Source organism: Acinetobacter sp. NIPH 284, from assembly GCF_000369425.1.
GTDB lineage: Bacteria > Pseudomonadota > Gammaproteobacteria > Pseudomonadales > Moraxellaceae > Acinetobacter.
Window position 1 is genome coordinate 610,989 of sequence record NZ_KB850011.1, and the last position, 57,671, is coordinate 668,659.

Here is a 57,671-nt window from a genome sequence, read left to right on the forward strand (position 1 = left end):
TCTCGTTTTCCCCATTTCCAGTTGGTTCTATCCAAAGTTAATTGGACTTTATCGAATGAAAATATATTGAAAATTAACTGAGAAATTTGACGATAATCGAAGTACTGATCTGCAAAGAAGCGTTGTATACGTCGATAAAATGATTGTGGTAAGCACTTGATGGGTAAGGCTTTAGATGCAGAAGAAAGATTACATGTCTGTTTTACAATTAATGCAAGCATAATCAGTGTAAAACATTTTACACGTGACTTGTTCCACTTTAGATATTTGTTTAAGATGAGATGTAACTCATTGAAATGTGTCATCATATTCGTCGTCAGAAAACAAGTATTATGCCATTATTTCAATGAGTTGTCTTTTTTTGTCGTGTACAAAGATTATTGTTACTTTTTCGCTAAAGCTTTCTCTATATCAGCTTCTAAAGCTTCAGGTTTAGTGGTTGGTGCATATCGCCCCAAAACTTCACCATTACGACCAACCAAGAACTTTGTGAAGTTCCATTTGATATTTTGACTACCCAAAATACCTTTTGCCTCACGTGTCAAAAATCTAAAAATAACGTGTGCTTCCGGCCCTTTCACATCAACCTTTGCAAACATTGGAAAAGTTACACCATAGTTCCTTTGACAAAAATTCCCAATTTCCTTATTTGTCCCTGGATCTTGCCCTCCAAATTGATTGCAAGGAAACCCTAAAATTTCTAATCCTTGAGTTTTATATTTTTCGTAAAGCTTCTCGAGTCCTGCAAATTGCGGAGTGAAACCGCATTTACTTGCGGTGTTCACAATCAGCATGACCTTGCCTTTATAATCAGCGAGCGCCTTTGTTTCTCCCTCTAACAATTCAGCTTCAAACTGATAAATGTTACTCATGGATAGGTTTCCTCGTCATTCTTTTCTTCTGTTTTAAGTTGTAATGATGCCGAATTCACGCAATAACGCAGTCCTGTCGGCTGTGGACCATCCTCAAACACATGACCCAAATGTGCATCGCAATCATGGCAGACGATTTCCGTTCTGACCATACCATGCGATAAATCTTCATGTTCTTCTATTGCAACAGCATCAATTGGTCTATAAAAACTTGGCCATCCACAACCGCTATCGTATTTCGTTTCAGATGAAAAGAGTTCTGCACCACAACATCGACAGACATAAATACCATGCTGTTTGTTATTCCAATATTGCCCTGTAAATGCTGGTTCTGTGCCTTTCTGACGAGTAATACGATATTCTTCTGGTGATAGTTCTCTTTGCCATTCCCGCTCTGTTTTATTGACTTTTCCCATAACCTACACCTTTTATTCTGATGTTAAAAATATCTCGATGATCAGGTTTTATATTTACGCCATTCATAACAAAAACTCTAGTCTCATAACGTACAATTTAGTGAAATTTAAGCATTAATTTTTTAATAGCAAAAAGAAAGCAATTTTAAATTTAAAGGTAAGCAAATTTTAACAAAACTATCTTTCTCGTAAGCAAAGATAGTGTTATTCTTGTTTGGCACGGTTGTATAGGACAAAAAATGTCTCAGAAAAAAAGTGTGGTTTTTCAAAAACTCTTACCAACAATCAAACAATATCAACAATCAGGTTTTACCTATGAGAAAATTGTTGAATTACTTAGAGATCAACATGATCTAGATTTGGTAAGTGTCGAAACCTTTAAAAGTTATTTATACCGATATGCAAAAGTGAATCCAGCTATGTCTAAAAATACTGTTACATCCCACTCTGCTCAATCAAATCGTGAAATTAAGAAATCATCGAAACTTGAGCATGTTTGCTACGACATTCGTGGACCAGTATTACGCGCCGCCAATGAAATGGAGGAGCAAGGACACAAAATCATTAAGCTCAATATCGGCAACCCTGCACCTTTTGGTTTTGAAGCTCCACAAGAAATTATCAATGATGTTGCATTAAACCTACCGAATGCGATTGGTTATACAGACTCCAAAGGGATTTTCCCTGCGCGTAAAGCCATTTGCCAGTATTATCAGCAAAAAGGCGTTTTTGATATGCACGTTAATGATGTGTATGTCGGAAATGGCGTGTCTGAACTGATTGTGATGGCGATGCAAGGCTTATTAAACGATGGCGATGAAATGCTCGTTCCTATGCCTGACTATCCATTATGGACAGCAGCAGTTAATCTGTCTGGTGGTAAAGCTGTTCATTATAAATGTGATGAAGAAAACTATTGGTATCCTGATCTTGCGGATATGGAAAGCAAAATCACAGCAAATACGCGTGGTATTGTCATTATCAATCCAAACAACCCAACAGGTTCTGTTTACCCACGTCATGTATTGCAGCAAATTGTTGCTTTAGCTAAAAAGCATGACTTAATTTTGTTTGCAGATGAAATCTACGACAAAATCGTTTATGACGGCATTGAGCATGTTGCTGTTGCAGCTTTGGCTGGCAATCAACTTTGCATTTCATTTAATGGTTTATCAAAAGCCTATCGTATTGCTGGTTATCGTGCAGGTTGGATGGCGATCACAGGTGATAAATCACGTGCTGCAGACTATATTGAAGGTTTAGACATGCTTGCTTCAATGCGTTTGTGTGCGAATCATCAAGCACAATACGCAATTCAAACTGCACTCGGTGGCTATCAGTCTATCAATGATTTAATTCGTCCAGGCGGTCGTCTGTATGAACAACGTAATATTGCATGGGAAATGTTAAATGAGATTCCTGGCGTAAGCTGTGTTAAGCCTGACGGAGCAATGTACTGTTTCCCAAAACTAGACCCTGAGATCTATCCGATTGAAGACGATGAGAAATTGATGTTGGATTTATTAAAGGCTGAAAAAGTTTTGTTGGTTCAAGGTACAGGTTTTAATTGGCCAAGCCCAGATCATTTCCGAGTAGTGTTCTTACCTGCTGAAAATGAGCTACGTGAAGCAATTAATCGTTTAAGCCGTTTCTTGGCGAAAATGCGTTAAGCAAAATTGGCAATAAAAAGGAAGCAAATCGCTTCCTTTTTTTAAGATGAATAAGTTGAGTATTCAAAATAAACATGCGAAAAATTCTTTTAGAAAATTAGGCTTAGCTTGTTTATAGATGAAATTAAAACAGACGTACACATGGTTACTTTTTTATGGCAACTTCAATGACCTAATTCAGTTTGTGCAAGATCTAATCCCGCATCAGCAGATTTGGTCATCCATTCCAAGCCTTTTTAGTATTAATGCTAACACCGTCATCACCATAGAGGTATATAATACTGAGCGTATAATTGCCCTTTTTGTGCCGCCTGTGTATACCACTTTAACGCTGTGGGATTATCTTCTTCAGCCCCTTCGCAATAATCATACATATACCCTACAGAAAAAAGTGCATCAGCATTTCCCTTTGCAGCCGCCTTTTTGAACCACTCTAATGCTTTACCAAAATCTTGATCGACATCATTTCCATAATAATAAGCATCTCCAAGATTATTTTGGGCAATCACATCACCGCTTTTTGCTTGTTGAACGAGTTCTTGGCTAAAAGATACATCCTCAGCTTGAGCTAAAGAAATTGCGCTCATACTTAATAATATTGAAAATACGATATTCTTTAATTTCATTCTTGAACCCGCTTTGGTACATTTTTATGCAGATACATTCTAGCGGTCAAACAACTTAAGTAAATGTATATTTATATTTCCATATAAATCAAAAGTTAATTTTTATTAATTTATAAAAAGCACAGAACAAATAGACAGTTTGCCAAAATATTAAGCATGCCATTTTCGGTTTGCATGCTAAACTATGCGTTGCTTTGAAAAAGGATAGTCCTTCTATGCGGTTTGTTCATCTCGGTATCCATACAGAATTTTCGATTACGGAATCGATTGTTCGCATACCTGATTTGGTCAAAGCTGCCGTTAAAGATGACATGCCTGCGCTTGCATTAACAGACTTATCCAACTTGCACGCTGCGGTGAAATTTTATGAAGCTTGTTTAAAAAAAGGCATTAAACCTGTTTTAGGCAGTGTCATTCGACTGAATGACGCAGAGCACCGCGCAACCTTATTAGCTATGAGCAGTAAAGGTTGGCGAAATCTAACCGAAATCGTATCTCGGGGCTTTATTGAAGGACAACAACTTAGTATCCCATGCGTACAAAAAGAATGGATACTTGAACAATCAGAAGATTTAATTGTATTGCTTGGACAGCATAGTGATGTTGGCAAAATGCTTTGTTCATCCAATCCACAAAAAGCAGAACCTTTGTTAGAAGCATGGATTGAAAAGTTTGGTAATCGTGTTTATTTAGCTTTAACACGTACTGAACGTGTTGGTGAAGAAGATTTTATTCAACAAGCCGTTAAACTCGCTGCTAAATATCAAATTGGTGTCGTTGCACATAATGATGTTCACTTTGTTGAACAAGATGATTTTGAAGCACATGAAGCACGTGTGTGTATTGCCGATGGTTATGTCCTTGGTGACGATAAACGTCCTAAGAATTATAGCTCTGAACAGTATTTTAAAACTGGTGAGCAAATGTCTGAGCTGTTCTCAGACATTCCAAGCGCGATTGAAAACACTTATCAAATTGCAAAACGCTGTAATGTTGCCTTACAGCTCGGTACTTATTTCTTACCTGATTTCCCGATCCCAGATGGTTATACCATCGACACCTATTTCGAACATTTATCTCGTACAGGTTTAGAGGAACGCTTAAATCACCTTTACCCTATTGCTGAACGTGATGAAGATTGGGCTGAAATTCGTAAACCTTATGATGATCGTATCAAGTACGAAGTTGATATTATTTTAAAAATGGGTTTTCCGGGTTACTTCCTGATCGTCATGGACTTTATTCAATGGGCCAAAAATAATGGTGTGCCTGTAGGTCCTGGCCGTGGTTCGGGTGCTGGTTCATTAGTTGCCTACAGTTTAAAAATTACTGACCTTGATCCATTACGTTATGATTTGCTTTTCGAACGTTTCTTAAACCCTGAACGTGTCTCAATGCCCGATTTTGACGTCGATTTCTGTATTGCAGGTCGTGACCGAGTGATCGAATATGTCGCACAAAACTACGGTCGTGAAGCCGTTTCACAGATTGCGACTTTTGGTACGATGGCTGCAAAAGGCGCAATCCGAGATGTTGCACGTGTCTTAGGTAAGTCTTATGGTCTGGCTGACCGTATTTCCAAAATGATTCCGACCAAGCCGCTTGGCGTTGATCTAGTCACTGCGATTGACATGGAACCACAGCTCAAAGACATCGTGACCAACCCATCAAACCCTGATAATGACGATGCTGCTGAAATTTGGGAAATGGCACTTAAGCTCGAAGGCATTACACGAAACACAGGGAAACACGCAGGTGGTGTAGTCATTGCACCCGGAAAAATTACCGATTATTCAGCGGTACTGTGTGAAGCAGATGGAACAAGTCGTGTTGCGCAATACGATAAAGATGATGTTGAAGCTGCAGGTCTGGTTAAATTTGACTTCTTAGGTTTGCGTAACCTCACAGTTATTGAAGATGCCGTTCAAAATATTAATAAAAGAATCAAATCTGAAATTCCTCTCGAAATTGCAAATGTTCCATTAGATGACAAGGATGCTTATTTAGTCTTTGCGAACGCCAATACAACTGCGGTGTTCCAGTTTGAATCCGTCGGCATGAAAAAAATGCTCAAGGAAGCAAGACCGAGTAAATTTGAAGAAATTATTGCCTTCGTTTCTTTATACCGCCCCGGTCCAATGGATCTAATTCCAGACTTTATCCATCGTATGCATGGTGGTGAGTTCGAATATCTACATCCATTGCTAGAAAGCGTACTTGAACCTACCTACGGGATTATGGTTTACCAAGAACAGGTGATGCAGGCAGCACAGTTCTGCGCAGGCTATACACTTGGTGGTGCAGATTTACTTCGCCGTGCCATGGGTAAAAAGAAACCTGAAGAAATGGTTAAACAGCGCCAAATCTTTATTGAAGGTGCTGCAAAAAAAGAGATTGATGAAGCGACAGCAAACCATATCTTCGACTATATGGAAAAGTTCGCAGGTTATGGATTTAACAAATCACATGCTGCAGCCTATGCCCTTGTTGCCTATCACACTGCATGGTTAAAAGCACATTATCCTTCAGAATTTATGGCGGCGGTTTTATCATCAGAAATGCAGAATACTGACAGTATCGTATTTTTAATTGATGACTGCCGTAATAATAAATTAGAAGTGCTACCGCCTTCCGTAAATATGTCTTTGTATCATTTCCATGCCAGTGATGAGAAAACTATTGTTTATGGTCTCGGTGCAATTAAAGGTGTCGGCGAACAAGCGATGCAATCGGTCATCGACTCACGCATCAATGAAGGTCCATACAAGGATTTATTTGATTTCTGTCATCGAATCGACCTGAAAAAAATCAATAAACGTACCTTAGAAGCCTTAATTCGTGCAGGTGCATTGGATTGTTTAGGCATTGAACGCTCAAGCTTAATGGCTCAATTGCCTGAAGCTGTTCAAGCGGCTGAACAAGCACGAAGTAACCGTGAGACGGGTATCATGGATTTATTTGGTGAAGTTGAAGAAGTTCAACGCAAACCTGCTAAACCTGTGAAACCGTGGTCAGACGAAGTTCGCCTTAAAGGTGAAAAAGATACGCTTGGATTGTATCTCACTGGTCATCCGATTGATGTCTATCGTCCAGAATTAAAATCGTTTATTCCAGCAAAATTAAATGAACTAACACCTACTCGTCGTGGTGTCACGACCGTCTTTGCTGGTTTAGTCGTTGATATTGCCAACTTCCCGAACCGTATCATGATTACACTAGATGATGGTACTGCTCGTGTGGAAATCAGCTGTAATCATGAGCGTTTTCAACGTTATAAAGAAATCGTTCGTCTAGAACAAGTCATTGTTATCGAAGGCGAAATCTACGAACGTGAAGGCTTTGATCGCCCAATGGCGCGTTTAAGTAAAGCGTTTAATTTAAATGAAATCCGCCAAAAGCGAGCCCAAAGTATTCAAATTCGTCTCCCTCAAGATTTAATGACCAAATCTTTAGCCAAAGATTTACAGGCAATTTTATTACCTTATTGCAATGTCGATATGTGTCAGCATATTGCTTTACAAATCCAACTTGAACAAAGCTTTGCGACAGCAGAGTTGCATCTAGGTCCGCAATGGAAAGTCGCACCTTTAGATGAATTGCTAGGCAAGCTACGTGATTATTTTGGTAAGGACGCGATTTTTATTGAATATCAAGTGAAGTCAAAAGCTGCAAAAGTAGCAGAAGCGCCTAAAGTAACGACAGTTGCACCACCACCTGAAAACATGTCTATGGATGAAGCGCTTGATCTGTATCAAGCTGAAATCTCTCAATACTCTTAATTTTGGATGATATATGAATCTGTTTGACTCAAATAACGTGTCCAAACACTTGGATCATGTGCGTATTGTGATGGTCAATACCACCCTACCAGCCAATATTGGTAGTGCCTTACGCGCAATGAAAACGATGGGTTTATCTCAACTCGTTTTAGTTGCGCCTAAAACCTATCCACACCCAGATATTGATGCTTTAGCCGCAGGTGCACAGGATTTAATTGAAAAAATTGAGATCGTTGATACTTTAGAACAAGCTATTCAAGACTGTCATCTCGTGTTTGGAACCAGCGCACGTAGTCGTACCATTCCATGGCCGTTACTGGACGTACGTCCTGCTGCAAAAGAAGCGTTACAAGCTGCAACTCAACAACAAAATATCGCTATTGTTTTTGGTCGTGAAGACCGTGGTCTCACCAATGAAGAACTTGCTTTAGCCAATTATCACTTAACCATCCCAGTTAATCCTGAGTATGGTGTTTTAAATGTCGCACAAGCGATTCAAGTCATTTGTTATGAGTTGAGAATGGCTGCACTCGAACAAAATACGCAACAAATGACTGTTGTTCCAGATGATCACATGCAACTTAAACAACAACAGAGCATGGAATGGGATGAGCCATTAGTAACACAAAAACAAATGGAAGAATTCTATCCTCATCTAGAAAAAATGCTGACTGAAATCGAATTTTTAGATCCAAATAATCCTCGTTTACTTCCATTACGCTTGCGTCGACTGTTCGGAAGGATACAATTAGATCGTATGGAATATCATTTATTGCGCGGAATCTTCAGCCGCGTACAGGCTTTAGCCAAAGGCTCATGGAAACAAACCAATTCGGAGGATCATGCCCAATGATTAAACAGCTTAAAGAAGATATCGAGGCTGTATTTGCACGTGATCCTGCTGCTCGAAATACACTCGAAGTTCTAACCACCTATCCGGGTATTCATGCTTTGATCATGCATCGTATGGCACATGAGCTTTGGAAAAAAGAGTACAAAGGTACAGCACGTTTACTTTCTTCATTTAGCCGCTTTGCCACAGGAATTGAAATCCATCCTGGCGCAAAAATTGGTAAACGCTTTTTTATCGATCATGGTATGGGTGTGGTGATTGGTGAAACAGCTGAAATTGGTGATGATGTCACGCTTTATCATGGAGTAACGCTTGGCGGCACAACATGGAATAAAGGCAAGCGCCACCCCACGCTTGAAGATGGTGTGGTGGTGGGTGCAGGTGCTAAAATCCTCGGTCCCTTTACCGTCCATAAAGGTGCAAAAGTTGGCTCAAATGCAGTCATCACCAAAGAAGTTCCTGAGGGCGTAACCGCCGTTGGCAACCCTGCACGATACATTTTCAAGGATAAAACCCAGATTGAGCAGGATGAAGCACGCCGCCGTGATTATGCTGAAAGCATCGGTTTCCAACCTTATGCCACCACTCAGGATCAGTCAGACCCAATTTTAGAAGGTATTCGTGTTTTACTGGATCGGATGCAGCAAAATGAAAAGCGCATGAATACCCTTTGCCAGCGCCTCTCGCTACTAGACCCAACATTTAACGGTCAAAAACAGAAGACCCAGCCATTTAGTAAAGAAGAACTTAAAATTATTGAAGAAGTTAGACGTGAATGTGAAGCTCAGAGCAAAACTTCTTCGAACTAATCCAATTTATAAAAAATGTAACAAGCTTCTCGTTGCAAGTTGGTTTTGCTTTTCCTAGACTGGTAAAACCAACGATCGACCTAGTTAATTCACTAAAATTAATGGATGTAAAGCATGAATTTTAAGCCTTTGGCACTTCTTGTACTTTCAACTTCTTTTTTAACAGCTTGTGGTACTACGCCAGTAAAAAAAGAAAAAGCTGCTGAACCTTTTGTATTCAAAGAACCTGATCCAACTCCCCCATTTTACGCTTTAAATCCAGTTAAATATGATGCTCCACCAAGCTTTGAAGTTGCAATTAAATATGCATCGGCTCAACCTGTAACAAAAATGGTTGTTTCACTTCAAGGTGACCCATCAAAATCAACCACCCTTGAGGTGAATAAATTAATCGTCCCTACGATTGATCAGAAGCAACGTAATATGAAATATGCGGTGCTTGCTGGCGATAATGAAGTAGATGTCACTGAAATTGATGATTTTCTTCAATTGGTTGAAGGTAAAGCGCGTCACTACCCACCACGTTTTACTGAACGCCAAGAACGTAAAGGTTATGAGGCAAAACTTCGTGAAATTACGCAGAAACTTGATGCTTTAGCAGAAAAGCCGAATGCTTCTCTGGATGTACTTACTCGTGCATTTAAAGCAAGCGTTATGGCACGTAATATGGACTTAGGTACAGCCTATACAACCAAATCACTCAACTACGCACAGCGTATTCTTGCGATTAGCCCAAATGACCCTGAAACTAATTTCTGGTTTGGTTTTGGTCTATCTGAAGGTGGCGGTCAACGTGAAGCGATTCCATATCTAGATAAAGCGATTAAAGGCGGTGTACAAGAAGCCTATCTTTCTGCCGCAAATAACTATTTATGGTTAGAGCAAAAGAAAAATGCGATTCAAACACTCAAAAATTATAAAATTAATTATCCTGATGAAGCCGAAGTTGCAGATCAACTTATCAAAGAAGTTGAATCTGGAAAACGTTGGAATGTTTGGCAAGTCCTAAATTAAAGATTTGTGATTTTGTAAAAATAGACTGTTCAGAACAGTCTATTTTTTTAAGTTGATTGAAAAAACATCTTTTTTTCGTATTATAGCTAGAATCTTCCAGCTAAATTTGCTCCTTGATAATGCAAGCATCTAATTCAAACAAATATCTATTTGCCTTTACGCTGTTATCAACTATTGCTTTAAATGGCTGTCAGGTCGTTAGCCTCAAGCAACAAGCGGTTGATGTCACCCTAGCCAATGAACGTAATAGTATAGTAACTCAGAAAAAGTTAAGTGAAGCAAGCCTGAATGTCTTATCGATGTCAGGTAAAGAAGCAAAAATTTGTATGCAATCTCCGAATGAATGCATTGCAGATCTACACAAAATTCCTCAGATTCAAGACGAACAATTATTGTCGACAGCCAGTGAACTATATCTTGCTAAAGCCATGTCACTGTCGGACTCATCAGAATGTAAAATCAGTAAATTGTCTAAACACAAACCTGCTGATGAACAAAAGCTCATTCAGCAAAATTATGAACGTTGTTTAGATCAGCAGCTTGAAGCTTTGGATAAAAGTATTCGTTATAGTTATGCCTATTTATTCAAAACATCACGTCAGCCACAAGAACGACTTTTTGATAACCGCCAAGTACAAATTCGAGATTTCTACAATCAGGCACTTACTCAATTGGTGAATGGTCATCGTTTAAGGAATCCATCGACCAATCTTACCCCAACGATTAAAATTGGAAAAAGTACTTATACAATTGATATTCAAGCATATCAACGCCTACAAAATATGAAACTGGAAAAATTCATTTCCAGTTATAACATGAATTTTTCTGGATTAAGGGCGATTAACCGCCGTGATGGTTTCGGTTCTGATTTTGTCGCAGTTTTTCCATCGACCGACTCATCATCACAAGAAAATAAATATATTCTTAATCCTTTAACGCATGATTATCCTAAAGGGATAAATCCGAATATTCATAAAGCACGTTATTTAGCAGCAACAATTATTGCTCAACCTAAAAAATCGAATGCAACGATAGAAGATGTTTTAACAAACCCGAATTTTGAAATTAAGGTTTATGATCCTTATAGCGTTGAGAAAGTAGAGATTGCAGGTAAACCATATTCATTAGCAGCAAATTTTTCTGCACCCTATGGTTTATGGCTAGCAGAAAACAATTTAGGTGCGGCTGCATATTTGACCTTAATTGACCGCGATCAGCATTTGGCAATGCCGCATATATACATGCTGGAACCCTATAACCCGAATAAGAAAATCATTGTATTAGTACATGGTCTAGCAAGTAGCCCTGAAGCATGGATTGCGGTAACTAATGACATTATGGGTGATGCAATATTAAGAGAACATTATCAAGTTTGGCAAATTTTTTACTCTACCAATATGCCAATTTTGGAAAGCCGTTTTCAAATTTATGCTTTATTAAAACAAGCATTTGGTTCACTTAATCCCAAAGATGCAGCAGCCCAAGATGCAGTTTTAATTGGGCATAGCATGGGTGGAATTATTAGTCGACTTTTAGTGAGTGATGCAGATATTTCTAAACAAGCTTTAGAATTGATGAATAATCGCCAACAAACACGTCTAAGAAAACACCCTGTCATTGGTGAAAGACTCAAAATGAAACCAATTGAAAATTTTGATCGAGCTATTTTTCTCGCAGCACCACACCGAGGTACAGATTATGCAGACCGATGGTTTACTTTAGCAGCAAGAAAAATTATTAAAATTCCTGCAACTTTCTTAACGACCCTTGCAGATACGCTGACCAGTTATGATGTTGATTTAAAAGACTTTGTCAAAACACTAACGAATGATGTCATTCAAAATGGACCAAGTGATCTAAGTAAAAAATCTAAATTTATGGAACTGACAGCTAGTATCCCACCCGAAAAAGGCTTAGTTTTTCATTCTATTATGGGCAATATTACTAAAAGTGATGATCCAAATGTCATTACAGATGGGATTGTTCCTTATAAGAGTGCACATTTAGATGGTGCTGTTTCCGAGAAGATCTTCACGGGTGGTCACTCTATTCAAGAAACGCCCGAAGCTGTGTTAGAACTTCGTCGCATCTTACGCCAACATTTAGTTGATCATGGTTTATATAAACCGAAGAATTAAGCATAATAAAAAAGCCCCAAACAATTGGGGCTTTTTTAATCAAATCATTTACACATCAGAGCGAATCATATAATCAAAAGCGGATAGAGACGCTTTGGCACCTTCACCTGTCGCGATGATGATTTGCTTGTAAGGCACGGTGGTACAGTCACCCGCAGCAAATACACCTTTGACATTGGTTTCATTACGATCATTGATCACAATCTCACCACGATTGCTGAGTTCAACCGCACTGTTCTTCAAGAAATCTGTGTTTGGTAATAAACCAATCTGCACAAAGATTCCTGCAAGCTCAACTGTATGTTCAACATCAGTCGCGCGATCTTTGTATTTCAACGCCGTCACTTGAGCACCATCTCCGACCACTTCAGTACTGAGCGCATTCAAAATCACAGTGGTATTCGGCAAGCTGTTTAATTTGTCTTGCAACACTTGATCTGCACGAAGCTTGGTATCAAACTCAACCAACGTCACATGCTCCACAATTCCTGCAAGGTCAATCGCTGCTTCTACACCAGAGTTACCACCACCAATCACCGCAACACGTTTGCCTTTGAATAATGGGCCATCACAGTGTGGGCAGTACGCTACACCACGGGTACGGTATTCTGCTTCACCCGGTACATTCATTTCTCTCCAACGTGCGCCTGTTGAAAGAATAATGGTTTTCGATTCAAGCTTAGCCCCATTTTCCAATTCAACTTCAACCAGACCATTGGCTGTCTGATCTGCACCTGTGATCTTGCTGACACGTTGTAAATTCATGATATCCACACCGTACTCACGTACATGGGCTTCCATATCTTGAGCAAACTTTGGACCTACAGTTTTTTGAACCGTGGTGAAGTTTTCAATGTCCATAGTATCCATGACCTGACCACCAAAGCGTTCAGCCACGATACCTGTTTTGATCCCTTTACGTGCTGCATAGATCGCTGCTGTACCACCTGCAGGACCACCACCAATCACCAATACATCAAAAGCATCTTTGGCATTGAGTGCTGCGGCATCTTTTTCAGCTGAGTTGGTATCTAGCTTCGCCACGATTTCTTCCAAAGTCATACGACCTTGTCCAATATGTTCATTGTCTTGAAACACCATCGGTACAGCTAAGATTTTGCGTTCTTCAACTTCTTCTTGGAAGAAACCACCATCAATCATGGTCGCAGTTGCATCTGGGTTATAGATCGCAATTAAGTTCAAAGCCTGAACCACATCTGGACAGTTGTGACAACTCAAAGATACAAACACATCAAAGTTTGATTTTAAGTTCAAACCTTTAATCTGATTTAACACCTCATCAGATACCTTCGGTGCATAACCTGAAACTTGTAACAATGCCAAGATCAAAGAGGTGAACTCATGTCCCATTGGTAGACCAGCAAAGAACACGCGAGGTTGTTCACCTGCTTTAGCCACACCGAAACTAGGACGGCGAGCGTTTGAACCATCAAAACGCGCCGTAACTTGATCAGAAAGTTCAGCAATTTCGGTCACGAGTTCTTTGATTTTTGCAGCCTTATCGGATTCATCTAAAGCAGCCACTAACTCGATTGGACTTTCTAAACGTTCTAAGTAAGCTTTTAATTGAGTTTTAATATTTTGATCTAACATGTATTTCTCCAAATTCTAAGCAGTTCAAATCAGCTAAATTCATTCAATGAAGCTATAGTATGCAAAACTAATAAATAGGTAAAACAGTATGTTTTTATAAATTTAATCGGATAAACCGAATTAAGATTTAAGAGACATCAAGCTTTTGATTAATGCGCATATGACGATTTTTCAATTGCTTAGCGAGTACATACAAAATGGTGCTTAAAGCAACAACCAACATAATCAAGCCCCATAAAATTACATTCACAATCTGAGAAATACGTTCGGCTTGTTGTGCACGCAGATCTAAGGGCTGAGTAATTGAGGTGATACTCTTACCGTAGAGCTGCTGCTGCATAACCCATAACTGTTCAGGCTTAAAATCATATTGTTTAAACTGAATCGGGTTATTCTTCTCAGCGACAATCAATTGATTCACATAGACATTGGCAGTTTTACGATCGACAGGCTGATGCAATAAAGCCACTTGTGCCAACACATAGGCTTTTTCAGTCGATGAAATGTTGGCCTGCTGTAAATCTTGAGCAATTTGACTTTCAACAATATTATTTTGATAACTCATCCATTGTTGATACGCCTGTTTGGTTTCATCTTTCCAATCGTATTGAATGTAGCTCAGACTGGACCAAAGCAAAATAAAGGCAATAATCCAAGCTAGAATACGCTGTGTCCATGCTTGGAAACGTTGTTGAAAAAACTTAAATTTCTTCATCCAACTGAGCAATAAAAATGCCCCAATAAACGAAACCAAAATTTTTAGAAACAACCAACCAAACCATGATAATAAATTAAAAAAATAATCGACTGGTTGTTTAAATGGCACCAATTCTTGAACATGATAAGGCAAATCTAATGCCTGAACATGCGTGGAAAGATCAAAGAACCGATAGATAAATTCTTTTTGCAAAAATAACGATGCAACTGTAATAACGACCAATGTACAGGCTAAAACGAACCAGATCATTAAATGACGTTGACGTTTTTTTAATGCATCTAAACGTTGGTCAATCGGTTGTACACTAAAATCGTTTATGGGTGACAATGATTTTTCCTTCAAAAATTAACAATATCAAGATTTAGGTGGCTGGCTATGCTCAAGCACTAAATGATTTAAGTTCTCTTGCAAAGCACGTAAACGTGTTGTCGCTTCCGCACGCTTTTGCATCCCTTCTTTCTGGATCTGAATCACATCATTTACTGTTTTAATGAGGGTGTTTTGTACATGTTCAAGTGTTTCTACATCAATCACTGAACGTTGATTCGCTTTCGCAGTATCGACTGAGTTTTGATGCAATAATTCAGCATTACGGCGTAATAATTCATTCGTTGTGTCATCAATCGCTTTTGCTAACTGGACACTATTCTTTTGCTCTTGTAATGAAATCGCCAGACTAATCTGATTTTTCCATGCAGGTAGCGTAATGTTCTTAATGGCATAGAACTTATCTACCAACATTAAATTATTCGACTGGATGATCCGAATCATCGGCAAAGTCTGCATTGCAGATTGTTGCAAAACCTGCAAATCACTGACTCTTTTCTCAAGATTATTCGCCAAATGATTAAGATCATAAATCTGTTGCATCGTTTGTTGATCCTGCTCTTTTGATGTGAGCATTGAGATCTGTTGCTGAATATCCTGCTGTTTTAATTGTCCTGCAGCAATATAAACACCAAGCTGTTTATATTCATCCTGTACCGCATCAAACATTTTATCTAAGGTTCCAACCCGAGCTTTCAACCCCGATTGAGAACTTTCAATTTCTTTGACCAATACATCAATCTGCTCTTTAGTGGTATTAAAATGCTGATCAAAATTTTGTTTAGCATTTTTAAACTTACTCAGTAAACCGCCAAAAAACCCAGAGCTTTTTGATTTATTCAAAATACTTGAAGTATTCAATTGCTGTGCGACTTGCACGACCTCATTAAGTTTTTGTCCAGTCGTATCCAAATCTTTATTCTGAACCAGATTTAACAGTTCATCGGTATAAGTTGAAGTTTTACTGGCAATATTTTTGCCATATTCAGCTACCACTGTGGTACTGATATCTGCCAATTCTTTATGTGCATCCATTACTTCTGCAAGATCATGTGGTTGCAATCCTAAATCTTTTAAATTCAACTGTTCAAAACGTTGCTCAGGCTTTACTTCAAGCTCATGAGATAATTTGCTAAGTTCTGAATCTGACATCTTTTGTCCCTCTTATTTCTGTAATGATTTTTTCAAATTTTTAATTAAATCTTCTCGACTTTTATCAAGCTGATCAAGTGTATTTGTTGAAGTCGATGCTGTACTTTGTTTAACGTGATATTGCCATGCAGGAATCAAAACCTGTTGTGCTTCTTTAAATCGATCTAGCAAGCCAAAAGATAACTCTTGTGATAACTGCATTTGTTTCATCGCAATATCATTACTCGTTTGTAAGGTGTGTAAGGTGTTTATTTTTTTTGAGAGCCGTTCAACAAAATGGTCAAGCTTTTGCTGTTGAGTAAATTGAGGATATTCTCTTAAAAATTCATCAGCGGCGCGGATATAAGCGGCCATCTGTTCTCTCAAACCTAAAGCTTGCTGTAGTCGTGATTGCGATTTTTGGATTTCGATCTGTAAGCGCTGACTTAAATGATTTGCTTCATTGATTAAACGCTCAAGATCTTTGACAAACTTTACTTGACCAGCATCGTATTCAACATCTATACCTAACCATTTTTGCAACGCGTTAAAACGACGACCACCTAAATGTTTTTTGGAAATTGAAAGTTGCTGAATAATCTGGGTAATCACTTCACTCAATTGCTGATTCAATCTAGGGTCAACACCATTCAGTAATACACTTTGAGCTTGAACTAAATGATCGGCATAATGATTCAAACGATGTGGATCATTGAGTAGAGGAAGTAAATCATTACGTTTAATCGCTAAAATATGTTCTTGATTTGATTCAATTTGCGATAAAGGTATGAAGTCGAACGATTGCGTCATATTAGCCGAGTATAGTAAGAACAAATAAATTTGAACATAATTAGTTTTAGCATGTTCTTACTCTTTCGCATACTTAAATGTTGTTATGTTTTTTAAAATTTAACATTTTGGAATGAATAAAAAACCTCTTAATTACAATGAATAAAGAGGTTTTCAGAATTGTAAACGATGCTTTATTCATCATTCAGAGCGTATTCAAAACTATTTGGATTTTGCTTACAACGCACTTTTTTCAGAAAGTTCATCATTTTAGGATCATAAATACCTGCTTTGGTTAAAGAAATACGAGCTTCGTGCATCATTTTCATATAATTAAGCTGTTCTTCGGGGGGTGGGGGAATGTTCATTCAATATTTTTCAGGAATTTCTTTTTCATATTTTGCGATGATATTAAAAGTACCCTCAAGTTGACCCGCTACCCATTCACGAGACTTTTGCCCAAATCCTTCAGGAAACTTATCCTTTCGAATAATAAAATTTGCTGAAATTTGTGTTAATGGAAATTTTACGATTCCACCTTTATCCCAAAACCTTTATAGAGTTCAAAGGGTTCATAAGCAACAATCATTGATAGGCAAGTATTGCTGTTTTTAAGTCTATTCATGCACCAATTGCATCCAATGATGCTACATATTTATTGAATTGGCGACCACGCAAACCACTAATAATCGCACCATCACATTGTCTAAGTTTCAAATCTTAGGAATTTCCATTCAATTACTCTCTAAACAAGACCGTTTTAAACAATTCTAATTAATCAAATAATTACTGAGCTATTCGCGGTGGAAGCGCATATGTTCCAATCACATGCGCAACTGGTTCTTCATCATCCAAAGAATATAACCACACTTCACCTGTAACTAATGTTTTACCAACTTTGATTAATTTACACTCAGCTTTAATATCTTGATTTCCATTCGGTTTACGAAAAAAATTAATGGTCATGTTGGTTGTAACAGCCATAGCAATTAGACCTAAATGTCCCATAATCGCAACATAAAGCGCGAAATCAGCCACCAACATCAAGGTTGGACCTGATACAGTTTGACCTGGACGTAAATCGTTCTGATCGATTTTATAAAGTAACTGTGCCCCTTTAGGGCTAATCTCTTCAATACTAGTTTTTTCGAGTGCTTGAGGAAATTCCTGTGCCAAAAAACGAGTAATTTCATGCTTACTAAGTGCCATAACAATACATCCCAAATGACTTAGATTATTTTTAAATTATGACTAAAACTATAAACAAACATTTAATCAGCTTGATCTGAAAGTTCATTTAAGACTTGCCAGTAACTAGGAGGCTCAGGAACATGCCCACGCTCTAATAACATCTGGTGCATTTTAGGTAACTTAAAATATGGAACTGTTGCCATTAAGTGATGTTCTTTATGGAAATTGACATGGATAGGTGCAACTAAAGCACGAGCAATATAACCTGCTTTTGTAGACCGTGTATTGGTTAATGCACTATTACTGGTTGGCATACCTGCATGTTCTGCCATCGAACGAACACGTAAAAATAATGGAAATGGTGTTAAATATGCCAATATCCAAAGCGCATACAATTTAGGATGACCGGCTGCCCATAATATTGAAAACAAAGCAGCATTTGTTGCTATTGCACCACCACTATTTTTTAGAAATGCTTTTGGATAGTCGACCCAATGGCGTCCCTCTTGAGAAATCCAACGACGGTCGTTAGATACCGTCCACTCCATTTTCTCAACATCCATAAGCACTCGTCCAAGTGCGAATTTTAATCCTGTTATTCCAGAAACATCACGGAAAAACTTACGCATTAACGATTTCTTCGAAGTTGGAAAACCCTCTACCAAAGACAGATCAGGATCCTCTACGGTAGAAGTTTTACTGTGATGGCGTAAATGATGGGCACGATATTTCTTTAAATCATTCCAGATTGGGCGAGCACAAAGCCAATCAGTGGCAATATCATTCAGCCATTTGGTTTTAAACAAGCTTTGGTGTGAAGCATCGTGCATAATGATTGCAAGCGCAAGTTGACGACCCGCTAATATTACCAATGCAGCTATACACATCAGTAATTTGCCCCAGACAGGTAAATACTCCCATGTACTGGCAACCGCAGCGAAGGTTCCACCAATGACTGCCCAAGTTGATAAAACAGCCCAACTACCGTGTAAATCTGACTTTGTTGTCAATTCTGTGATTTCTTCTCTGGTGAACAAATCACTTATTGATGTACGTGTATTCATATCCCTACCCTACAATTTTTTATTTTCATAGATACATAAATATAATTTTTATTTTAGATTAAGTAATATTTCTGTCAATACATTAAAATTAATTTTTTAGTAATATTTATACTAAACTAATTTCATAGAATCGTTGCCACAATTCCAGTCCAGTCTGATCCAATTGCTGAACACTTAACGCAAATTGATCACGTAAATGAACATCAACAAAATCCTCAGGCAATAATGGATCATTCATCAGCAAAGAAATGGTCTGCCGACCAAGCAATAGCGATTCTTTAGCAGCAATATCTAAACTTAATTGCTCAACTGTCTCCAACCACTTTTGAATCATTTGACTATATTTTTTATAGTTTTGGTTAAGTGTTTGAGTGGGCCAAAGCTTCGGAATTTTATTTAATGTTGTGGTGTCGAAATGATTAATTTGGCAAATTTTGGCGCTTTTTTCTAAGCCAGAAGCTTGTAATCCCAAAAATACCTCTTTAAAAGAAATGGCTAAATTATCAGGGCGAATATAAATACCTTGTTCTAACTCTTTAAAACCGAAGTGCTTTAATGCGCGTTCTCGGCGGTTTAAAGCTGTACGATCAACCCGCCCTAATTCACCCGTAAAGACAGCTAAGTATTGGTGATCCCATTGTTTTGTTTGTTTAATTCCGTTTTTACGGTTCAACATTACATCGGCCCATTCGTGTGATTTAGCCGTAAATTGATATATACCCCGCTCAATCGCTTCAATCACCCCATCACTAGATAATCGGGTTACTGCGACACGAATACTATTTTCGCTAATCTCAAAAAGCTTCGCTGCGATAATAATTTGTTTAATCGAGATCTCACGACCTTGTAGCCCTAACAGTAAATCAATGATTAAATCTCGGGCATTCATTTTAGCTATTGTCATCTTACAATCGAACCAGTTCTAAACATGAAAAAAGAAATAAAGAATAAGAATTTTAACTTAGAATCTCTCCCTTTTAGTAATTTTTCTAAAAGGGAGATTTTATTTTTATAGAAAAACAAATAATAAAATTATACCCAGTACAATCCGATACCAAGCAAATACACGTAAAGTGTGGCGTTCAACAAATTTAACTAATGCGCTCACCACCAATAATGCCGAAATAAAAGCAGCAACAAAACCAACCCCGATATTCAACATATTATCTTGTGTCAATACATCCGCATTACGAATAAGATCAAAAGTTGCAGCCCCCAACATCGTTGGCATCGCAAGAAAGAAAGAAAATTCTGTTGCCGCTTTACGAGACAAGCCTGAGAACATTCCTCCAACAATGGTAGCACCAGAACGAGAAGTCCCTGGAATCATCGCAACACATTGTGCACAACCGACTAAAAAAGCTTGCTTGTAAGTAATTTTTGTCGCTTCAGTTGTTTTATGATCAAAATTCTTGGATTCAACCCAGAAAATAATCAGACCACCAACAATCAGTGCAATTGCGACCACAAGTGGACTAAATAGGACGCTTTTAATAAAATCGACTGCAAAAATACCAATCACGACAGCAGGAAAAAAAGCAATTAAAACGCTAAAAGCAAAATGACGCGCTTCTGAATCACCACTAAAAAAACCTTTAACCAAATCAAAAATCTTTTGTCGGTATAACCAACAGACAGCCAAAATTGCACCAAGCTGAATGACAACTTCAAATACACGCCCATCGTCAGAATGGAAGTCGATCATGTGACCAAATAAAATTAAATGACCCGTACTTGAAATCGGTAAAAACTCGGTCAAACCCTCAATAAACCCTAAAAATAAAGCCTTTAAAATTTCAATATGCTGCATAACTTACTCAAAAAATGGTAATTCAAGATTAAAATAAAAGGCAAGCTTACCTTGAAATTAAATCATTTTATGTGATTGTCACGTAACGTTTTAAGCTTGATCTTTTTAGCTCTAATACGAGTTTATTATTAAATAATCATCAAACTATTTTTCTTTTGCATTTGTTCAACAACTTCACGTGTATCGAATCCTAAACGCCAATAAAGCAACTCTAAAACATCTAATTCATCTTGCGTGATGATACGATCGCTCCATAAACATCGCTCTGCAATTGCTAAAATATTGAGGCGATCACGTAATAATAAGCCTGAAACATCATTTAAAATTTCTGCTAAATCAAGTGGTTCATCAGAAATATCTGCATAAATCTGCATTTCTTCAGGTGCTAAAATCTGCTGAAGAATTCGCTCACGCACCTCAAGCTGATTTGGACTATTAATTTGTTGTACATGCAATAAAGCATCAATTAAATGCACAATTTGTGCTTTCACATCTTCAAATGATGTTGGTAAATGTGCAGGCATAAGATTAAGTTCACGCTTTACTCTCTCCAACAATAAAGCATCAAGCAAACCCACTTCACCGTCTTCTTGAATAATACAAGCCAATTTAGTCAAAAATTGACGAGCAATACTTGTCGGCATGTGTCCAATATTCTTACAGGCATCATGGAAGATTTGAACATGAATACGACCATCTAAATTCAATAAAGAATCTACGATTGCATGACTTACAGCGGCTTCTTGAGGAATGAATTCACGATATTGACGAATCATCAAAATCGCAACCATCACTTCCCTTGAACCTGTCGCCGTTTGCATCGCTCTTTGTATCAATTCTGGGCGCTTTTTATTCTTCCGCATTTCAGAATTTAAAGGCTTAATTGCATCATTTAAGGCAAAACTGATCGGTGATAAACGTAATAAAGGTAAAGGCTGTGGAGAACTCCAAGGTAATGTCATATCTGTCATTTCTTCTTCCAAAGAACGAAACAGACTAAACAAAGGACGATTACGTAGCTTTTTTAAATTTTCTAATTGCAAATCCTGTAGCAAAGTAGGATTTAGTTCATAAATTCGATCTTTGATACTTGGATGAATATTCATCCAACTTTGCGGACTAAGAGAATTTGCGAAACACATATGTGAAATCGATTCTGAATACGCACTATGAATTTGCGACCCTGAATGGTGGACATAGATACGTAACAAGGTTTGAATATTGGCATTATTATTCATCAAACGCATAGTTTTCAGGTCATTACGAAAGGTTCGCCCACTTAAGGTCAAATATTTAATTAAACGCGTTATTAAGATGCCTAAACTACCAATCAGCCAAATCACTCCACCAATCGCAACAAAAATAGTTTCGAATTTGTTTCGATAAGAGGTTGCATAAGGATTGTAGCCTGCTTGAGCTAATTTACTCCCCCATTGACTAAAGGTGGTTAAACCACTGTATAAGATTTTTAATTTGGTATTTTCGACTGCTTCGCCTGATAAAATCTGGTTGAATTCATAACTTAATAAGCCATATAGCTCTAGCTCATCCAAATTTTGTAAAGCACCCCACGTTAAAATAATGACAATATCTTGAGATTTGAAGCCTGCTGTTAAAGCATTGACCCCCACTTCATCAGGAAGTACATAAACAGCGGGTGTATCTATTTTAAAACTTTGGGCAACCTGCTCTACGACTTTTAATGCGGTACTTTCTTCAGGCGTGCTTTCATCAAAAACAAGACGTCGTGCTTTTAATTGTTTTGCCAGTGAATGACCGCCCTCACGCAAAACATACAGCTCAGCACCAACCGACCAAATCATCACAAAGAATAAAAGAAAGATGAAATATGGACTAAGAACATGCCACCAAATGGGTTGAGTGTAGTCAAAGAAATGAACGACCAACCCCAAAATCAAATTGAGAATAAAAACTGTCGACAACATAGCGAGCAAGCAAAAACTTACCGACCATGCAATATTTTTATTTTCAATTAAATAATGGCTCATTTCTTTCAATGTAAATTTTCCCGATTACATTGTTGATCTTAGAGGCTTCGAAACCTTAAATATCATAAAATAAAAAAGCGGGAATTTCCCGCTTTTCTATAGATTTAAATGCTTACTCTTCTCTAATACCTGTTAAATCAACAGAAGAAGCATCGATATTTACATCAATATAACCATCTGCTTTCTTTTTTGCTGAATCATTACGTTTCTGCTCGAGATTAATCAGATAGTCATTATCAATCCCACCAGCCACATAGACTCCATCAAAAACAGAGCAATCAAACTCTCTCAGATCAGGCACTTTACTGGTACGAACCGCATTTTTCAAATCTTCAAGATCCTGAAAAATCAAACGGTCTGCACCAATAATTTCACGAATTTCTTCAACTGTACGATCTGAAGCAATTAATTCAGATTTTGCTGGCATATCGATACCATACACGTTTGGATATTTCACCATAGGTGCAGCCGAAGCAAAGAATACTTTCTTCGCGCCAGAATCACGTGCCATTTGAATAATCTCATTACACGTTGTACCACGTACAATCGAATCATCCACTAACAGTACATTTTTATCTTTAAATTCAAGCTCAACTGGGTTTAGCTTTTGACGAACTGATTTTTTGCGCTGCTGTTGACCTGGCATAATGAAGGTACGTCCGATGTAACGGTTTTTCATAAAACCTTCACGGAATTTCACGCCCAAAATATTAGCCAATTCTAATGCTGAAGTACGACTGGTATCTGGAATTGGAATGACCACATCAATATCGTGCTCTTCACCCCATTCCTTCAAAATTTTATACGCCAGCTTTTCACCCATTTTTAAACGAGCTTTATAAACTGAGATGCCATCAATTGTTGCATCTGGGCGAGCAAAGTACACATATTCAAAAATACATGGACGATATTCTGGATTTACTGCACATTGTTTGGTAAACAATTCACCATTTGAATTAATGAAAATTGCCTCACCTGGTGCAATATCACGCTCAACTTTAAAACCTAGCGCTGTAATCGCAACGGATTCAGAGGCAATGATATATTCAGTGCCTTGTTCAGTTTCACGAGAACCGTAAACTAAAGGACGAATCCCGTTTGGATCGCGGAAACCAACAAGCCCATGACCTGTGATCATCGCAACAACACCATAAGCACCTTTACAACGCTCATGAACACGAGATACGGTGTGGAAGATATTTTCTGGCGTTGGGTTGAGTGTACCGATCTTCTGTAACTCATGTGCAAATACGTTGAGTAAGACTTCAGAATCAGAATCAGTATTCATGTGACGTAAATCTGTTTTAAACAGATCATCATGAATTTCTGCGGCGTTGGTCAAGTTACCATTGTGTGCAAGGGTAATACCATATGGAGAGTTTACATAAAACGGCTGTGCTTCAGCACTACTTGACGAACCTGCTGTTGGATAACGAACATGTCCTATCCCATAGTTACCAAGCAAAGCACGCATGTGACGGGTATGGAATACATCACGCACCATACCATTATCTTTGCGGAGGAATAAACGCCCTTGATGGCAAGTTACAATCCCTGCTGCATCTTGTCCTCGATGTTGTAACATCGTCAAGGCATCAAATAACATTTGGTTTACTGGCGATTTACCGGCAATCCCAACAACTCCACACATAGCAACCTCGCGACAAGCTAGGAACGGGGTTTAACCCCAATTAATAAAAAGGATTTTTCGTTGAATGATCAGAACGTTGATCTACTGAAGCACGTTCTGACTCCTCCATTTCAGTCGAAGGGCGATGTAATAACGCACCTTCAGATGTCATTTGATATATCGCTTCATTTGCAGCATCTTTTGATATTTCAGTCGCTAATGGCGCGTATGGCAATAAGATCTGTACAAATTTTGATTGTTTCCAATGTGGTGAACTATTCACCCAAGGACCGACACCCTGCATCGCAATCAAGACAATTAATAAACCTTTTAGTGAACCAAATGCACCGCCTGCTAGACGATTTAATGGGCCCAATTTTAAACTTTTCAAGAGCCCATTCAGGAATGCGGTAATCACCCACGTGCAAATCACGATGACTAATACAATAAAAGCAAAAGCAGCAATTTTTTGCACAACTGGGTCTTGGCTTAGACTGCTCATCGCAGGTGCCCAAATGACCGCGTATTTAGCCCCAATGACCAATGCGAATATCCACCCGATCAAGTTCGCAAAGGCTTTAATAAATCCTTGACGCAAACCGTTCAGCCCTCCAATGAGCAAGATGATCAGGATGATGATATCAAGTGTGTTCATGTCACACAGTCATCGCGTTAACACAATCTTTTACTAGTGTTGGGCCTGTATAAATAAGGCCACTGTATACTTGAACGAGACTCGCGCCCGCCTCTTGTTTTTCTACGGCCTGCTCACCTGAAACAATTCCCCCGACACCAATTAAAGGAATTTTTCGATCTAAAACATCGGCGAACTGACGTAAACATTCGGTGCTTTTTTCAAAAACGGGTGCGCCCGACAAACCACCTGCCTCATTACCATTTGGCAAATTTTCAACGCCTTCTCGCCCTAATGTTGTATTGGTAACAATTAAGCCATCAATCTTAAATTTCAATAATTGTTTAGCGATAAATGTAATATCTTCAGGCGTTAAATCTGGCGCTACTTTGAGTACTAAAGGAACATAATGATTATTTTCTTTAGCAAGTTCTAGTTGACGTTGTTTCAAAGTTTGTAATAGCTCTGTAAGTGCATCACCACTTTGTAAACTACGTAAATTCTTTGTATTCGGTGAGGAAATATTAACTGTAATATATGATGCGTAATTATAAACTTTTTCTAAACAAATCAAATAATCAGAAACCGCATCTTCAACGGCAGTATCTGCATTTTTACCAATGTTAATTCCTAAAACGCCTTTAAACTTAGCAGCTTTAACATTTTCAATCAGTTGATCAACACCGTCATTATTGAATCCCATGCGATTGATGATTGCTTTCGCTTCTGGAATACGAAATAAACGTGGTTGAGGATTACCTGCTTGTGGACGTGGTGTAATAGTACCAATTTCAATAAAACCGAAACCCAAAGCAGCTAGAGCATCAATGTGCGCACCATTTTTATCTAAACCAGCAGCAAGACCAACAGGGTTTGGAAACTCGATACCCATACAGCTCACTGGTTTATGTGCAGTTTTCTGATGCATCAATCCAAATTTATGCGCTGTATCGAGCATAGAAAGTGTGAGTTCATGTGCACGCTCTGGTGCCAAAGTAAACAACAAAGGGCGAGCCAATGAATATAACATACCAATCACAGTCTACTGATTTTTCAAGTAGCCGTATTATAGGCATAGGCTCAACAAAACACCATGCTTGACATAGGCTTATTTTGTAGAGTCTTTGCTTTAGTGCTTCTTGATTAAACAATTTTCTGGTTTTATTCAGATTTTTAATCTTAGTCTCTGTTTGGGATTTTGCAGAACTTTGGCATTCACAACCTAGTGCATTGGAATGTTTGACATTATTGCGGATTACAGAAGAAGCACTTACCAACGTCATCAAACATAGCTACGCCAAAAAAGTCATTGTTCGTTTGTATTTTTCTGATCTTAAAAAAATTATTTTAGAGATTGAAGATGATGGTATCGGCTTTAATGTCGGTGAAATGAATAGTTCAAATGTCAATATTGGTTTGCGTAGCATGAGAATTCGTCTTGAGCAAATTCATTCTGTCATGGATGTTCAGTCCAAGCGTGGTCAAACCATCATTAGAGTCATTCAGAGTTAATCATGATGAGTCTATAACTATAAAGGAGCTTCAAGCTCCTATATAGTTATTGCACGGTCGCAGTTAACTTGATTTGATTGTTATTTGAGACCAAGTCCATTTTCTGGATACTTAAGCCCATTTGAGAGAGTTGCATTAAGAAGTTTGCAAGAACAGCATAATTTTGATGTTCAGCGACAATTTGAATTTGCTCACCATTCTGCTGTGAAGAAACCGATAAGCCTTGTTGTTGTGCCGTACGTTGAATTTTATCTGCTGCTGATAGCTCCAGATCATTTGCAGGTTTCATTGTTACTGCATTACTTTGCATCCAAACCATTAAATCTTTTAATTCATTTAAACGTTTTTGCTGTTGCTCGGCCAAAGCATGCATTTTCCATAATGCAAAACCAATAATCACAACAACTAAAAAAACTGTTGTGAAAATTACCATCACGCGTTCACGTACAGATAAGCTCTGTAAATATTGATTTAAGGTTTCAATTTTTTGATCGAAACTATTTTGTAGACTTGTTAATGCTTTCATTATTTTACTTTTACCACCCCAATCGCACCAATCGAATCTGCTTGCACATTACCCAATTCAGCTTGGAAACCTTGTTGGTTTAATTGTTGAGTTAATCCTTGTAAGTCATCTGCAGATTTAGCTTTTAATGACATTGCTAAAGTCGAAGCATCATAATTGACTTGCTGAGCAATGATCTGTTTCTGCATTAAAATCGGTCCTACTCGACTCAACAGCGAAAGTGCTTGTGTATCACCCAGCTGACTCATTCGTAATTGACTTTCGAACTGACTTTTAATGTTTTGCTCAGTAACGCGACTATTTTCACCAAACCACAATTTATATTGATCTATCGCCTGAGCCGATGTCTGATCAGCCACTTTTTTTAGTTTAGACCAACGTAAAGCGTCATAACCCAATTGAACAAAAATGACGGCAACCAAAACCAATGCTGAAGCTTTCCAATAACCTGACCACTGAACTTCTGCATTCTTGGATTTTGGCAAAACATTAAATGGATGCTGTTTTGCCTTTGCCAAGGGCTGAAATTGGTAACTAAATTCAGTGTATTGATCTTGGGTTGAAGCAGCCATAACTGTTTCTAATTCAGTTGAACTAAGATTTGCCAGCTTATAATTCGTTTCAGGTGTTTGAAACTCAAGGAATAATCCCAAGTCATCCAATGAATTACCAGACCATTCCGATTCTCTTACCAATAAGTGATCATAGAGGTTTGCAATCACCACTTGGTTTTCTTCTGGCGTTGGCAAAATTAGAAAATCAGGTAAGAACGCTGCAATTTGAATTGGCAAAAGACTAAGCGCATGTTGCCATGTCTCAACTGTGGAATGAGCCACGCCCATCACACTAAGCTGATCATTTTGAAAATGATGAACCACCTTCATTTGATCGATTGGCAAAGTTACATATTCTTCTAATAAGTATTTAAGCCCTTCTTGCCCTAACTGCTTGTAGTGCATTTTTGTCATAGGCTGTTGCAAGATTTGCGCATTACGGCTTGGAAAATAGACCACTGCCTCTTTTCCATTATGCACTTGTAAGTCCTGAATCAACTGCTCAAGACTATTTGCCTGCAACCAATTTTCCCCTGCCGACCAATACCATGTTCCATTGGTTTCGGGCATCCATATATACAGCATCGGTGTTCAGTACCCTTATCCTATCGCGGATATATAAATTATAGTGTTGGTATAAAACGATTCTTTTGTGTTGATAAACCATTAGCAATCACAGCTTGATCATAAATACGTGCTTCTGCTAATGCAAACGGATTAAAATTCTCATGGGTCAATTGCTCTGCGATATGTGCCACAACATTCATATGACAGACCACAGCAATAGATTCATAGGGTAATTTAGATAACCATTCAATTGCATCTTTAGCATCATCATCAGGTTTAATTTTATCGCAAATTAAAACAGGAATGCCGTAAAAATGAGCTTTGATGTGTGCCAAAGTTTCTTGGGCACGTAATAGCGGACTAACAATAAAAATTTCAGGCTGAATGACATCTTTTAAAAAATGTCCTGTTTGCTCAGCTTGTTGATGTCCACGCACTGTTAATGGGCGTTGAGTATCATTACCATTGATTGCTGGAGATGCTTGACCGTGACGTACTAAAGTTAACTGCATATAACGACCTTATTATTTATACCTATATATTAACAATGATTGATGACAGTTTTCTGATTAAACTTCATGATGTGGTAAAACAAATTCTACATCACTACGATGACCATTTTTCATCAATGATAAAGCGATCGTCATTGGTGGCGCATTTTCAAAAATAACTTCATATAAGGCATTGGTAATCGGCATATAAACATCCAGTTCTTGTGCTTTAGCACGTACTTGGACAATGGTATTAATCCCTTCGGCTGTTTGACCTAACTCTTTGGTTGCTTGATCAAGTGTTTTGCCTGAACCGAGTGCAAAACCAATTTGATAATTGCGACTTAATGGACTATTACAAGTTGCGAATAAATCACCTACACCAGAAAGCCCTAAGAAAGTCAAAGGATTCGCACCCTGCTTGACTGCAAAACGGCTCATCTCAGCCAAAGCACGGGTCAAAATCATACTCTTGGTATTTTCACCAATGTTATAAGCTGCGCCCATTCCCATGGCAACTGCATAGATATTTTTTAATGCACCACCAAGTTCCACACCGTGTACATCATCACTACCAAAAACACGGAACAATGCGCTATGCAAAGCATGTTGTACCGCATAGCGAACCAATTCCGATTCACTTGCAATCACTGTTCCTGATGGCATGCCTGCCATAATTTCTTTTGCTAGATTAGGACCTGATAAAACACCATAAGGAACTTCTGGTAATTCTGCGCGAATAATTTCACTCATAAAACTAAAGGTTTTTGCTTCAATGCCTTTGGTTAATGAAACTACTGCTTGGGCTGTAATAAACGGCGCAATTTGTTTTAAAACATCACGAAATGAATGACTAGGAATTGCGACCAAAATAATATCTCGATCTCTTACTGCTAATTCTAAATCAGCAACAGCGCGCAAAGCTGGCTCTAATGGATAATCAGGTAAATAACGTTTATTAATATGTGTTTGATTAATTTCTTCTGCTACAGCCGCATCTCGAATCCAAATCATGGTATCGCAACCATTGCGTACAGCTAAATTTGCCATTGCTGTACCAAAACTTCCACCACCTAATACCGTAATTCTTAATGCTGTTTTTTGATCTACAGCCACAGGCTCAACTAAATCACTAAATTTTAACTCTGTCATTTTTTTTCCTGAAACCAATTTCTTTCTTTAATCATTCATCAATAAGATTAAACTTGTTGCCATATTTTTAAAAAATCTTGACTCTCTATTTCTGCACGAGGTGCAATCGTTTTAGCAGCTGTTCCAATATAAATAATACCAGAAATCAAATCTTGCTCTTTTAAGCCCAACTGTTGTTTAAGCCAATTGGATTCTACAACTGCACCAGAACGCCACATACTCGCAAAACCTTGTACTTGCAAAGACAATAAAAAGTTCTGAATGGCTGCACCCGTACTTAAAATTTGTTCAAAATGCGGGACTTTCGGATGATCCTGAATTGTCGTAAGTGCTAAAACCAAAAGTGGCGCGCGAAATGGATGATGCTTCACTCTTTCTAATTGTGCAGGGTCATTTTCGCCCATATCAGCTAAAGCATTTGCTAAAAACTCACCAAAAGCCGCTCGTTGCTCAGGTGTTACAACCACAAAACGGGTTGGTTTTAAACGATGATGATCGGGTGCAGTTAATGCTGCTTGTACCGCTTTTTCGAGTTGTTTTGTATTCGGTGCTGGCTCAATTAATTGCCCAATAGATTGACGTTGATGAATATTTTGATGAATTGTCTCTATATTTGAGTCCGTCATTGACATGAATCTAACTAACACAAGGATTTGTTTAGATTAGCATAATCTAACTGATTTCTACCACGTTTAATCCTTGCTTAATCATCAATTTGAGAAATTTAACAGAGTGCTACTACAAACTGTACATAACCTGCAAAAGCAATTAAAAATAATATGTTCAAATAATCCAATGAGGTAACTACTTGAGAACAAGCAATGAAAAAAACGTTAATCATGAGTTTATTAGGTGGCTTGATACTCGTGCTCACCGCCTGTGCATCAACACCGACCAACACCTTAGCGATTCAAAAAGAAAATAATCAATATGAAGTGACGGGAATTGGTAAAACCAATTTGATCGCTAAAAATAATGCCATTAGTGCCGCTCAAAAAACTTGCACCCGAAATACATCACCAGTCGTGGTTGATGAGAAAACTGCATATCAAGGCGTTTTAAAAGGTGTAGTCGATGAACAAACAGGCAAATTGGTGGAAGCTGCTGCGGGTGTACTTGGAACGATTACAGGTAAAAATGCATCATTAGCCAAAGATGATGACTATCAAACAACGCTTACTTTCTATTGCAAAGCAAATTCATAAATATAAAAAAGCCGATATTAATATCGGCTTTTTTATTACATTCAGCTTAGTGAGCTTCGCTCGCAGCCTCTTCTGAAGCTGGGCTTACTGCTTCAGCATTCTTCTTATCTTGTAATTCTGGCTTATCAATTGCGTTGATCGCAGCTTGTTGCTCTGGCGTAGTCGGTGCTGATACTTCTGAAGCTACTGGTTCTTGCTGTTCAACATTTTTTGCTTCTTCTTTCTTTCCACATGCAGTCAACATGATTGGAGCAATAATTAAAGCGGCAAGGGTTAATTTCATTTTCATCACGGCTTTCCACAGTTACTTGGTTAAGTTGATGACGATTATATTGCAAATATATGACATTTTAATGACACAATAAAAAGAGCCGATTGATATCGACTCTTTTTTTAATCACTTGTTATATAACAGAAGCTAAACCTGACTTAAGCACGCTCAAGTAACACAGCCACCGCAGGTAATGTTTTGCCTTCTACAAATTCTAAGAATGCACCACCACCCGTTGAAATATAACCGATTTGATCAGCTACTTCATATTTATCAATAGCTGCTAATGTATCACCACCACCTGCAATTGAAAAACCAGTAGATTCAGCAATTGCCAATGAAAGTGTCTTAGTCCCTTCACCAAATTGATCAACTTCAAATACGCCTACTGGACCATTCCAAAGAATCGTTTTTGATGTTTTTAAGATTTCTGCAAAAGCTTGTGCAGTTTCAGGACCAACATCTAAAATCATGTCAGTATCTGCAACATCTTCTACTTTCTTAACAACTGCTTGAGCATTTGCCAAAGAACCTAAGAAATCACTAAAGTCGATTTGAGTTGCATCAGCAACAACGACATCAGTTGGTAATGGAACACTTACTTTTGCAGCAATTTGTTTTGCAGTGTCAATTAAATCAGCTTCATAGAGAGATTTACCAACATTGAAACCAGCAGCAGCAAGGAATGTATTAGCAATGCCACCACCCACAATCAATTGATCACAAATGCTAGAAAGTGAATTTAATACATCAAGTTTTGTTGATACTTTAGAACCCGCAACAATTGCTACCATTGGTTTTTCAGGTGTTTGCATTGCTCGACCTAGCGCATCTAATTCAGCGGCTAATAACGGACCAGCAGCAGCAACTTTAGCAAAACGTGCTACGCCTTCTGTTGACGCTTCTGCACGGTGAGCAGTACCAAATGCATCCATAACGAATACATCACAAAGTGCTGCATATTTTTGTGCAAGCTCTTCTTTATTTTTCTTTTCGCCATGATTGAAACGTACATTTTCAAGTAATACCACTTGACCCGCTTCAACCTCAACGCCATCTAAATAATCATTAAATAATTTAACATCCTGACCCAAAGCAGTGCTTAAATAAGCTGCAACTGGTGCAAGTGATTGCTCTGGCTTTGGCTCACCCTCTACAGGACGACCAAGATGAGAAAATACCATTACCGCAGCGCCTTTATCTAACGCAGCTTTGATTGTTGGTAATGCAGCACGTAAACGTGCATCGCTGGTAATTTCCCCATTTTTTACAGGAACGTTTAAGTCTTCACGAATAAGAACACGTTTACCTGCTAAATCAAGGTCAGTCATGCGCTGAAAATTCATGGATGGCTCTCTAGTTGATTTTAAAAACGGCACAATTTTAAATGATTCTCTAAAATAAAGGTGAGTTTTTTTGCAGAAAAGCTGTCTAAAATTTCACTTTTGATTATCATAATCATCGTCATTAAATCTTTGTATTCTTATGTCTATTCATCCTGATCCAAAAATTAATCGTTTAAATGTTCTTGGCGAACCTTTATCTAGTTGTTGCTTTGACCCAATCACGGGCTATTTCCGTAATGGTTTTTGTCATACAGCGGTCACGGACTTAGGTCAGCACACCATGTGCGCGCAAATGACGTCAGATTTTTTAAATTTTTCACAAAAAGTTGGGAATGATTTAATTACACCTTTACCAGAAGTGGGTTTCCCTGGATTAAAACCAGGTGATTTTTGGTGTATTTGTGTCACACGTTGGGTTGAAGCATACGAAGCAGGTCATGCTCCACCGATTAAGTTGAATGCCTGCCATAACGCAGTTTTGCATTATGTGCCACTGAATATTCTCGTGGAATATGCGGTCTAATGAATCAATTTGAATTGATTTTGGCATCGAGCAGCCAAACTCGTAAAGACTTGATGGATCGTTTACGATTGGACTATCGTTGTATTTCACCTGATATTGATGAATCTGCAATGGGTGAATTACATGCCGATGATTTGGCTAAACGTCTGGCTTTTCAGAAAGCACGGGTTATTGCTGAACATAATCCCAATGCGATTGTCATTGGTTCTGATCAAGTCGCTTGGCGTGAACACGCACCATATGACTTCATTGGTAAGCCTTTAAGTGTTGAAAATGCTATTCAACAATTACAAGAAAACTCAGGGAAAATCGTGTTTTTTAGCACCGCTCTCAGTGTTCAGCACTTGCAATCTGGCTTTGAAACAACACTGGTTGAGCATTACCAAGTGAAATTTCGCCAATTGACACTAACTGAGATTGAGCGTTATATCGAGATTGATCAACCGTTACATTGCGCAGGCAGTTTTAAGTGTGAAAGCTTAGGGATTAGCTTATTTGAGAAAATGGTTGGTGATGATCAAACTACGTTGATGGGTCTACCCATGATTCAGTTATGCAAGATTTTACGTGCTTTCGAACTTAAGATTCCTTAGAAAACCTTATCTAAGCTTATTGAGATAAGGTATTTTTTCAGGTCATTGGAGGCTATTATTTACTATATGCAGCCTCATTACACCAGATCAAATTAAAACCAGCCTTTCCGCCCATTTAAGATTGCATCGGCACAACGTAGAGTTTCTTGACTCAAGCCCCACAAACGATAATCGCCTGTTGCAGAAGTGGTACTAAAATTATGCGTATAAGCGAAACTGAGTTCACGGTCAGGATCACACCATGCACCTGAACCATTAAAACCAACATGACCAAAACCATGTGGCGCACGTTTGCCCATTGTTAAAATACGGTGATAGCCTAAACGCCAATGCATTGGAATTGGCATCACTCGATCACGTGCTTTAGATTGTACGGTGCTTAACTGTTTAAACACTTCTGGACGAATCAATTGTTGACCTTTCCACTGCCCTTGATTGGCAAGCATTGCATAAACTTTAGCAAGACTATCTGCTGTAAACACCCCATTGGCGGCGGGAATCACGGCTTGTAGGCCTGCATCACTATAGAAGCTAAAACTACGCATGCCTTTTGGAATCATCGCATCTTGGAAATCTTGAGGGCTTTGTCCTGAAAGTTCTAAGAACTTTTCTGATAATGAGGCTTTGCGTGGTGAATCAGTTTTTTTAACTTGTGGCTTTGGTGCAGATGGTTTTTTAGGTTTTTCCAGTAAACGAGCAACCCGATCCAGTTCAGAAGCAGGCACACCAAAATAAGCACCATTCAACTCAAGTGGTTGCACCAGATAACGCTGCATTAACCAACTTAAAGGCTGTTTCGCTGCTTTTTCAATGACCCCACCTACGAGCCAACCATAGGTCAGCGGTTGATAAGCAAAACTTTGTCCTGCTGCAAAACGAGGTGTAGCAGCAGCCATTAGCTCTAACATATGCGACCAATCCAACATTTCCGTTGCTGTATCAATCAAATTGCGAATATCAAACAAACCACTTTGATGGGACAACACATGACGCAAGGTAATATTGGCTTTGCCATTTTGGGAAAACTCAGGCCAATAATGTGCAATTGGCGTATCGTAATCCAGTAAGCCTTCACTTACTAAAATATGTGCAAGCGTTGCTAAAATTCCTTTACCTGTCGAATAACACATCGACAAAGTATCTGCTTGCCAATCTTGATCTTGAGATTTTTTACCCGTGAAAATATCGACAACTTTATGACCTTGGAAATAAACCACCAACGCAGCACCACCCTGATGGCTTCGTGCATCTTGCAAACGGCTGAATTGGATTGCTAGATCAATAAAACGATGATCAACCTTGCCATGATAGTTATGCGTATCGGCAAATAAAATCTCTTTAATCAATGCACATGTCCTTATGATATTTATATTTTTTAGAATAACCCTCTTGCGAACAAAAGGGCTGACTCAACCATACGATTCAGTATTAAAGTGCTTTCACTGTTCCCGCAACATGCGGCTTTTTAGATTTAACGTTACGAATCAAGAAATCAGTTTGTTTTGATTCAGCAGCTGTTAAAAACTCAACAGTTGATGGTAAATACATCGGCAACTTGAACCAAACATCTGCTTCATAAGCAACTGGTAATTCAATACTCGCCAAAGCTTTTGCCTTACTCCACATGCCATGTGCAATCGCTTGTTTAAAACCAAATGCTTTGGCTGTGACTGCATGAATATGAATCAAGTTAAAATCACCTGAAATCAATGCGTAGCGGCGACCCGTATTCTCAGAAATATTCCATTCTGCTTTTGGCTGATATGCAGGCTCTTTAGATTCTTTCGATTTTTCAGAAGCTTTTTTCTCAGTTTTTTGACGTGATAAATAAGTCGTTAAACTTTCCATCACCACTTCACCACCCACTTTGGCAGTTGTAATGAAATCGAATTGTAAGCCTTTATCATGTGGCTGAAGTTCGCCAAATTTACATGACAACGTAATTTGCTCATTCACACCGATTTTACGAGTTTGTTTGATTTGGTTACGGATATGCACCAATCCTAAAATCGCAAATGGAAACGCTTCACTGGTCATCATATGCATTTGCAGACTTTGCGACAGTACTGCTAGATAAATTGCTGGTACAAAACCATCATTTTTAAAACCACAAATTTCGTTATAGCTTTCTAAGTGTTTTGCATCAATGTTAAGCGTATCTACCACATATTCAACTTGTGGTAATACTTTTTCACCTTTTGGCTTTTTAAAAATTAAACCTTGAATAACTTTTGGATAAGCTAAGTAAGGCTTTGGTAATTGACTAAAATGGCGTGTATTCATAATGAACCTTTCTATATTTTTATAAAAAAGGGATGCACAAGCACCCCCTCTTCAAAACTTTTAACGCTTAAGCGCCCAACAAGCTTTGACCGCATACGCGAACAACGTTGCCTGTCACACCTGTTGAACCAGTAGAAGCATACCAAGCAATTGCTTCAGCAACATCTACAGGTAAACCACCTTGGTTCATTGAGTTCATACGGCGACCAGCTTCACGAATCGCAAATGGAATCGCAGCAGTCATTTGAGTTTCAATGAAGCCTGGTGCAACCGCGTTGATCGTAATACCATTCTTCAATGTTGGTGCAGTAAATTTAACCAAACCAATTACGCCTGCTTTAGACACTGCATAGTTGGTTTGACCCAAGTTACCCGCGATACCACTGATTGATGATACACAAACGATACGACCATTTGCATTTAAACCATCATTAGAAAGTAAGTAATCGTTAACACGTTCAATTGCAGACAAGTTAATGTTGATGACTAGATCCCAAAGCTCTGGCTTCATGTTTGCCAAAGTTTTGTCACGAGTAATACCTGCATTGTGAACGATGACATCCAAACCGCCTTGTTTAGCCGCAGCAGTTTTGATTTTCTCGCCAGCGTCAGCAGCAGTAATATCGATTGCCAATACTGAACCGCCAATTGAACCCGCAACACGCTCAAGATCAGCTTGTTGTTGAGGAACATCTAAGCAAATCACATGTGCGCCATCACGTGCCAATACTTGTGCAATTGCTTCACCGATACCACGGCTTGCACCTGTTACGATTGCAGTTTTACCCGCAAGTGGCTTAGCCCAATCTAATTTCACTGTTTCTGCTTTAGAAATACGGATCACTTGACCAGATACATAAGCAGAACGTGGTGAAATTAAGAAACGTAAAGTAGACTCTAAGTTTGCTTCAGCACCTTGATCTACATAAACCACTTGAGCAGTGATACCCTTTTTGAATTCTTTACCAACAGACTTTACAAAACCTTCAAGCGCACGTTGAGCAATCGCTTGTTTTACGGTTTTAGCTGTTTCAGGTGTTGTACCAATTACAATTACACGACCAGAACTTGAGATTTGACGTGCGATTGGATTAAAGAAGTTATACAACGCTTTTAACTGTTCAGAATCTTGAATACCTGAAGCATCAAATACGACTGCTTTAAACTTAGATTCTTTATCATCTGCATTTAAAGGGCGAAGGTTTAAACCTACTTTTGCAGCAGTTTGTTGTAATTCAACATTATTGCCTACGTAGCTATCTGCATGGATATTGCTAAGAACTTGAGCAATAGCAGCAGAAATTGTGCTTGAAGGTGCTGCGCCAAGCAATACGGCACCATTTACAACAGGTTGGGCACTTTCAAAACGATCTAAGCTAACTGGTGATGGTAAACCTAAATTTTTTACAACAAATTTACCCAAAGGTGATTGTGTAAATGCTTGGTATTGATCGGTCATGATTATTATCTCTCATACAAATGAATTTTTACAAACATCTAAACCATGTCAGCAAAATAACATGAAACCAATGTTTGATTGACTCACAATAAATCATACTTGACTTCATGTCTGGATGTCTTGACCTGAATGTGGTCTAAAGCGTCATTCTAGTCAATACAGCAGTACTGGAAATATGCTATGGTTATAGTAAGAATATCGCAATTATGCTTGGAAAAGCCTTATGAGCAAAACAACTCAAGAAAATCCAGCAGTCGAGAATTCTGCTCAAGAGACTGTGTCAAATACATCAAAAGCAACTTCTACTCCAAGTAAAAGTGCTGACGCAACTCCTAAAGCAGCAAGTACGACAACTAAAACGACTCGTCCTCGTTCTACCAGTCGTAGTACAAAAAGCACTGCTTCTTCTACATCTACAAAAGCAGCAACAGCTAAAACAACCAAACCTTCTGTTCAACAGGATAAAAGCATGAGCCAAAACACTGTTCGCCGTGTTGCCATTATTGGCGGTAACCGTATTCCATTCGCTCGTTCAAACGGCGCATATTTCACTGCCTCAAACATGGATATGTTCACCGCAGCATTAAACGGCTTAGTGGGGCGTTTTAACCTACAAGGCCAACGTTTAGGTGAAGTGGTTGCAGGTGCGGTATTAAAACACAGCCGTGACTTCAACATGACTCGTGAGTGTGTTTTAAATACTCAGCTTGCACCAGAAACTCCAGCTTATGACATTCAACAGGCATGTGGTACTGGCTTACAGGCAGCTTTCCTTGTTGCAAACAAAATTGCTTTGGGTCAAATCGAAGTGGGTATTGCAGGTGGTGTTGATACCACATCTGATGCACCGATTGCATTGGGTGACGGTTTACGTAAAGCTTTGCTTGAGCTGAACATCGCTAAAACAGGTAAAGACCGCCTGAAAGCATTGAAAAAAATCAATGTTAAAGATTTGATGGATGCACCGAAAAATGGTGAGCCACGTACAGGTCTTTCAATGGGGGATCACCAAGCAATCACTGCTCTTGAATGGGGTATTACTCGTGAAGATCAAGATGCTTTAGCTGCTTCTTCTCACCAAAAAATGGCGAAAGCATACGAAGAAGGTTTCTTCGATGACTTAATCACACCGTTCTTAGGTTTAAGCCGTGACAACAACTTACGTGCTGACTCAACTGCTGAGAAATTAGCAAAATTAAAACCAGTATTTGGTAAAGGCGAAGCTGCAACAATGACAGCGGGTAACTCTACTCCACTTACTGACGGTGCTTCATGCGTACTTTTAGCTTCTGAAGAGTGGGCTAAAGCAAATGGTCACGAAGTTCTTGCTTACTTGACGTTCACTGAAACTGCTGCGGTTGATTTCGTTGGTAAAAAAGAAGGCTTATTGATGGCTCCTGCTTATGCAGTTCCACGTATGCTTGAGCGTGCTGGCCTTAAACTTCAAGACTTCGACTACTACGAAATCCATGAAGCGTTTGCATCACAAGTACTTTCTACTTTGAAAGCTTGGGAAGATGAGAAGTTCTGTAAAGAGCGTTTAGGCTTAGATGCACCTTTAGGTTCAATTGATCGTAGCAAGTTAAACGTTAAAGGTTCTTCTTTAGCTGCTGGTCACCCATTCGCTGCTACTGGTGGTCGTATCATCGCGACTGCTGCGAAAATCTTAAACCAAAAAGGTTCAGGTCGTATCTTAGTTTCGATCTGTGCTGCTGGTGGTCAAGGTGTAACTGCTATTATTGAAAAATAATTGCTAGATTACCCACAAAAAAGCTGAATCATCTGATTCAGCTTTTTTTATACTACTATTCATAAGGACATATTGGCTTATCTTGGTCTTTGAAATTTCACATAATAATCATTCAAAATTTTGATCATTTCTTTGAACTCTTTGAGATTTTCTTCTGTATTCCCCAAACGTTCTACAAAACGTTGCGAATGAATTTCTAAATCAATTTTTTCATTAATTTGTGGTGCAATCCTAAACAGTTTCTCTAGATCATCAAATCGATCTAATTTTCGATTTGAGAAATATTCCAGACGAAATCCTAACTCATTCAAAACGATGCCCCTATAAATTGCACCGCGACTATCAAAAACCAAGTCATTTTCTTTGAGGAATAACTGTTCAGGTGTTTCCTTTGAACTTTTGAATAGGTTCGTTAGTTGGCTTAACATTTTGGAATTGATCATATGGCTATTTCGAGCCTATTAAACCGCTAAACCAATCATTAAAGCAACTGCTAGACTCCATATATAAAAAAAGCATCTTCTAAAAGATGCTTTTTTACAATTTATTCTATTATCCGTACTGCTTCTTGAGGTACTCAACAATTTTAGCTGACTCAAACATTTTCACGCCTGTGTTCGGATCAACCAAATACGGAACCTGAATATCTCGTCCCATCACTTCAACAGTCTTTTCACGCTTACCATTTGGTAGTGGAATATATTTTCCTGGTTTTAAACGCAAAATCGCAGGACCCATATCTTGCCAACGTTCTTTCGCAACATTATGCAAAATATACGGAATTTCCAATTCAGTCAGAACTTCACGAACCAATCGTGTATAGGGACTTCCTTCAAAACTCCACAATTCAAGTAATTGTTCTGGTGCTGCTCGATTAACAATTTTCTTGTTAATCCATACACCACGTGCTGCATTTGCAACAGTAGCCAAAGTCGATACATACGGCAATTTAGGATAATGACTATATTTCTTTGGAGTTTGTCCCGTTTTTCCATAATGCTTAAATAAATGATGAATAATGTCTTGTGATTCGTATAACTGATCACCTGTATTTTCATCAATTAAAAATGGAAACTGCTTTTTCCCACCTTTTTGCTTTACGATTTGACGGTATTTTTCACCACCTTTCGGACATGGATAGATTTCAACATCCAAATTCAGAAGCGTAATAACTTCACGAACACGTCGGCAAAATGGTGAACCTTCAAATTCATATAGCTTGATTGGTTTTTCAGGCTGATTCGGAAATGGTGTTCCTGACACACCACGCCCACCTTCGATAAGTGTTGCAGCTACTGATTGTAAAACTTTAAACTGATGGCTCACCATTTTAAGCATACTGTTATCCTTTTAGCAGTCGACTAGTTTTTCTTTGGCAATCACAATTCCGTTATTATCTGCATAGATATAATCGCCAGAATTAATGGTCACACCACCAAAATACAATGTGATGTCTACTTCACCTATGCCTTTACGATTACTTTTTTGCGGCATTGCAGCCAATGCATGCACACCCAAGTCTAATTCCGCAATTGCATCCACATCACGTACACAGCCATAAATCACCACGCCATTCCATTGGTTCTTCACCGCTGATTCAGCAATCAAGTCACCCATCAGGGCGCAACGCATAGAAGCGCCACCATCTACAACCAGCACCTTACCTGCACCATCAGTTGCCAATAGCTCTTTTACTCGTGAGTTATCTTCAAAACACTTGACTGTTACAACCTGCCCACCAAAGGTTTTACGCGCACCATAACTTTTAAAAAATTTACCGTCCAATGATGGTGTTACGACCTGTAAATCTTTCTCAGGATTATCATCTAACAAGTCGCAAGTTACAAAAGGAATCGTAGTCACTGAAAAATCTCCATTATTGGGTTTGTTGTATACTCAAATTATCGTACAGCTTGAATGCTGCTGTCTGAGTTTGAGCTGCATTTAGCATAGTATGCGCCAATTGTTCTGCGGTTACAGGCTTATATTTAAACGGCTTGGTCCAAGTTTTTTCGACCAATTTAAATAACGTTTGTGCCACATCTTCTAAAACTCGTACTTCACTACGCTTACCAATTAAGAGTGAAGGTTGAAAAATTGAGAGCTTATACATCGACAAGCTTTTTAAGTAGTTTTCCAACTCACCTTTAACTTTATTCTTTGTACACGACAAAAAAAGACAACTCATTGAAATAATGGCATAATACTTGTTTTCTGACGACGAATATGATGACACATTTCAATGAGTTACATCTCATCTTAAACAAATATCTAAAGTGGAACAAGTCACGTGTAAAATGTTTTACACTGATTATGCTTGCATTAATTGTAAAACAGACATGTAATCTTTCTTCTGCATCTAAAGCCTTACCCATCAAGTGCTTACCACAATCATTTTATCGACGTATACAACGCTTCTTTGCAGATCAGTACTTCGATTATCGTCAAATTTCTCAGTTAATTTTCAATATATTTTCATTCGATAAAGTCCAATTAACTTTGGATAGAACCAACTGGAAATGGGGAAAACGAGATATCAATATCTTGATGTTAGCCATCGTCTATCGTGGAATAGCGATACCTATAGTAAAACCGCTTAATTACCCATACACTCGTTAAAGAAACGACTAAAAAGCTTATCTATTGAGTTAACCAACCATTTTTTCCTTTTTGCTTTAACCCATGCCCACATTTTTTCAATAGGATTAAGGTCAGGACTATAAGGTGGTAACCAAAGTATTTGATGCCCATGTTGGGCTAATAGATCTTGTATATCTTGTCGTTTATGGAAGGCTGCATTGTCCATGACAATTACACTATTCGAGGGTAATTCTGGTAATAAAAACTTATCTACCCAAAAATGAAATACATCCGAATTTACTTTGCTATCAAATAAACCCACTGCAAATAACTTACCCTCATGGATTGCTCCTATTGCATTAGTTTGATTTTTTAATTGCCAATTATATGTTCCATAACAAGGAGTTCCCTGTTTTGAATAACCATGAGGTCTATGTTCATGAGATTTAAATCCACTTTCATCAAGATAGATAATCTGGTGTTGATACCTTAATCGGTTTAAATCTTTTAAATACTGTTCTCTGAGTTCTGTTTTTGCTTTCGGGTGCCGTAAGGTCTTTTTTTAACTGTGATATTTAGACGCTTGAGCGCATCTCCAATTGTAGAAGTACCACAACCAAAACGAGCAGCGCGTTCATATTGATAATCATCAGGATATTGCTCAACATCTGCACGTAAGGCATCATCATCAACTTTAGATGGTTTTCTTGGTCGAGTTCTTTTTATTTCGATTCGCTTTTTCCATTCGACAATTGTATTTTTATTAATTTCGAAGTGCTGAGCAACCGCTCGGATAGATTGACCTTCTTCAAGCTTGGCTAATATTTTCTTTCTAAAATGTATTGGATAACTCATATTGGTATTGTATTGGTTTTTTGACGTGTTGACTATATTGTTTGGACATTGCTCAATAAACGTGGAAATTCAGATACAAAAGAGCGTATTGCTTTGATTCAACGCTTTATCTCCATTTTTGGTAAAGACCGTATTGTGAATGTGTTTGCAGATAGAGAATTTATCGGTGAGAAATGGTTTACATGGTTAATTGAAAATGACATTAACTTCTGTATACGTGTTAAAAAAACTTTATTGTGACCAATCACTTAGCTAAGAATCATAAAATTAGTGATTTATTTCGTCATCTTCAAGTTGGTCAAACAGAATGTCGTAAACGACGTATTTGGGTTGGTCGAGTGAAACTGTATATTAGTGCGTTACGATTAGAAGATGGAGAACTTTTACTTGTTGTTTCTCCTAGGTTTAATGCTTCTGCTATTCGTGATTATGCATTACGCTGGGAAATCGAAACCTTATTTAGTTGTCTCAAAGGACGTGGATTCAATCTTGAAAATACTCGTTTAACAGACCCTAGACGAGTCAAGAAATTGATAGCAGTGCTAGCCATCGGTTTCTGTTGGTGCTATTTAACAGGTGAATGGCAACATGATCGAAAAAAAGCGATAAAAATAAAGAAGCATGGACGACTTTCAGTCAGTTTATTTCGATACGGTTTAGACTATGTTCAGATGGCTATTCTACGTTTGATTGGTTTTGGAAAAAAAGAAGAATTTAAGAAAGTGCTCGCAATTTTAAGAAAGAAAAAGCCTGATAGGACAAGGGCTCTATGAAATTTGTCGTGTACAGAGAACTTTATTATAGAAAACTGGTGAATTAGCATTCGCCCCTAAAGCACTGACCACCAATAAATGAATATTTTTATCTTGGATTAAATCAGCAAAATGAGCGTTAATTTCATAGTCAATTGCGTAAAATGCTTGTTTCGATCCAGCTTGTTTAATCGTGCTACCTAAGCAACTAAATGCATGGGTATAAGTACTTACATCTTCATCATTCAAAAGCAAAAAATCTTCTAGAATAAGCTGATTTACTTTGCTATAAGATTTTAATTTATCTGAATTTTTCCTTACTACAACAGTCACATAACTAAAATCATTTGACTGTTCCAATTCAGCCACTAGCGCTTCACCCACTAGCCCTGTAGCACCAATAACAATTGCCTTTTTATCACCTATTCTCATTTTTATTTATTCCGACTCATAACTAAGCCTAATGTAACGTTTTCTTGCAAGATTATCACCTGTTAAATGTACTTAAAAGTATCACAAGGCTTGACTTCGGGGCTTAGTTTCCTCAAAATATGGCACTTGTTTACGGGCTGGTGAATGTTGCCAATATTTTTTGGTTTTAACTTCAGCCCGCCCAGACCAACTTATTTTCAAGGAGTGCACGAGTGGCAAACTCTGCTCAAGCTAAAAAACGTGCTCGTCAAAACGTTAAAGCACGTAAACACAACGCAAGCTTGCGTTCTATGGTTCGTACTTACATCAAACGTACTGTAAATGCGATCGCTGCTGGTGACTATGCTGTTGCTTCAGAAGCTTATAAAACAGCTGTACCTGTAATCGACCGTATGGCTGACAAAGGCATCATCCACAAAAATAAAGCTGCTCGTCACAAGAGCCGCTTAAACGCTCAAATTAAAGCATTAGCTAACTAATTTGATGCATGTAAAAAAGCCCGATTTTCGGGCTTTTTTATTGTCTTCAACTTAATGCAACGTTAGTAGTTTTTTTAATTTTAAAAGTGCACAATTAAATCATACTTTTCAAAAATCTTATTTATTCTGAAAATCTTTAATAACCAATTCATGCTTTTGACCACGCCAAATCCATTTTAACTTGCTATTTGCAAAATCCTCACCCTCAAACCAAACAAATAATCCCTCCATCATATCTGGCCAGTCTGATTGTTGAATTTCTGTTTGACCTGAAATGACAGCTACAATTGCAGCCAAAATAGTGTCATGACTAACAGCAATACTTAAACCATTTTGATGTGTTGGATGTGTGTGATAAAGCAACTCAAGTACATCAAATACACCTGTAATAGGGTGTTTCATGCCAGGCAAAACATTATTCACAAAACTGTTGATAAACCCCAATGCACCTTGTTTACGAAAATATGGTGCAGCTTGTTGAATGTCTAATACAAAACTACCTGGCTCAACCAATAATCGCTGTTCAACAATCTCTATCGTATGAGTGTTTTCACCCTTACGTAACTGATCAGCACCTTCAATCATTAAAGCCGCCGTATCAACACATCGTTGGATAGGACTAGAAATACAGTGATGTATAGCTCGATCAGTATTTTGTATGAGATATTGCCCCCAAGCATATGCAAGCTCTCGCCCTTGCTCAGTCAACTGCAAATCATAACCAGCAAAACCCTGTCCATTGACAAGTTCTCGCAATGAATGACGTGTAAATAAGGTGACTGGCGTTGAAGTGTCTGGCAATAAATCCACAGCTTCAAACATACTTTTAGGCAATAAATGTAGCGCCATAATATTTATGTAATATAAAAATTTAACCCACTATAACATGGGTAATATAACTCTCAATCTAAAATCCCAGAATGCTGTAATGCTTCATATGCAATTTTTTTGCAGTACTGATCTTTAAATGCGATAAAGCCACCATTAAGAACAGTATCTCGCTGATTATACAAAAATGGCTTAGCCTCTAGAGTCAGTAGACCACCGCCAATACTTTCTAATAACGATTGACCTGAACTCGTATCCCATTCCGATGTTGGATGAAACCGTGGATAAATATCAATATCACCCTCAAGCATCATACAAAACTTATAGGCACTACCAGCTTCACGTCGCTCAACAGCACGATGTTTGAGTAATGGTTGAATAAAATTTTGATATTTAGGATTTTTACTGTTGTGACTAAATCCAATTTGGAGAGGCGTACTTAAGTCATGTTCTTCTATTTTGTATTGAAACCATTCATTACGGCTAAAACTGTATTTATAAGGAAGTTGATTGCGATAACCGATATACATGACCTGTTCACAAGGCACTGCAATAATCGCAAAAGTTGTCTGATGGTCTTCGATCAAACTTAAATTAGTCGTAAATTCATCACGCTCATGTATAAACTCTTTCGTTCCATCTAGTGGATCAAGCATCCAACATTTTTTCCATGACTTACGCTCAGAATAATCACTCTCTTCAGATAAGACAGGTAATTGCGGTGTTATCGTTGCCAAATGCTTGAGTAGAAAATGATTTACCTTTAAATCAGCTTGAGTCACAGGAGAATCATCACTTTTTTCCTGAATATTAAACTCGCAACCAGCACAATAACTTTGGTATTCTTCCAACAATATTTGACTAGCCTGCGCCATAATTGGAACAAGTTGCATAATCAAGTCATCTTGTGGAGCGAGCGTTTTTATAAACATAGACCAACCTTATGTCATATTCAGATTTACAGCAAAAGCCTATTGCCATGTTCGACATGGATGGCACATTACTCGATTTAGCCTTTGATGATTTTATTTGGAATGAGTGTCTACCTGAACGCCATGCTCAATTACATCAATGCACTCTAGAACAGAGTAAACAGACACTATTTCAATTTTACCAACAACATAAGCATACACTATCTTGGTATTCTTCTGCGTACTGGACTACAAAAGTTGGAGTCGATGTTTTGCAACTCCTATACGAGCATCGAGAAAAAATCAAAGCGCGTTCAGGTTGCTTTGAATTATTAGAACAACTCAAAGCTCAAGGCTATCGCTGTTGGTTACTGACCAATGCTGATCGAGCAGGCTTACAACTGAAGCTTGAAAATGTCGAACTTAGCCCTTACTTTGAAGTCATGATCAGTAGTGAAGAGCTTGGGCATGCCAAAGAAGAAGTCGCTTTTTGGCAAAAGTTACAACAAATACATCCATTTGATCCAGCTCAAGCAATATTTATTGATGATACGGTTGCGGTACTCCAAGGTGCTGAACGTTTTGGTATTAACCAATTATTTAGCATTTTACAACCGTCTAGTGCTAAACCCGCTCGACTCGCCACGGAAATAGCGTACCCATCACTTGATCATTTAACCAATCTCTTTGATTATCTTGACACCAACTTACAGGTAACAGATGCCAAAACAGCATGAATCAGACAGCATGGATGCCATGCGCATTGATAAATGGCTTTGGGCTGCACGTTTTTTTAAAACTCGCTCTATTGCCAAAGCCGCAATTGAAGGTGGTAAAGTCCATCACAACAATGACCGCGTTAAAGTTTCTAGAGACGTGCGTATTGGAATGGAACTCACCATACAGCAAGGTTTTGAGAAAAAGACCGTTGTTGTGAAAGCACTATCAGCTGTTCGAGGTGGTGCTCCCATGGCTCAACTTCTTTATGAAGAAACGCCTGAAAGTATTGAACGCAGAGAGTTGCATGCATCACAGCGAAAATTGCATAATCTAGCCCGACCTGATCACCGACCAAGTAAAAAAGATCGTCGTGATATCAATCGTTTTAAACAAGAAAATGTAGAATCATGGTCATATCATGATGAATAAAATTTTCTAATTTGGATGCGTCATCTTGTGTCGTACTGACACAGATCAGATGTGGAATATACAACTAGAATCTGCCACTATACTCAAGTCCCAACAAGTTGAGATTCAGTACATCCACTTGGGTTAGTCGTTAAGAAATAAAGTTTTGAGGTTTTGAGATGGATGATAATAAAAGCAAGGCGTTACAAGCAGCCTTAAGCCAAATTGAAAAGCAGTTTGGTAAAAATACCGTGATGCGCTTAGGTGATAATACTGTACAAGCTGTTGAAGCGGTTTCTACAGGTTCTTTAACTCTCGATATCGCATTAGGGATTGGCGGATTACCTAAAGGTCGTATTATCGAAATTTATGGTCCTGAATCTTCAGGTAAAACCACCATGACATTACAAGCGATTGCTCAATGTCAAAAAAATGGCGGTACCTGTGCCTTTATCGATGCAGAACATGCATTAGATCCAGAATATGCACGTAAGCTTGGCGTAGATATTGATAATCTATTGGTTTCACAACCTGACCACGGTGAGCAAGCGCTCGAAATCGCCGATATGCTAGTGCGTTCGGGTGCAATCGATTTAATCGTTGTCGACTCTGTAGCAGCATTAACCCCTAAAGCTGAAATTGAAGGCGAAATGGGCGACTCGCATATGGGCTTACAAGCACGCTTAATGAGTCAAGCTCTGCGTAAAATTACAGGTAATGCAAAACGCTCGAACTGTATGGTGATCTTCATTAACCAAATCCGTATGAAGATTGGTGTAATGTTTGGTAGTCCAGAAACCACTACAGGTGGTAATGCACTTAAATTCTACGCTTCTGTACGCTTAGACATCCGTCGTATTGGTCAAGTGAAAGAAGGTGACGAGATCACAGGTAACGAAACGCGTGTTAAAGTTGTGAAAAACAAAATGGCACCTCCGTTCAAAGAAGCTGTGTTCCAAATCATGTATGGCAAAGGTACCAATCAGTTAGGCGAATTGGTTGATCTTGCTGTTCAACAAGACATCGTACAAAAAGCGGGTGCTTGGTATTCTTATCAAGGCAATAAAATTGGTCAAGGTAAAAATAACGTGATTCGACATTTTGAGGAAAATCCAGCAATGGCTCAAGAAATCGAAAAGGTCATTCGTGAACAACTTCTTACTAAAAATAACAAAGAAGCAGCTCAAACTGAAGATGAAGAAGAACCAGATTTTTTAGAAAGCTAAGCTGAAACGCCCTTCGGGGCGTTTTTCTTTCAAGAGGATATAAAACTTGTTTAATTCTGAAAAAATAGAGAAACCGAAAACACTAACAGGTGTAAGATTACGCTCTTATGCATTTGCCCTTCTTACACGTCGGGATTATTCCAAAGCAGATCTCGAAGCAAAATTAAATCAATATGCGATCAATCCAGAAGAAGTCGCAAATCTAGTTGATGAATTAGCACAACAAAATTACCAAAGCGACCAACGTGTTGCAGAACTCACATTGGCCAGTCAACTTAGAAAAGGTAAAGGATTACAAAGAATTAAACAGGTTTTAAAAGCAAAACAACTCGATACAGAACTTATTAAAGAAGAACTTTCAGAGGTCGATTGGCTAGATCAAGCTTATCAACTCAAAATAAAGAAATTTGGAATAGAAGTAGAGACAGATCCAAAACTAAAAGCAAGACAAATTAGATTCTTACAGTACCGAGGATTTGATATGGGAATAATTATGAAAGCAATTGCTCGAACGAGCGATGAAGAATAAATGGTGGCAACCCCACTAGCATTACTTCGGCACATCATAGTTCTACTACCGTTGCTACCTTCCGGTCCTGGCGGGGTTCGTAGAGTACAATTGCGAAGCTACCAGCAGGGCTACCATTGCCTGACAAAGTATAGAGATTTTTACCTGAGTTGCAAGACTTGTATCTGTTTTTAAGTGACTTTTTGATTCAATTGCTTATTTCATCAGCAAAATCTATCTCTATATTATCCGTTTAATTTAAATATGTATAAACATTAAACAACAGATAATTTCTTTATTCGAAAAATGCTTGAAGATTGTAAATGCTTATTGCATTTAAATGAGTTGCTGCTTTAATGACTAAATCAAAAACATAGATCTAGTGTGCCACAAGTAAACATGAGGACTTGTTCGCTCACGGCTTTTTAACTTTATGGATGAATTTTTATGCTAAAAAAGTATTCCGTACTTTTTACTGCCTTACTCGCTAGCGCACATTTATATGCAAATGTTCCCATTGAATCTCGTGCACTGAGCCAGACGATTGCAGATAACACAAATATCTCTAATCCTGGCGCAAACCTAAATTGGGATCTCATTCAAAAGAACCAAAAACTAGAAGAAGAAGTTCGAAAATTACGAGGACAATTAGAAGAGCATGACAATTCTATTGAACAACTGAAAAAAGAGTTGGCAAATCGCTATACAGATTTAGATCAACGCTTAGAATTACTCTCTCAAAAAATTGACCCGCCAGAAGAAAATACAGAACCAGAAAATAGTACGACAACTGATACAGTAAAAACAGAAACAAACTCAGCTCCAACATCTGCACCCACATCAACAGCTCCTAGTCCTGTAAAACAAGACACAGTCTCTCAGACACCTGCCGTACAACCGAAGTCAAATACCGCTACCACAAGCAATACCACCAACCAAATTGAGCTAGAAAAAGCAGCATATACGGTTGCTCTAGATGCCTACAAACAAGGTGGTGCAAAAAAAGCCATCCAACCCATGCAAAATTTCATTAAAAACCACCCAAATGGAATTTATGTTGGAAACGCTTACTTTTGGCTAGCTGAGTTTTATTTAGCGGTTGAACCTGTTGACTATAAAGCAGCCAAACAAAACTATAATATCGTGGTAACACGCTATCCCAATTCAGCAAAAGCTTCTCGAGCGGTTTATCAACTTTATAGCATTGCAAAAGAAGTCGATAAAAACACTGCTCTTACCAATAAGTATAAAACAAAGTTGCTTAACCAATATCCACAATCCGAAGAAGCTAAATTTATTCAGAAAAAATAATGCTTATCATGCACAAAAAAGCCAGTTCATAAGAACTGGCTTTTTAAATTTCAAAGCTTAGATCAAACTTATTTGATCTTCGCCTGTGATTTTAAATAATCAGTATAGTCTTCTAGTAACTGCTGACCACGGAACTGCTGATACAACTTAGTTAACTCAGCAATTTGTTCTGGCGGTAACTCATTTGCAGCATTAGTATTCACGTTTGAAACTGCAACGATAACCAACTCATTAGGTAATTTTGCTGTCGTAGCAGACCACATACCTTCTTTAGTTGGCGCTGGAATACTGAAAGCAGCACGTTCAATTGCACGCTTTAAACCTTGAGAACGTGCAAATGTACCTGCATCTTCAAAAGTGACTTGTGATTTTGCAACAACTTGTGCAGCAGGTAACGCTTTAAAATCAGCTAAAATCTTTGAAATTTTTGCTTGAGCAGCTTTATATGCCTTTGCATCAATGACTTTTGCTTTTACTTCAGCAGTCGCTTGATCTAATGGTTTAACACCCGCTGCATGGTAATTACGGACTTTAATCCAAATCGTATCACCATTCGCTAACTGAATATTAGAAGATGCATTACGGTCACCGTTTTTCACATCATCATTGAACAGTTTTGCTTTAACATTTAAATCACTCAAATAAGGGTTTTGAGTAGTTAAGGTCACCCCATTTAAAGATTCAACACGAGCACCCTTCACTTCTTGAGCAACCGCTTCTAAAGAGTCATTGCCCACAACCATTTCATTTAAGCTATTTACAGTATCGCTAAATAAATTTGCAGTTTTTGCTTTCTGCACTTCAGCTGTTAAGCGAGCTTTCTCACTCTCAAATGAAGGAATATTTGTAACTGGTGCATTTGCTTCAATGATATGGTAGCCATATTGTGTTTTAACAGGCTTAGAAACTTCACCATTCTTTAATCCATTAACCGCATTATCAAAGTCGGCTGAGAAAATACCTGGCGCGTAAGCATCAACTAAACCACCCTGTGCTTTTGAAGTCGGGTCTTCAGAAAATTGTGCAGCCGCTTGAGCAAATGACATTCCACCTTGAATCTTGGCATAAACATCATTCGCAATTTTTTGAGCTGCTGCCGCATCGCGCGCATCAGTTGTAATTAAAATATGCTTAACTTCACGTTTTGCATCTTTCTGCTGCTTTTCAACAAAAGCCTTATAAGCTTGTTGTAAATCAGCATCAGTGATATTTAAATTAGTTTGAGGCAATAATGCTGGGCTTAAAACCACATAGTCAACATCAACACTCGCAACTTGCTTAAATTCATTTTTATGCTTGTTGTAGTACTCTGTTATTTCTTGAGTCGACGCAGTCAAACCTTTTTTATAATCATCCAACTTAATACTTGCTAAATGCAAAGTACGCTGTTCTGTTTGCAAACTCGCAAGCTGATGTAAATCAGATTGACTTACCAACGCATAATCTAACAAAGTCGATGAAATCATTTTTAGGGCATGATCTTGACGCAGGCTAGCAATTAGAGCTTGGTTAGTCATTCCAACTGAACGTAAATAATTTTCATACAACTTTTGAGAAAACTTTCCATTTTCTTGGAAACTTGGTTGTTGTGCCAACATTTGCTCTAGCTGAGTATCACTTAAAGAAATACCTAATTTTTCTGCCTGTTGTTGCAATAAAGAGCGTGCAATCAGCGCATCTAAAGCTTTTTGCTGAATAACGGACTGATTTAAAAGAGACTCATCACCCTTAACCATTGATAAATATTGATCTTTATAATTTTTAGTCGCACTTTCCAAGTCTTTATTAGAAATATCTTGTCCGTTAACAGATTTCGCAACGTCTGCTTTATTACTGCCGCTAAAATATCCTTCAATACCTACAAGCGCTAAAGGGGTCAAAAACAAAACTAATAGGACTTTGCCAAGCCAACCCTTAATGACTGTACGAAATGATTCCATAAGTATTCCAATATTTTATTTCGGGGCAATTTTAACTGAAAAACCAAAGCGAATGAATGCTGAATAAAGTATTTCATTCAATAAATAAAAAACGCACCCAAAATGGTGCGTTTTCTGATTTAAAAAGATTACGCAACTGAATCTTTTAAACCCTTACCTGGTTTAAAACTAGGTACTTTGCTTGCTTTAATTTGAAGCTCTTCACCTGTTTTAGGATTACGACCAGTACGTGCAGCACGTTCTTTAACGCTAAATGTACCAAAACCAACTAAAGTAACCGTATCACCGCTTTTAAGTGCTTCAGTGATTGACGCAATCGTTGCATCGAGTGCCTTACCAGCATCCGATTTAGATACTCCCCCTTTTTCAGCAATCGCATCAATTAATTCTGATTTATTCATGATAAAAAATATCCTCTTAATATCGTTTGTTAAGATCCAAGGCTATAGTTTAAAAGGCCATGCCGCCTTTATAGCAATGCTTTAGGGGAGAACGCAATACTAGAAAGGCTTTTTAGCAAAAATAAATACTCAAAAACCACATAAACAGACGAGTGCCTATATTTTTTACTTTTTATTCAATTTACTCTTTAATAGATTATTTTCTTCAATCAATGCATCTACTTTAATATGTAGCTGAACTAAAAGTTGCTCGATATGCTGGAGATCTTTTGGAGTGACTAGACCAATACGATTCAACGAATGATTCACACCTGTGTCTAAAATTTTTTCAACTTTATCTTTAGTATCCGTCACTGATTCTTTGGCTTTCTCAGTTACTTTTCCAACAGTGCTATCAGCAAAATCTACGGTCTTGGATTCTAGCTCTTCACCCACCTTGACTAAAGAGTCAAATAATTTATTTCCCTCTTCTTCGGCGCGTGAAAAAGCACCTAATCCAGCCAGCCAAATCTGTTGCGTATACTTTTTGAAATCAAGGGCAGATTTTTTAGAACTCTTTGATTTTAGCTTAGTTTTTACCTCTGCCTCATCAGTTGGGTGTTCTACATTTGAGTTGTCCATTAACCATTACTCCCAAACACTTTACAAACAGTATGTCGTATTTAACCATAAAAATGTTTTTATAATATCAAAGTTAAGACTTGATCGTTTTAAAAAACTGTTCTACAAAGCAATAAAGTCATGTAAATTATTTTTAACAATTGAGTATGGATACTCAGATTTACGTGCTTTATGAAATTTATAGTGTGATTGGCAAGGACAAAGAGACCTATGAGTGATACGCAACAAAGACATAAACACCCCCATTTGTTGCTAAACATTGTCATCATTGTTTTAGAAACTTTTTTTTCATTCATTCTCACGCATGATGCAACTTTACGCTTGCAAGCGAAAAAGCTTATCGATGAAAAAGTTACCATTCGAATCAACAGCTATATTCCTTTTTTTGACTTTTATGTCCAATTTACCGAAAAAGGAATTTTATTTGATATGAAAGCACTAGATCGAAAAGTTGATCTAGAAATAAATAGCACACTCATCGATTTGATTAAAATTTTCGTATTTAATAATCAGCGCAGTATTTACAATATGCGTATTTTAGGTGATGCAAGACTTCAAGAAGATGTGATGGATTTAATCCCTCACCTCACACTCACGAGTATATTCGCAAATTGGAAACAATGGTTCAATGCATTTGATAATGATGCAGAAGCTATTGCGTCTCAGCAACGAATCGCGCCATTGCTTGATAAAATTGATCAGCAACGCTCTGAGATCAACTCATTATTGGTTGAAGTTAAACAATATCAAAACCGTATTCACCGAATGCAAAAACGCCAGCGCCTGATCAATATTAGCTTTGCTGTATTGAGCTTTATTTTTATTGCCTTTTTTGTTTATACTATGTGGATACAATAATTCAAATATATTTCACTTTTCACACTGATAATGACAATTTAAAACTTGACTATTTTAGTCGGAATTAATAAAATTTAGACATCTAGTCTAACCATGTGTATCGAATCATGCGCCTTACAACTCGCGGTCGTTACGCAGTGACTGCTCTACTTGATTTAGCTTTGCAGCCAACTGAACAAACGATCACGCTTGCGGAAATAGCAGCACGCCAATCCATCTCAGTCGCTTATTTAGAACAGTTATTCGCGAAACTTAAGCGTCATGAGTTAGTTTCAAGCGTTCGTGGTGCTAACGGTGGATATCATCTTGCACGCAATGCTGCTGAAATCACTGTGCTAGAAATTATCGAAGCTGTAAATGAAACTGTCGATGCGACACGTTGTGACCATAAAGGTAACTGCCAAAATGGTGCAATGTGCTTAACGCATGACTTATGGCAAGAACTCTCCCACCATATTGCCGATTATCTTTCAAAAATTTCTCTTGCAGACTTAATTGCACGTGACAACGTTCAAACTGTTTCACTACGTCAAAACTCAGCAAGTTTAGATTCAGCCCTCCTATCGGTTACAGGTATTTGACATGAAACGTCCAATTTATCTTGATTATGCAGCAACAACACCAGTACTTCCTGAAGTTGCACAACGTATGATGGAATGTTTAACCTTCGAAGGGACTTTTGGTAATCCTGCATCACGCTCGCATGCCTATGGTTGGCAAGCTGAAGAAAAAGCTGAATATGCACGTGAACAAGTTGCAAACCTAGTTAAAGCAGATCCACGTGAGATCGTTTGGACTTCTGGTGCAACTGAATCTAACAACTTAGCACTAAAAGGTATTGCTCAGTTTTACGGTTCAAAAGGCAAGCACATCATTACTAGTAAAATCGAACACAAAGCAGTGTTAGATACTTGCCGCGAGCTAGAAGAACAAGGTTTTGAAATTACTTATTTAGAACCTGAACCACGTACAGGTTTAATTACGCCTGAGATGGTGAAAGCGGCTTTACGTCCAGATACCATTCTTGTTTCACTGATGATGGTCAACAATGAAATCGGCACCATTACTGACGTAGCGGCTATTGGCGAGTTAACACGTGCGAATAAAACATTCTTACACGTTGATGCAGCACAAGCCGCTGGTAAAGTCGAAATCGATCTTTCAACCATGAAAATTGATTTAATGAGCTTCTCTGGTCATAAAATTTATGGTCCTAAAGGAATTGGTGCTCTATTTGTCCGCCGTAGCCCACGTGTTCGCTTAAAAGCACAAATGCATGGTGGTGGTCATGAGCGCGGTATGCGTTCTGGTACTTTAGCAACTCATCAAATTGTAGGTATGGGTGAAGCTTTTGAAATTGCTGGGAAAACCATGCAAGCAGAACAAGAGCGTCTTCGCCACCTACGTGACAAACTTTGGAATGGCTTTCAAGACCTTGAGCAAGTGTTCTTGAATGGTCATCCGACTGAGAACGTTGCAAACTATCTAAATGTTAGCTTCAACTTCGTTGAAGGCGAGTCACTGATGATGGCATTAAAAGATGCTGCCGTTTCAAGTGGTTCAGCATGTACATCTGCAACTTTAGAACCATCATACGTATTGCGTGCCTTAGGTTTATCTGACGAGTTGGCACATAGTTCAATTCGTTTCAGTTTTGGTAAATACACAACTGAAGCAGATATTGATCATGTGTTAACAATTACCAAAGCTGCTGTTGAGAAATTACGTGAACTTTCTCCGCTTTGGGATATGTACAAAGAAGGGATTGATCTTTCAACAGTTGAATGGGCTGAACACTAATTTATAAGGTGCTCTATTGAGCACTTCATTGAAAAGTATGTTTTAACCCTCATATTAATATTAGGCTGACCCCGAGGTTTGGAGAAGCGACATGGCTTATAGCGAAAAGGTAATTGATCATTACGAAAACCCTCGTAATGTTGGTGTATTAGACAAAAATGCAGAAAACGTAGGTACAGGTATGGTCGGCGCACCTGCATGTGGCGACGTGATGCGTTTACAAATTCAAGTCGATGACAATGGCGTAATTGAAGAAGCTCGCTTCAAAACTTACGGCTGTGGTTCTGCAATCGCATCAAGCTCTCTTGTAACTGAATGGCTAAAAGGTAAAACACTTGATGAAGCTCAAGCAATCAAAAACATTGATATTGCGACCGAGCTTGCGCTTCCACCAGTAAAAGTACACTGCTCAGTATTGGCTGAAGATGCAATCAAAGCTGCGATTGAAGACTATCGTGGTAAGAAAGCGAAAGCTGTGTGATGACCGAAATAATATTGGAGTTTTCATGATCCATTTAACTGAAAATGCTGCGACTCACATCAGCAATTACCTGCAAAACCGCGGTAAGGGTGAAGGCATTCGTATTGGTGTGAAAACTTCGGGTTGTTCTGGGTTGGCGTATGTACTTGAGTTTGTCGATGATATCGATACACATGATCAAGTGTTTGAACAATTCGGTGTTAAAGTTTTTGTTGACCCTAAAAGCCTTGTTTATCTCAATGGTTTAGAGATGGATTATGTGAAAAATGGTTTGAATGAAGGCTTTGAATTTAACAACCCTAACCAAAAAGGTGAATGTGGTTGCGGTGAATCATTTACCGTCTAACTAGCAACACCCTCTTTTTTTTTCGTCAAAACAGTGTGTTCCGCACTGTTTTAACGTATTTATTAATAGCGGAATTCATCTCCCATGAATCATTTTGAGTTGTTCCAATTACCAGAAGCACTCGATATAGATTTAGCAGCTTTAAAAAAACAATTTTTAAGTTTGCAACAGCAATATCATCCCGATAAAGCCACTGACAAAGATCAAGCATTGATCAAGTCGAGTGAAATCAATCAAGCGTATAAAGTGCTCTCACAAGTTGATAGTCGTGCGGCGTATTTACTTGGCTTAAAAAAACAAGATCATCACTTGGATCAGTCCATTAGCGATTTTGAATTTTTACAATCTGCACTCGAAATGCGTGAACAGCTTGATGAGGCCGCCTCTACCGAGCAACTTCGCACCTTAAAAGTTGAAGTTCAGCAATGGATTGACGGGTTAGTTCGTGAATTTAAAATTGATTTTGCTGAAGAAGACTGGGCTGAGGCTCGTGATACCGTTCGTAAACTACGTTTTTTTCAACGTGTAATGAATGATATTGATAAAGCTGAAGATCGTATGTTGGACGAAGAAGATAGCTTCGATCTCGATGATGATTTTTAATCCGCTGTTACCAAATATTTTCAAGGGATACCTCACGCATGGCACTTTTGCAAATTGCTGAACCAGGTCAATCTACTGCTCCGCATCAACATCGTATTGCGATCGGCATTGACTTAGGGACAACCCACTCTTTAGTGGCGACAGTGCTATCGGGAAAACCGAAAGTTCTGCAAGATGACAAAGATCGTGTATTACTGCCGTCGATTGTTCATTACGCAAAAGATTCAACGACGTTTGGTTATGAAGCCAAGCCGTTTATGATGACTGACCCCAAAAATACTGTTG

At 38.3% G+C, this 57,671-nt stretch carries 57 protein-coding genes, 1 other RNA gene and 8 pseudogenes (1 of these 66 only partly in view); 26 read left to right on the forward strand and 40 right to left on the reverse strand.

What is annotated here, in order from left to right:
- From F908_RS15595 to msrB, 3 genes and pseudogenes are all read right to left on the reverse strand, one after another.
- Positions 1-305 (reverse strand): annotated as a pseudogene (locus F908_RS15595) (IS4 family transposase); the annotation flags it as partial.
- Between the two features lie 78 nt (positions 306-383).
- On the reverse strand, positions 384-872 hold the full coding sequence (locus F908_RS08895) for a glutathione peroxidase (RefSeq protein WP_005160634.1): 489 nt from the start codon (positions 870-872) through the stop codon (positions 384-386).
- Positions 869-1,288 carry a peptide-methionine (R)-S-oxide reductase MsrB gene (gene msrB / locus F908_RS08900; RefSeq protein ID WP_005160636.1) on the reverse strand — a complete coding sequence of 140 codons (420 nt, stop codon included), beginning with the start codon at positions 1,286-1,288 and terminating at the stop codon, positions 869-871. The genes F908_RS08895 and msrB overlap by 4 nt, the downstream gene beginning before the upstream one ends.
- Positions 1,289-1,527: 239 nt before the next feature.
- Here msrB and F908_RS08905 point away from each other — a divergent pair, with 239 nt between their 5' ends.
- A complete protein-coding gene (locus F908_RS08905; protein ID WP_005160640.1) occupies positions 1,528-2,958 on the forward strand; it encodes a pyridoxal phosphate-dependent aminotransferase in 1,431 nt (476 codons plus the stop codon).
- Positions 2,959-3,125: 167 nt separating this feature from the next.
- On the opposite strand, the pseudogene F908_RS08910 reads toward F908_RS08905, so the two are convergent.
- Positions 3,126-3,584: pseudogene (locus tag F908_RS08910) on the reverse strand (tetratricopeptide repeat protein); the annotation flags it as partial.
- Between the two features lie 215 nt (positions 3,585-3,799).
- Here F908_RS08910 and dnaE point away from each other — a divergent pair.
- The 5 genes from dnaE to F908_RS08935 all read left to right on the forward strand — a co-directional run bounded on the left by dnaE (position 3,800) and on the right by F908_RS08935 (position 12,177).
- Positions 3,800-7,363, forward strand: coding sequence for a DNA polymerase III subunit alpha (gene dnaE, locus F908_RS08915; protein WP_005160642.1), 3,564 nt, complete (start codon positions 3,800-3,802; stop codon positions 7,361-7,363).
- 13 nt (positions 7,364-7,376) lie between these two features.
- Positions 7,377-8,216, forward strand: a complete 840-nt coding sequence (locus F908_RS08920) for an RNA methyltransferase (protein WP_005160643.1) — start codon at positions 7,377-7,379, stop codon at positions 8,214-8,216.
- Positions 8,135-9,025 (forward strand): serine O-acetyltransferase, encoded by an 891-nt coding sequence (gene cysE, locus F908_RS08925; protein WP_081399869.1) that lies wholly within the window; start codon positions 8,135-8,137, stop codon positions 9,023-9,025. The genes F908_RS08920 and cysE overlap by 82 nt, the downstream gene beginning before the upstream one ends.
- A gap of 114 nt (positions 9,026-9,139) precedes the next feature.
- The gene (locus tag F908_RS08930) at positions 9,140-10,039 is read left to right on the forward strand and encodes an ABUW_2363 family tetratricopeptide repeat lipoprotein (protein ID WP_005160647.1); all 900 of its coding nucleotides are present in this window, start codon (positions 9,140-9,142) and stop codon (positions 10,037-10,039) included.
- 119 nt (positions 10,040-10,158) lie between these two features.
- Positions 10,159-12,177, forward strand: a complete 2,019-nt coding sequence (locus F908_RS08935) for an esterase/lipase family protein (protein ID WP_005160649.1) — start codon at positions 10,159-10,161, stop codon at positions 12,175-12,177.
- Positions 12,178-12,225: 48 nt separating this feature from the next.
- Here F908_RS08935 and ahpF read toward each other — a convergent pair whose 3' ends face one another.
- The 13 genes and pseudogenes from ahpF to F908_RS09000 form a co-directional block, all read right to left on the reverse strand.
- Positions 12,226-13,791 (reverse strand): alkyl hydroperoxide reductase subunit F, encoded by a 1,566-nt coding sequence (gene ahpF, locus F908_RS08940; protein WP_005160651.1) that lies wholly within the window; start codon positions 13,789-13,791, stop codon positions 12,226-12,228.
- 127 nt (positions 13,792-13,918) lie between these two features.
- The gene (locus tag F908_RS08945; protein WP_005160653.1) at positions 13,919-14,836 is read right to left on the reverse strand and encodes a hypothetical protein; all 918 of its coding nucleotides are present in this window, start codon (positions 14,834-14,836) and stop codon (positions 13,919-13,921) included.
- A gap of 27 nt (positions 14,837-14,863) precedes the next feature.
- Complete coding sequence (locus F908_RS08950; protein WP_005160655.1) at positions 14,864-15,988, reverse strand: toxic anion resistance protein; 1,125 nt, start codon at positions 15,986-15,988, stop codon at positions 14,864-14,866.
- A 12-nt stretch (positions 15,989-16,000) separates the two neighbouring features.
- On the reverse strand, positions 16,001-16,777 hold the full coding sequence (locus tag F908_RS08955) for a hypothetical protein (protein WP_005160657.1): 777 nt from the start codon (positions 16,775-16,777) through the stop codon (positions 16,001-16,003).
- A 173-nt stretch (positions 16,778-16,950) separates the two neighbouring features.
- Positions 16,951-17,476: pseudogene (locus tag F908_RS15600) on the reverse strand (putative solute-binding protein); the annotation flags it as partial.
- A 66-nt stretch (positions 17,477-17,542) separates the two neighbouring features.
- On the reverse strand, positions 17,543-17,965 hold the full coding sequence (locus tag F908_RS08965; RefSeq protein ID WP_005160661.1) for a PaaI family thioesterase: 423 nt from the start codon (positions 17,963-17,965) through the stop codon (positions 17,543-17,545).
- A 62-nt stretch (positions 17,966-18,027) separates the two neighbouring features.
- The gene (locus F908_RS08970) at positions 18,028-19,011 is read right to left on the reverse strand and encodes a fatty acid desaturase family protein (protein ID WP_005160663.1); all 984 of its coding nucleotides are present in this window, start codon (positions 19,009-19,011) and stop codon (positions 18,028-18,030) included.
- Positions 19,012-19,117: 106 nt separating this feature from the next.
- Positions 19,118-19,915, reverse strand: a complete 798-nt coding sequence (locus tag F908_RS08975) for a PaaX family transcriptional regulator C-terminal domain-containing protein (RefSeq protein ID WP_005160665.1) — start codon at positions 19,913-19,915, stop codon at positions 19,118-19,120.
- Between the two features lie 105 nt (positions 19,916-20,020).
- Positions 20,021-20,821: an undecaprenyl-diphosphate phosphatase gene (locus tag F908_RS08980; RefSeq protein WP_005160682.1), complete on the reverse strand. Its 801-nt coding sequence runs from the start codon at positions 20,819-20,821 to the stop codon at positions 20,021-20,023.
- Between the two features lie 128 nt (positions 20,822-20,949).
- Positions 20,950-22,839 carry a M48 family metalloprotease gene (locus tag F908_RS08985; protein WP_171063562.1) on the reverse strand — a complete coding sequence of 630 codons (1,890 nt, stop codon included), beginning with the start codon at positions 22,837-22,839 and terminating at the stop codon, positions 20,950-20,952.
- Positions 22,840-22,942: 103 nt separating this feature from the next.
- A complete protein-coding gene (gene purF / locus F908_RS08990) occupies positions 22,943-24,481 on the reverse strand; it encodes an amidophosphoribosyltransferase (RefSeq protein ID WP_005160688.1) in 1,539 nt (512 codons plus the stop codon).
- Between the two features lie 40 nt (positions 24,482-24,521).
- Entirely contained in the window at positions 24,522-25,115 is a 594-nt protein-coding gene (locus F908_RS08995; protein ID WP_005160691.1) for a CvpA family protein, read from the reverse strand.
- Position 25,116: 1 nt separating this feature from the next.
- The gene (locus tag F908_RS09000; RefSeq protein WP_005160703.1) at positions 25,117-26,124 is read right to left on the reverse strand and encodes a quinone-dependent dihydroorotate dehydrogenase; all 1,008 of its coding nucleotides are present in this window, start codon (positions 26,122-26,124) and stop codon (positions 25,117-25,119) included.
- 209 nt (positions 26,125-26,333) lie between these two features.
- Between F908_RS09000 and F908_RS09005 the strand changes: the two genes are divergently transcribed.
- The gene (locus tag F908_RS09005; protein WP_005160705.1) at positions 26,334-26,606 is read left to right on the forward strand and encodes a sensor histidine kinase; all 273 of its coding nucleotides are present in this window, start codon (positions 26,334-26,336) and stop codon (positions 26,604-26,606) included.
- Between the two features lie 46 nt (positions 26,607-26,652).
- Here the strand turns inward: F908_RS09005 and gspM are convergent, their stop codons facing one another.
- Genes gspM through F908_RS09030 form a run of 5 tightly spaced genes read right to left on the reverse strand, consistent with a single transcriptional unit; the run spans position 26,653 to position 30,522 of the window.
- Entirely contained in the window at positions 26,653-27,132 is a 480-nt protein-coding gene (gene gspM / locus F908_RS09010) for a type II secretion system protein GspM (RefSeq protein WP_005160707.1), read from the reverse strand.
- Positions 27,132-28,271: a type II secretion system protein GspL gene (gspL, locus tag F908_RS09015; protein WP_005160709.1), complete on the reverse strand. Its 1,140-nt coding sequence runs from the start codon at positions 28,269-28,271 to the stop codon at positions 27,132-27,134. The genes gspM and gspL overlap by 1 nt, the downstream gene beginning before the upstream one ends.
- 38 nt (positions 28,272-28,309) lie before the next feature.
- Positions 28,310-28,765, reverse strand: a complete 456-nt coding sequence (locus F908_RS09020) for a SixA phosphatase family protein (RefSeq protein ID WP_005160718.1) — start codon at positions 28,763-28,765, stop codon at positions 28,310-28,312.
- A gap of 57 nt (positions 28,766-28,822) precedes the next feature.
- Entirely contained in the window at positions 28,823-29,896 is a 1,074-nt protein-coding gene (locus tag F908_RS09025; RefSeq protein ID WP_004661512.1) for an NAD(P)H-dependent glycerol-3-phosphate dehydrogenase, read from the reverse strand.
- 47 nt (positions 29,897-29,943) lie between these two features.
- Positions 29,944-30,522: a nitroreductase family protein gene (locus F908_RS09030; RefSeq protein WP_034602709.1), complete on the reverse strand. Its 579-nt coding sequence runs from the start codon at positions 30,520-30,522 to the stop codon at positions 29,944-29,946.
- 195 nt (positions 30,523-30,717) lie between these two features.
- On the opposite strand from F908_RS09030, the gene F908_RS09035 reads away from it, so the two are divergent.
- Positions 30,718-31,101 (forward strand): hypothetical protein, encoded by a 384-nt coding sequence (locus F908_RS09035; RefSeq protein WP_005160731.1) that lies wholly within the window; start codon positions 30,718-30,720, stop codon positions 31,099-31,101.
- Positions 31,102-31,147: 46 nt separating this feature from the next.
- Here the strand turns inward: F908_RS09035 and F908_RS09040 are convergent, their stop codons facing one another.
- Both F908_RS09040 and F908_RS09045 read right to left on the reverse strand, forming a co-directional pair.
- The gene (locus tag F908_RS09040; protein WP_005160734.1) at positions 31,148-31,390 is read right to left on the reverse strand and encodes a hypothetical protein; all 243 of its coding nucleotides are present in this window, start codon (positions 31,388-31,390) and stop codon (positions 31,148-31,150) included.
- Positions 31,391-31,530: 140 nt separating this feature from the next.
- Positions 31,531-32,718 (reverse strand): phosphoglycerate kinase, encoded by a 1,188-nt coding sequence (locus tag F908_RS09045; RefSeq protein ID WP_005160737.1) that lies wholly within the window; start codon positions 32,716-32,718, stop codon positions 31,531-31,533.
- A 139-nt stretch (positions 32,719-32,857) separates the two neighbouring features.
- On the opposite strand from F908_RS09045, the gene F908_RS09050 reads away from it, so the two are divergent.
- Positions 32,858-33,241, forward strand: coding sequence for a DUF2237 family protein (locus tag F908_RS09050; protein ID WP_004680899.1), 384 nt, complete (start codon positions 32,858-32,860; stop codon positions 33,239-33,241).
- Positions 33,241-33,834, forward strand: a complete 594-nt coding sequence (locus F908_RS09055; RefSeq protein WP_005160740.1) for a Maf family protein — start codon at positions 33,241-33,243, stop codon at positions 33,832-33,834. Before F908_RS09050 ends, F908_RS09055 begins: the two co-directional genes overlap by 1 nt.
- Positions 33,835-33,926: 92 nt before the next feature.
- On the opposite strand, the gene F908_RS09060 is transcribed toward F908_RS09055, so the two are convergent.
- The 3 genes from F908_RS09060 to F908_RS09070 form a co-directional block, all read right to left on the reverse strand.
- Positions 33,927-35,180 (reverse strand): serine hydrolase domain-containing protein, encoded by a 1,254-nt coding sequence (locus F908_RS09060; protein ID WP_005160742.1) that lies wholly within the window; start codon positions 35,178-35,180, stop codon positions 33,927-33,929.
- Between the two features lie 82 nt (positions 35,181-35,262).
- Positions 35,263-36,117, reverse strand: coding sequence for a MaoC family dehydratase (locus F908_RS09065; protein WP_005160746.1), 855 nt, complete (start codon positions 36,115-36,117; stop codon positions 35,263-35,265).
- A 67-nt stretch (positions 36,118-36,184) separates the two neighbouring features.
- Positions 36,185-37,576 carry a 3-oxoacyl-ACP reductase gene (locus tag F908_RS09070; protein ID WP_005160749.1) on the reverse strand — a complete coding sequence of 464 codons (1,392 nt, stop codon included), beginning with the start codon at positions 37,574-37,576 and terminating at the stop codon, positions 36,185-36,187.
- A 223-nt stretch (positions 37,577-37,799) separates the two neighbouring features.
- Between F908_RS09070 and F908_RS09075 the strand changes: the two genes are divergently transcribed.
- The gene (locus F908_RS09075) at positions 37,800-39,326 is read left to right on the forward strand and encodes an acetyl-CoA C-acetyltransferase (RefSeq protein ID WP_005160752.1); all 1,527 of its coding nucleotides are present in this window, start codon (positions 37,800-37,802) and stop codon (positions 39,324-39,326) included.
- Positions 39,327-39,403: 77 nt separating this feature from the next.
- On the opposite strand, the gene F908_RS09080 is transcribed toward F908_RS09075, so the two are convergent.
- The 4 genes and pseudogenes from F908_RS09080 to F908_RS09095 form a co-directional block, all read right to left on the reverse strand.
- Complete coding sequence (locus F908_RS09080; RefSeq protein ID WP_005160754.1) at positions 39,404-39,754, reverse strand: hypothetical protein; 351 nt, start codon at positions 39,752-39,754, stop codon at positions 39,404-39,406.
- Positions 39,755-39,878: 124 nt separating this feature from the next.
- On the reverse strand, positions 39,879-40,664 hold the full coding sequence (locus tag F908_RS09085) for a glutathione S-transferase N-terminal domain-containing protein (RefSeq protein ID WP_005160757.1): 786 nt from the start codon (positions 40,662-40,664) through the stop codon (positions 39,879-39,881).
- 12 nt (positions 40,665-40,676) lie between these two features.
- On the reverse strand, positions 40,677-41,189 hold the full coding sequence (rraA, locus tag F908_RS09090) for a ribonuclease E activity regulator RraA (protein WP_005160760.1): 513 nt from the start codon (positions 41,187-41,189) through the stop codon (positions 40,677-40,679).
- Between the two features lie 13 nt (positions 41,190-41,202).
- Positions 41,203-41,484, reverse strand: a pseudogene (locus F908_RS09095) (nucleoside-diphosphate sugar epimerase); the annotation flags it as partial.
- Positions 41,485-41,555: 71 nt separating this feature from the next.
- On the opposite strand from F908_RS09095, the pseudogene F908_RS09100 reads away from it, so the two are divergent.
- Positions 41,556-41,915, forward strand: a pseudogene (locus F908_RS09100) (IS4 family transposase); the annotation flags it as partial.
- A 7-nt stretch (positions 41,916-41,922) separates the two neighbouring features.
- Here the strand turns inward: F908_RS09100 and F908_RS16100 are convergent.
- Positions 41,923-42,396 (reverse strand): annotated as a pseudogene (locus F908_RS16100) (IS630 family transposase); the annotation flags it as partial.
- A 17-nt stretch (positions 42,397-42,413) separates the two neighbouring features.
- Complete coding sequence (locus F908_RS09110; protein WP_005156618.1) at positions 42,414-42,761, reverse strand: IS630 transposase-related protein; 348 nt, start codon at positions 42,759-42,761, stop codon at positions 42,414-42,416.
- A 36-nt stretch (positions 42,762-42,797) separates the two neighbouring features.
- On the opposite strand from F908_RS09110, the pseudogene F908_RS09120 reads away from it, so the two are divergent.
- Positions 42,798-43,534: pseudogene (locus F908_RS09120) on the forward strand (IS4-like element ISAba33 family transposase); the annotation flags it as partial.
- A gap of 18 nt (positions 43,535-43,552) precedes the next feature.
- Here F908_RS09120 and F908_RS09125 read toward each other — a convergent pair.
- Positions 43,553-43,945, reverse strand: a pseudogene (locus tag F908_RS09125) (NAD-dependent epimerase/dehydratase family protein); the annotation flags it as partial.
- 212 nt (positions 43,946-44,157) lie between these two features.
- Here F908_RS09125 and rpsT point away from each other — a divergent pair.
- On the forward strand, positions 44,158-44,424 hold the full coding sequence (gene rpsT / locus F908_RS09130) for a 30S ribosomal protein S20 (RefSeq protein WP_004639414.1): 267 nt from the start codon (positions 44,158-44,160) through the stop codon (positions 44,422-44,424).
- A gap of 117 nt (positions 44,425-44,541) precedes the next feature.
- On the opposite strand, the gene F908_RS09135 is transcribed toward rpsT, so the two are convergent.
- Complete coding sequence (locus F908_RS09135) at positions 44,542-45,273, reverse strand: histidine phosphatase family protein (RefSeq protein WP_005160777.1); 732 nt, start codon at positions 45,271-45,273, stop codon at positions 44,542-44,544.
- Positions 45,274-45,326: 53 nt separating this feature from the next.
- A complete protein-coding gene (locus F908_RS09140; protein WP_005160780.1) occupies positions 45,327-46,184 on the reverse strand; it encodes a 3'(2'),5'-bisphosphate nucleotidase CysQ family protein in 858 nt (285 codons plus the stop codon).
- 11 nt (positions 46,185-46,195) lie between these two features.
- On the opposite strand from F908_RS09140, the gene F908_RS09145 reads away from it, so the two are divergent.
- The 4 genes from F908_RS09145 to F908_RS09160 all read left to right on the forward strand — a co-directional run bounded on the left by F908_RS09145 (position 46,196) and on the right by F908_RS09160 (position 49,046).
- Positions 46,196-46,900 (forward strand): HAD-IA family hydrolase, encoded by a 705-nt coding sequence (locus tag F908_RS09145; RefSeq protein ID WP_005160785.1) that lies wholly within the window; start codon positions 46,196-46,198, stop codon positions 46,898-46,900.
- Entirely contained in the window at positions 46,884-47,312 is a 429-nt protein-coding gene (locus F908_RS09150) for an RNA-binding S4 domain-containing protein (RefSeq protein WP_005160794.1), read from the forward strand. The genes F908_RS09145 and F908_RS09150 overlap by 17 nt, the downstream gene beginning before the upstream one ends.
- Positions 47,313-47,470: 158 nt before the next feature.
- Complete coding sequence (gene recA / locus F908_RS09155) at positions 47,471-48,517, forward strand: recombinase RecA (protein WP_004661473.1); 1,047 nt, start codon at positions 47,471-47,473, stop codon at positions 48,515-48,517.
- Between the two features lie 46 nt (positions 48,518-48,563).
- On the forward strand, positions 48,564-49,046 hold the full coding sequence (locus tag F908_RS09160) for a regulatory protein RecX (protein ID WP_005160797.1): 483 nt from the start codon (positions 48,564-48,566) through the stop codon (positions 49,044-49,046).
- Positions 49,047-49,056: 10 nt separating this feature from the next.
- Here the strand turns inward: F908_RS09160 and ffs are convergent.
- An RNA gene (gene ffs, locus F908_RS15605) (signal recognition particle sRNA small type) lies at positions 49,057-49,153 on the reverse strand.
- 319 nt (positions 49,154-49,472) lie between these two features.
- Between ffs and F908_RS09165 the strand changes: the two genes are divergently transcribed.
- Complete coding sequence (locus F908_RS09165; protein ID WP_005160798.1) at positions 49,473-50,336, forward strand: YbgF trimerization domain-containing protein; 864 nt, start codon at positions 49,473-49,475, stop codon at positions 50,334-50,336.
- 68 nt (positions 50,337-50,404) lie between these two features.
- Here F908_RS09165 and F908_RS09170 read toward each other — a convergent pair whose 3' ends face one another.
- The 3 genes from F908_RS09170 to F908_RS09180 form a co-directional block, all read right to left on the reverse strand.
- Positions 50,405-52,276, reverse strand: coding sequence for a SurA N-terminal domain-containing protein (locus F908_RS09170; RefSeq protein WP_005160800.1), 1,872 nt, complete (start codon positions 52,274-52,276; stop codon positions 50,405-50,407).
- Between the two features lie 128 nt (positions 52,277-52,404).
- Positions 52,405-52,677: an HU family DNA-binding protein gene (locus F908_RS09175; RefSeq protein ID WP_004661469.1), complete on the reverse strand. Its 273-nt coding sequence runs from the start codon at positions 52,675-52,677 to the stop codon at positions 52,405-52,407.
- A gap of 165 nt (positions 52,678-52,842) precedes the next feature.
- The gene (locus F908_RS09180) at positions 52,843-53,298 is read right to left on the reverse strand and encodes a phasin family protein (RefSeq protein ID WP_005160802.1); all 456 of its coding nucleotides are present in this window, start codon (positions 53,296-53,298) and stop codon (positions 52,843-52,845) included.
- A 210-nt stretch (positions 53,299-53,508) separates the two neighbouring features.
- On the opposite strand from F908_RS09180, the gene F908_RS09185 reads away from it, so the two are divergent.
- The 7 genes from F908_RS09185 to hscA all read left to right on the forward strand — a co-directional run.
- Positions 53,509-54,156, forward strand: a complete 648-nt coding sequence (locus F908_RS09185; protein WP_005160804.1) for a hypothetical protein — start codon at positions 53,509-53,511, stop codon at positions 54,154-54,156.
- A gap of 107 nt (positions 54,157-54,263) precedes the next feature.
- Positions 54,264-54,737, forward strand: a complete 474-nt coding sequence (locus F908_RS09190) for an Rrf2 family transcriptional regulator (RefSeq protein ID WP_005160806.1) — start codon at positions 54,264-54,266, stop codon at positions 54,735-54,737.
- Between the two features lies 1 nt (position 54,738).
- Positions 54,739-55,956, forward strand: a complete 1,218-nt coding sequence (locus F908_RS09195) for an IscS subfamily cysteine desulfurase (protein WP_005160809.1) — start codon at positions 54,739-54,741, stop codon at positions 55,954-55,956.
- A 91-nt stretch (positions 55,957-56,047) separates the two neighbouring features.
- Positions 56,048-56,437, forward strand: a complete 390-nt coding sequence (gene iscU / locus F908_RS09200) for a Fe-S cluster assembly scaffold IscU (RefSeq protein WP_004677862.1) — start codon at positions 56,048-56,050, stop codon at positions 56,435-56,437.
- A 25-nt stretch (positions 56,438-56,462) separates the two neighbouring features.
- The gene (gene iscA / locus F908_RS09205) at positions 56,463-56,783 is read left to right on the forward strand and encodes an iron-sulfur cluster assembly protein IscA (RefSeq protein WP_005160812.1); all 321 of its coding nucleotides are present in this window, start codon (positions 56,463-56,465) and stop codon (positions 56,781-56,783) included.
- Positions 56,784-56,867: 84 nt separating this feature from the next.
- Positions 56,868-57,386: a Fe-S protein assembly co-chaperone HscB gene (gene hscB / locus F908_RS09210; RefSeq protein ID WP_005160815.1), complete on the forward strand. Its 519-nt coding sequence runs from the start codon at positions 56,868-56,870 to the stop codon at positions 57,384-57,386.
- Between the two features lie 38 nt (positions 57,387-57,424).
- Positions 57,425-57,671 carry the 5' end (the start) of a Fe-S protein assembly chaperone HscA gene (gene hscA / locus F908_RS09215; RefSeq protein WP_005160818.1) on the forward strand. It continues 1,613 nt past the right edge of the window, so the window shows 247 of its 1,860 coding nt (coding positions 1-247); its start codon is at positions 57,425-57,427; its stop codon lies beyond the right edge, outside the window.

Excerpts from the sequence above, each read along its gene's own strand:
- F908_RS09080 (WP_005160754.1), bottom strand. The coding sequence starts at position 39,754 with ATGTTAAGCCAACTAACGAACCTATTCAAAAGTTCAAAGGAAACACCT.
- F908_RS08930 (WP_005160647.1), top strand. The coding sequence starts at position 9,140 with ATGAATTTTAAGCCTTTGGCACTTCTTGTACTTTCAACTTCTTTTTTA.
- iscU (WP_004677862.1), top strand. The coding sequence starts at position 56,048 with ATGGCTTATAGCGAAAAGGTAATTGATCATTACGAAAACCCTCGTAAT.
- F908_RS09020 (WP_005160718.1), bottom strand. The coding sequence starts at position 28,765 with ATGCAGTTAACTTTAGTACGTCACGGTCAAGCATCTCCAGCAATCAAT.
- F908_RS08975 (WP_005160665.1), bottom strand. The coding sequence starts at position 19,915 with ATGACAATAGCTAAAATGAATGCCCGAGATTTAATCATTGATTTACTG.
- ahpF (WP_005160651.1), bottom strand. The coding sequence starts at position 13,791 with ATGTTAGATCAAAATATTAAAACTCAATTAAAAGCTTACTTAGAACGT.
- F908_RS08955 (WP_005160657.1), bottom strand. The coding sequence starts at position 16,777 with ATGACGCAATCGTTCGACTTCATACCTTTATCGCAAATTGAATCAAAT.
- F908_RS09045 (WP_005160737.1), bottom strand. The coding sequence starts at position 32,718 with ATGAATTTTCAGCGCATGACTGACCTTGATTTAGCAGGTAAACGTGTT.
- F908_RS09035 (WP_005160731.1), top strand. The coding sequence starts at position 30,718 with ATGAAAAAAACGTTAATCATGAGTTTATTAGGTGGCTTGATACTCGTG.
- F908_RS09150 (WP_005160794.1), top strand. The coding sequence starts at position 46,884 with ATGCCAAAACAGCATGAATCAGACAGCATGGATGCCATGCGCATTGAT.
- F908_RS09075 (WP_005160752.1), top strand. The coding sequence starts at position 37,800 with ATGAGCAAAACAACTCAAGAAAATCCAGCAGTCGAGAATTCTGCTCAA.
- F908_RS09195 (WP_005160809.1), top strand. The coding sequence starts at position 54,739 with ATGAAACGTCCAATTTATCTTGATTATGCAGCAACAACACCAGTACTT.
- F908_RS08895 (WP_005160634.1), bottom strand. The coding sequence starts at position 872 with ATGAGTAACATTTATCAGTTTGAAGCTGAATTGTTAGAGGGAGAAACA.
- hscB (WP_005160815.1), top strand. The coding sequence starts at position 56,868 with ATGAATCATTTTGAGTTGTTCCAATTACCAGAAGCACTCGATATAGAT.
- F908_RS09180 (WP_005160802.1), bottom strand. The coding sequence starts at position 53,298 with ATGGACAACTCAAATGTAGAACACCCAACTGATGAGGCAGAGGTAAAA.
- F908_RS08980 (WP_005160682.1), bottom strand. The coding sequence starts at position 20,821 with ATGCAGCATATTGAAATTTTAAAGGCTTTATTTTTAGGGTTTATTGAG.
- purF (WP_005160688.1), bottom strand. The coding sequence starts at position 24,481 with ATGTGTGGAGTTGTTGGGATTGCCGGTAAATCGCCAGTAAACCAAATG.
- gspL (WP_005160709.1), bottom strand. The coding sequence starts at position 28,271 with ATGCTGTATATATGGATGCCCGAAACCAATGGAACATGGTATTGGTCG.
- iscA (WP_005160812.1), top strand. The coding sequence starts at position 56,463 with ATGATCCATTTAACTGAAAATGCTGCGACTCACATCAGCAATTACCTG.
- F908_RS09170 (WP_005160800.1), bottom strand. The coding sequence starts at position 52,276 with ATGGAATCATTTCGTACAGTCATTAAGGGTTGGCTTGGCAAAGTCCTA.
- F908_RS09165 (WP_005160798.1), top strand. The coding sequence starts at position 49,473 with ATGCTAAAAAAGTATTCCGTACTTTTTACTGCCTTACTCGCTAGCGCA.
- recA (WP_004661473.1), top strand. The coding sequence starts at position 47,471 with ATGGATGATAATAAAAGCAAGGCGTTACAAGCAGCCTTAAGCCAAATT.
- F908_RS09185 (WP_005160804.1), top strand. The coding sequence starts at position 53,509 with ATGAGTGATACGCAACAAAGACATAAACACCCCCATTTGTTGCTAAAC.
- F908_RS08935 (WP_005160649.1), top strand. The coding sequence starts at position 10,159 with ATGCAAGCATCTAATTCAAACAAATATCTATTTGCCTTTACGCTGTTA.
- F908_RS09055 (WP_005160740.1), top strand. The coding sequence starts at position 33,241 with ATGAATCAATTTGAATTGATTTTGGCATCGAGCAGCCAAACTCGTAAA.
- gspM (WP_005160707.1), bottom strand. The coding sequence starts at position 27,132 with ATGAAAGCATTAACAAGTCTACAAAATAGTTTCGATCAAAAAATTGAA.
- F908_RS09190 (WP_005160806.1), top strand. The coding sequence starts at position 54,264 with ATGCGCCTTACAACTCGCGGTCGTTACGCAGTGACTGCTCTACTTGAT.
- F908_RS09175 (WP_004661469.1), bottom strand. The coding sequence starts at position 52,677 with ATGAATAAATCAGAATTAATTGATGCGATTGCTGAAAAAGGGGGAGTA.
- F908_RS09145 (WP_005160785.1), top strand. The coding sequence starts at position 46,196 with ATGTCATATTCAGATTTACAGCAAAAGCCTATTGCCATGTTCGACATG.
- F908_RS08995 (WP_005160691.1), bottom strand. The coding sequence starts at position 25,115 with ATGAACACACTTGATATCATCATCCTGATCATCTTGCTCATTGGAGGG.
- F908_RS09040 (WP_005160734.1), bottom strand. The coding sequence starts at position 31,390 with ATGAAAATGAAATTAACCCTTGCCGCTTTAATTATTGCTCCAATCATG.
- F908_RS08950 (WP_005160655.1), bottom strand. The coding sequence starts at position 15,988 with ATGTCAGATTCAGAACTTAGCAAATTATCTCATGAGCTTGAAGTAAAG.
- F908_RS09070 (WP_005160749.1), bottom strand. The coding sequence starts at position 37,576 with ATGACCGATCAATACCAAGCATTTACACAATCACCTTTGGGTAAATTT.
- F908_RS09050 (WP_004680899.1), top strand. The coding sequence starts at position 32,858 with ATGTCTATTCATCCTGATCCAAAAATTAATCGTTTAAATGTTCTTGGC.
- msrB (WP_005160636.1), bottom strand. The coding sequence starts at position 1,288 with ATGGGAAAAGTCAATAAAACAGAGCGGGAATGGCAAAGAGAACTATCA.
- F908_RS09085 (WP_005160757.1), bottom strand. The coding sequence starts at position 40,664 with ATGCTTAAAATGGTGAGCCATCAGTTTAAAGTTTTACAATCAGTAGCT.
- F908_RS09000 (WP_005160703.1), bottom strand. The coding sequence starts at position 26,124 with ATGTTATATTCATTGGCTCGCCCTTTGTTGTTTACTTTGGCACCAGAG.
- F908_RS08920 (WP_005160643.1), top strand. The coding sequence starts at position 7,377 with ATGAATCTGTTTGACTCAAATAACGTGTCCAAACACTTGGATCATGTG.
- F908_RS09135 (WP_005160777.1), bottom strand. The coding sequence starts at position 45,273 with ATGGCGCTACATTTATTGCCTAAAAGTATGTTTGAAGCTGTGGATTTA.
- F908_RS08905 (WP_005160640.1), top strand. The coding sequence starts at position 1,528 with ATGTCTCAGAAAAAAAGTGTGGTTTTTCAAAAACTCTTACCAACAATC.
- F908_RS09140 (WP_005160780.1), bottom strand. The coding sequence starts at position 46,184 with ATGTTTATAAAAACGCTCGCTCCACAAGATGACTTGATTATGCAACTT.
- F908_RS09025 (WP_004661512.1), bottom strand. The coding sequence starts at position 29,896 with ATGACAGAGTTAAAATTTAGTGATTTAGTTGAGCCTGTGGCTGTAGAT.
- F908_RS08970 (WP_005160663.1), bottom strand. The coding sequence starts at position 19,011 with ATGAATACACGTACATCAATAAGTGATTTGTTCACCAGAGAAGAAATC.
- F908_RS09030 (WP_034602709.1), bottom strand. The coding sequence starts at position 30,522 with ATGACGGACTCAAATATAGAGACAATTCATCAAAATATTCATCAACGT.
- F908_RS09110 (WP_005156618.1), bottom strand. The coding sequence starts at position 42,761 with ATGAGTTATCCAATACATTTTAGAAAGAAAATATTAGCCAAGCTTGAA.
- F908_RS08965 (WP_005160661.1), bottom strand. The coding sequence starts at position 17,965 with ATGGCACTTAGTAAGCATGAAATTACTCGTTTTTTGGCACAGGAATTT.
- dnaE (WP_005160642.1), top strand. The coding sequence starts at position 3,800 with ATGCGGTTTGTTCATCTCGGTATCCATACAGAATTTTCGATTACGGAA.
- F908_RS09065 (WP_005160746.1), bottom strand. The coding sequence starts at position 36,117 with ATGAATACACGCCATTTTAGTCAATTACCAAAGCCTTACTTAGCTTAT.